The organism is Mediterraneibacter sp. 210702-DFI.3.120, from assembly GCF_020561005.1.
Lineage (GTDB): Bacteria > Bacillota > Clostridia > Lachnospirales > Lachnospiraceae > Mediterraneibacter > Mediterraneibacter faecis.
In genome coordinates, this window is the sequence record NZ_JAJCNG010000023.1 from 1 (window position 1) to 57,671 (window position 57,671).

At 40.0% G+C, this 57,671-nt stretch carries 53 protein-coding genes and 2 pseudogenes; 11 read left to right on the forward strand and 44 right to left on the reverse strand.

Annotation, left to right across the window (positions count from 1 at the left end):
• The first annotated feature begins 91 nt into the window (after window positions 1-91).
• Complete coding sequence (locus LI162_RS11775) at window positions 92-760, forward strand: restriction endonuclease (protein WP_196020534.1); 669 nt, start codon at window positions 92-94, stop codon at window positions 758-760.
• 4 nt (window positions 761-764) lie between these two features.
• On the opposite strand, the gene LI162_RS11780 is transcribed toward LI162_RS11775, so the two are convergent.
• From LI162_RS11780 to LI162_RS11805, 5 genes are all read right to left on the reverse strand, one after another.
• Window positions 765-1,331, reverse strand: a complete 567-nt coding sequence (locus LI162_RS11780) for a glycerol-3-phosphate responsive antiterminator (RefSeq protein WP_227156684.1) — start codon at window positions 1,329-1,331, stop codon at window positions 765-767.
• Window positions 1,332-1,448: 117 nt separating this feature from the next.
• Window positions 1,449-1,817 carry a DUF1667 domain-containing protein gene (locus tag LI162_RS11785; protein WP_020437061.1) on the reverse strand — a complete coding sequence of 123 codons (369 nt, stop codon included), beginning with the start codon at window positions 1,815-1,817 and terminating at the stop codon, window positions 1,449-1,451.
• A 4-nt stretch (window positions 1,818-1,821) separates the two neighbouring features.
• Complete coding sequence (locus LI162_RS11790; RefSeq protein ID WP_227156686.1) at window positions 1,822-3,087, reverse strand: NAD(P)/FAD-dependent oxidoreductase; 1,266 nt, start codon at window positions 3,085-3,087, stop codon at window positions 1,822-1,824.
• 1 nt (window position 3,088) lies between these two features.
• Window positions 3,089-4,549: an NAD(P)/FAD-dependent oxidoreductase gene (locus LI162_RS11795; RefSeq protein ID WP_227156688.1), complete on the reverse strand. Its 1,461-nt coding sequence runs from the start codon at window positions 4,547-4,549 to the stop codon at window positions 3,089-3,091.
• Window positions 4,550-5,220: 671 nt separating this feature from the next.
• Window positions 5,221-6,216 carry an asparaginase gene (locus LI162_RS11805; protein ID WP_117541094.1) on the reverse strand — a complete coding sequence of 332 codons (996 nt, stop codon included), beginning with the start codon at window positions 6,214-6,216 and terminating at the stop codon, window positions 5,221-5,223.
• 171 nt (window positions 6,217-6,387) lie between these two features.
• Here LI162_RS11805 and LI162_RS11810 point away from each other — a divergent pair, with 171 nt between their 5' ends.
• Window positions 6,388-6,735 (forward strand): helix-turn-helix domain-containing protein, encoded by a 348-nt coding sequence (locus LI162_RS11810; protein ID WP_117541096.1) that lies wholly within the window; start codon window positions 6,388-6,390, stop codon window positions 6,733-6,735.
• Here LI162_RS11810 and LI162_RS11815 read toward each other — a convergent pair.
• The 9 genes and pseudogenes from LI162_RS11815 to LI162_RS11855 form a co-directional block, all read right to left on the reverse strand.
• On the reverse strand, window positions 6,696-7,016 hold the full coding sequence (locus tag LI162_RS11815; RefSeq protein ID WP_118175833.1) for a hypothetical protein: 321 nt from the start codon (window positions 7,014-7,016) through the stop codon (window positions 6,696-6,698). The two genes, LI162_RS11810 and LI162_RS11815, sit on opposite strands and share 40 nt — an antisense overlap.
• Window positions 6,995-7,078 (reverse strand): annotated as a pseudogene (locus LI162_RS11820) (SEC-C metal-binding domain-containing protein); the annotation flags it as partial. The gene LI162_RS11815 and the pseudogene LI162_RS11820, both read right to left, overlap by 22 nt.
• Complete coding sequence (locus tag LI162_RS11825) at window positions 7,078-7,215, reverse strand: hypothetical protein (protein WP_181986626.1); 138 nt, start codon at window positions 7,213-7,215, stop codon at window positions 7,078-7,080. The pseudogene LI162_RS11820 and the gene LI162_RS11825, both read right to left, overlap by 1 nt.
• A 558-nt stretch (window positions 7,216-7,773) precedes the next feature.
• A complete protein-coding gene (locus tag LI162_RS11830) occupies window positions 7,774-8,631 on the reverse strand; it encodes a KilA-N domain-containing protein (protein ID WP_117827324.1) in 858 nt (285 codons plus the stop codon).
• Window positions 8,621-8,827, reverse strand: coding sequence for a helix-turn-helix domain-containing protein (locus LI162_RS11835; RefSeq protein ID WP_054753198.1), 207 nt, complete (start codon window positions 8,825-8,827; stop codon window positions 8,621-8,623). Before LI162_RS11835 ends, LI162_RS11830 begins: the two co-directional genes overlap by 11 nt.
• A gap of 285 nt (window positions 8,828-9,112) precedes the next feature.
• Entirely contained in the window at window positions 9,113-10,675 is a 1,563-nt protein-coding gene (locus LI162_RS11840) for a recombinase family protein (protein WP_227156690.1), read from the reverse strand.
• Window positions 10,668-12,323 (reverse strand): recombinase family protein, encoded by a 1,656-nt coding sequence (locus LI162_RS11845; RefSeq protein ID WP_215660908.1) that lies wholly within the window; start codon window positions 12,321-12,323, stop codon window positions 10,668-10,670. The genes LI162_RS11840 and LI162_RS11845 overlap by 8 nt, the downstream gene beginning before the upstream one ends.
• The gene (locus LI162_RS11850) at window positions 12,324-13,997 is read right to left on the reverse strand and encodes a recombinase family protein (RefSeq protein WP_227156692.1); all 1,674 of its coding nucleotides are present in this window, start codon (window positions 13,995-13,997) and stop codon (window positions 12,324-12,326) included.
• A gap of 129 nt (window positions 13,998-14,126) precedes the next feature.
• Window positions 14,127-14,372 carry a DUF6870 family protein gene (locus tag LI162_RS11855; protein ID WP_016286640.1) on the reverse strand — a complete coding sequence of 82 codons (246 nt, stop codon included), beginning with the start codon at window positions 14,370-14,372 and terminating at the stop codon, window positions 14,127-14,129.
• 646 nt (window positions 14,373-15,018) lie between these two features.
• Here LI162_RS11855 and LI162_RS11860 point away from each other — a divergent pair.
• A complete protein-coding gene (locus LI162_RS11860; protein WP_101885096.1) occupies window positions 15,019-15,594 on the forward strand; it encodes a helix-turn-helix domain-containing protein in 576 nt (191 codons plus the stop codon).
• Between the two features lie 203 nt (window positions 15,595-15,797).
• On the opposite strand, the gene LI162_RS11865 is transcribed toward LI162_RS11860, so the two are convergent.
• From LI162_RS11865 to LI162_RS11895, 7 genes are all read right to left on the reverse strand, one after another.
• Complete coding sequence (locus tag LI162_RS11865) at window positions 15,798-17,537, reverse strand: ABC transporter ATP-binding protein (RefSeq protein WP_227156694.1); 1,740 nt, start codon at window positions 17,535-17,537, stop codon at window positions 15,798-15,800.
• A gap of 1 nt (window position 17,538) precedes the next feature.
• Window positions 17,539-19,293 (reverse strand): ABC transporter ATP-binding protein, encoded by a 1,755-nt coding sequence (locus tag LI162_RS11870; protein WP_227156696.1) that lies wholly within the window; start codon window positions 19,291-19,293, stop codon window positions 17,539-17,541.
• Between the two features lie 111 nt (window positions 19,294-19,404).
• Window positions 19,405-20,034, reverse strand: a complete 630-nt coding sequence (locus LI162_RS11875) for a TetR/AcrR family transcriptional regulator (protein ID WP_008369863.1) — start codon at window positions 20,032-20,034, stop codon at window positions 19,405-19,407.
• Between the two features lie 399 nt (window positions 20,035-20,433).
• The gene (locus LI162_RS11880) at window positions 20,434-20,649 is read right to left on the reverse strand and encodes a hypothetical protein (RefSeq protein WP_215658707.1); all 216 of its coding nucleotides are present in this window, start codon (window positions 20,647-20,649) and stop codon (window positions 20,434-20,436) included.
• A gap of 48 nt (window positions 20,650-20,697) precedes the next feature.
• Complete coding sequence (locus tag LI162_RS11885) at window positions 20,698-22,188, reverse strand: ABC transporter ATP-binding protein (protein WP_215658708.1); 1,491 nt, start codon at window positions 22,186-22,188, stop codon at window positions 20,698-20,700.
• 6 nt (window positions 22,189-22,194) lie between these two features.
• Window positions 22,195-22,938: an energy-coupling factor transporter transmembrane component T gene (locus LI162_RS11890; protein ID WP_177974558.1), complete on the reverse strand. Its 744-nt coding sequence runs from the start codon at window positions 22,936-22,938 to the stop codon at window positions 22,195-22,197.
• Window positions 22,938-23,522, reverse strand: a complete 585-nt coding sequence (locus tag LI162_RS11895) for an MptD family putative ECF transporter S component (RefSeq protein ID WP_005333775.1) — start codon at window positions 23,520-23,522, stop codon at window positions 22,938-22,940. The genes LI162_RS11890 and LI162_RS11895 overlap by 1 nt, the downstream gene beginning before the upstream one ends.
• Window positions 23,523-23,714: 192 nt before the next feature.
• Between LI162_RS11895 and LI162_RS11900 the strand changes: the two genes are divergently transcribed.
• Entirely contained in the window at window positions 23,715-24,704 is a 990-nt protein-coding gene (locus tag LI162_RS11900; protein ID WP_215658709.1) for a helix-turn-helix domain-containing protein, read from the forward strand.
• Window positions 24,705-24,765: 61 nt separating this feature from the next.
• On the opposite strand, the gene LI162_RS11905 is transcribed toward LI162_RS11900, so the two are convergent.
• The 5 genes from LI162_RS11905 to LI162_RS11925 form a co-directional block, all read right to left on the reverse strand.
• Window positions 24,766-24,906: a hypothetical protein gene (locus LI162_RS11905; protein WP_227156698.1), complete on the reverse strand. Its 141-nt coding sequence runs from the start codon at window positions 24,904-24,906 to the stop codon at window positions 24,766-24,768.
• Window positions 24,907-24,918: 12 nt separating this feature from the next.
• Window positions 24,919-25,683: a DUF6040 family protein gene (locus tag LI162_RS11910; protein ID WP_227156701.1), complete on the reverse strand. Its 765-nt coding sequence runs from the start codon at window positions 25,681-25,683 to the stop codon at window positions 24,919-24,921.
• Window positions 25,565-26,806: a relaxase/mobilization nuclease domain-containing protein gene (locus LI162_RS11915; RefSeq protein ID WP_227156703.1), complete on the reverse strand. Its 1,242-nt coding sequence runs from the start codon at window positions 26,804-26,806 to the stop codon at window positions 25,565-25,567. The genes LI162_RS11910 and LI162_RS11915 overlap by 119 nt, the downstream gene beginning before the upstream one ends.
• Window positions 26,755-27,135, reverse strand: a complete 381-nt coding sequence (locus LI162_RS11920; RefSeq protein ID WP_167544874.1) for a plasmid mobilization protein — start codon at window positions 27,133-27,135, stop codon at window positions 26,755-26,757. Before LI162_RS11920 ends, LI162_RS11915 begins: the two co-directional genes overlap by 52 nt.
• Before the next feature lie 756 nt (window positions 27,136-27,891).
• Complete coding sequence (locus LI162_RS11925; protein ID WP_055158244.1) at window positions 27,892-28,155, reverse strand: hypothetical protein; 264 nt, start codon at window positions 28,153-28,155, stop codon at window positions 27,892-27,894.
• 106 nt (window positions 28,156-28,261) lie between these two features.
• Here LI162_RS11925 and LI162_RS11930 point away from each other — a divergent pair, with 106 nt between their 5' ends.
• Window positions 28,262-28,495: a helix-turn-helix domain-containing protein gene (locus LI162_RS11930; RefSeq protein ID WP_227156705.1), complete on the forward strand. Its 234-nt coding sequence runs from the start codon at window positions 28,262-28,264 to the stop codon at window positions 28,493-28,495.
• A gap of 53 nt (window positions 28,496-28,548) precedes the next feature.
• Here LI162_RS11930 and LI162_RS11935 read toward each other — a convergent pair whose 3' ends face one another.
• From LI162_RS11935 to LI162_RS11960, 6 genes are all read right to left on the reverse strand, one after another.
• Window positions 28,549-29,001 (reverse strand): hypothetical protein, encoded by a 453-nt coding sequence (locus LI162_RS11935; RefSeq protein ID WP_177975010.1) that lies wholly within the window; start codon window positions 28,999-29,001, stop codon window positions 28,549-28,551.
• The gene (locus LI162_RS11940) at window positions 28,998-29,942 is read right to left on the reverse strand and encodes a ParM/StbA family protein (protein WP_227156707.1); all 945 of its coding nucleotides are present in this window, start codon (window positions 29,940-29,942) and stop codon (window positions 28,998-29,000) included. The genes LI162_RS11935 and LI162_RS11940 overlap by 4 nt, the downstream gene beginning before the upstream one ends.
• 195 nt (window positions 29,943-30,137) lie before the next feature.
• The gene (locus LI162_RS11945) at window positions 30,138-31,976 is read right to left on the reverse strand and encodes a DNA primase family protein (protein WP_227156709.1); all 1,839 of its coding nucleotides are present in this window, start codon (window positions 31,974-31,976) and stop codon (window positions 30,138-30,140) included.
• A gap of 111 nt (window positions 31,977-32,087) precedes the next feature.
• Window positions 32,088-32,435 (reverse strand): TnpV protein, encoded by a 348-nt coding sequence (locus tag LI162_RS11950; RefSeq protein WP_215658971.1) that lies wholly within the window; start codon window positions 32,433-32,435, stop codon window positions 32,088-32,090.
• 195 nt (window positions 32,436-32,630) lie between these two features.
• Window positions 32,631-34,427, reverse strand: coding sequence for a S8 family peptidase (locus tag LI162_RS11955; protein WP_227156711.1), 1,797 nt, complete (start codon window positions 34,425-34,427; stop codon window positions 32,631-32,633).
• A 57-nt stretch (window positions 34,428-34,484) separates the two neighbouring features.
• Window positions 34,485-36,167 (reverse strand): glycoside hydrolase family 13 protein, encoded by a 1,683-nt coding sequence (locus LI162_RS11960; protein WP_227156713.1) that lies wholly within the window; start codon window positions 36,165-36,167, stop codon window positions 34,485-34,487.
• Between the two features lie 183 nt (window positions 36,168-36,350).
• On the opposite strand from LI162_RS11960, the gene LI162_RS11965 reads away from it, so the two are divergent.
• The gene (locus LI162_RS11965) at window positions 36,351-37,229 is read left to right on the forward strand and encodes a helix-turn-helix transcriptional regulator (RefSeq protein ID WP_227156714.1); all 879 of its coding nucleotides are present in this window, start codon (window positions 36,351-36,353) and stop codon (window positions 37,227-37,229) included.
• 69 nt (window positions 37,230-37,298) lie between these two features.
• Here LI162_RS11965 and LI162_RS11970 read toward each other — a convergent pair whose 3' ends face one another.
• A complete protein-coding gene (locus tag LI162_RS11970; RefSeq protein WP_227156716.1) occupies window positions 37,299-39,248 on the reverse strand; it encodes a bifunctional metallophosphatase/5'-nucleotidase in 1,950 nt (649 codons plus the stop codon).
• A 92-nt stretch (window positions 39,249-39,340) separates the two neighbouring features.
• Window positions 39,341-39,475 carry an AAA family ATPase gene (locus LI162_RS11975; protein ID WP_226875296.1) on the reverse strand — a complete coding sequence of 45 codons (135 nt, stop codon included), beginning with the start codon at window positions 39,473-39,475 and terminating at the stop codon, window positions 39,341-39,343.
• 224 nt (window positions 39,476-39,699) lie between these two features.
• On the opposite strand from LI162_RS11975, the gene LI162_RS11980 reads away from it, so the two are divergent.
• Complete coding sequence (locus tag LI162_RS11980) at window positions 39,700-40,593, forward strand: DegV family protein (RefSeq protein WP_055146794.1); 894 nt, start codon at window positions 39,700-39,702, stop codon at window positions 40,591-40,593.
• Between the two features lie 113 nt (window positions 40,594-40,706).
• Here LI162_RS11980 and rbr read toward each other — a convergent pair whose 3' ends face one another.
• Complete coding sequence (gene rbr / locus LI162_RS11985) at window positions 40,707-41,315, reverse strand: rubrerythrin (protein WP_155204392.1); 609 nt, start codon at window positions 41,313-41,315, stop codon at window positions 40,707-40,709.
• A 123-nt stretch (window positions 41,316-41,438) separates the two neighbouring features.
• Window positions 41,439-42,455, reverse strand: a complete 1,017-nt coding sequence (locus tag LI162_RS11990; RefSeq protein WP_227156718.1) for a glycosyltransferase family 2 protein — start codon at window positions 42,453-42,455, stop codon at window positions 41,439-41,441.
• Window positions 42,456-42,656: 201 nt separating this feature from the next.
• Here LI162_RS11990 and LI162_RS11995 point away from each other — a divergent pair, with 201 nt between their 5' ends.
• Complete coding sequence (locus LI162_RS11995) at window positions 42,657-43,910, forward strand: 6-phosphofructokinase (RefSeq protein ID WP_227156720.1); 1,254 nt, start codon at window positions 42,657-42,659, stop codon at window positions 43,908-43,910.
• A gap of 215 nt (window positions 43,911-44,125) precedes the next feature.
• On the opposite strand, the pseudogene LI162_RS12000 reads toward LI162_RS11995, so the two are convergent.
• The 6 genes and pseudogenes from LI162_RS12000 to LI162_RS12025 form a co-directional block, all read right to left on the reverse strand.
• Window positions 44,126-45,097, reverse strand: a pseudogene (locus LI162_RS12000) (carbohydrate kinase family protein).
• Between the two features lie 56 nt (window positions 45,098-45,153).
• Window positions 45,154-46,974 (reverse strand): amylosucrase, encoded by a 1,821-nt coding sequence (locus tag LI162_RS12005; RefSeq protein ID WP_055158233.1) that lies wholly within the window; start codon window positions 46,972-46,974, stop codon window positions 45,154-45,156.
• 102 nt (window positions 46,975-47,076) lie between these two features.
• Window positions 47,077-48,561, reverse strand: a complete 1,485-nt coding sequence (locus tag LI162_RS12010) for a glycoside hydrolase family 32 protein (protein WP_055158231.1) — start codon at window positions 48,559-48,561, stop codon at window positions 47,077-47,079.
• 25 nt (window positions 48,562-48,586) lie between these two features.
• Window positions 48,587-50,266, reverse strand: coding sequence for a hypothetical protein (locus LI162_RS12015; RefSeq protein ID WP_055158229.1), 1,680 nt, complete (start codon window positions 50,264-50,266; stop codon window positions 48,587-48,589).
• A gap of 21 nt (window positions 50,267-50,287) precedes the next feature.
• A complete protein-coding gene (locus tag LI162_RS12020; RefSeq protein ID WP_055158260.1) occupies window positions 50,288-51,184 on the reverse strand; it encodes a carbohydrate ABC transporter permease in 897 nt (298 codons plus the stop codon).
• Between the two features lie 52 nt (window positions 51,185-51,236).
• A complete protein-coding gene (locus tag LI162_RS12025) occupies window positions 51,237-52,139 on the reverse strand; it encodes an ABC transporter permease (RefSeq protein ID WP_227156722.1) in 903 nt (300 codons plus the stop codon).
• Between the two features lie 223 nt (window positions 52,140-52,362).
• Here LI162_RS12025 and LI162_RS12030 point away from each other — a divergent pair, with 223 nt between their 5' ends.
• Window positions 52,363-53,388, forward strand: coding sequence for a LacI family DNA-binding transcriptional regulator (locus LI162_RS12030; RefSeq protein WP_015528046.1), 1,026 nt, complete (start codon window positions 52,363-52,365; stop codon window positions 53,386-53,388).
• Between the two features lie 8 nt (window positions 53,389-53,396).
• Here LI162_RS12030 and LI162_RS12035 read toward each other — a convergent pair whose 3' ends face one another.
• Window positions 53,397-54,800 carry an FtsW/RodA/SpoVE family cell cycle protein gene (locus tag LI162_RS12035; protein WP_015528047.1) on the reverse strand — a complete coding sequence of 468 codons (1,404 nt, stop codon included), beginning with the start codon at window positions 54,798-54,800 and terminating at the stop codon, window positions 53,397-53,399.
• A 15-nt stretch (window positions 54,801-54,815) separates the two neighbouring features.
• Window positions 54,816-55,148, reverse strand: coding sequence for a PadR family transcriptional regulator (locus LI162_RS12040; RefSeq protein ID WP_020437081.1), 333 nt, complete (start codon window positions 55,146-55,148; stop codon window positions 54,816-54,818).
• Between the two features lie 425 nt (window positions 55,149-55,573).
• On the opposite strand from LI162_RS12040, the gene LI162_RS12045 reads away from it, so the two are divergent.
• Together LI162_RS12045 and LI162_RS12050 are read left to right on the forward strand one after the other, a co-directional pair.
• Complete coding sequence (locus LI162_RS12045; protein ID WP_020437082.1) at window positions 55,574-56,440, forward strand: DegV family protein; 867 nt, start codon at window positions 55,574-55,576, stop codon at window positions 56,438-56,440.
• 13 nt (window positions 56,441-56,453) lie between these two features.
• On the forward strand, window positions 56,454-57,545 hold the full coding sequence (locus tag LI162_RS12050; protein WP_020437083.1) for a pyridoxal phosphate-dependent aminotransferase: 1,092 nt from the start codon (window positions 56,454-56,456) through the stop codon (window positions 57,543-57,545).
• Window positions 57,546-57,671: the final 126 nt, after the last annotated feature.

Below are 57,671 nucleotides of genomic sequence, written 5' to 3' on the forward strand. Positions count from 1 at the left end.
AATGCGAAGCAATCCGTGTATCATAGGGGTCAAAATACCTTTTGACCCCAACATCATGATTTCAGACAGCATATAGGAGAAGCAGCAACACATGGATGGATATCAGTTCGAAGAACAGTGTGCGATCATACTAAAAAGAAAACATTTTTCAAAAATAGAAGTTACTAAAAGTTCTGGGGATCAAGGCGTTGACATCATTGCCTATAAACACAGAAAAAAATACGGGATACAGTGTAAGTATTACACGTATCCCGTTGGTAACAAAGCAGTCCAGGAAGCTTATGCCGGTGCAAATTTTTATGACTGTGACAAGGTCATCGTAATGACAAACACAACATTCACCCGCTCCGCGATTGAACTTGCTGAAAAACTGGATGTAGAATTGTGGCCGGATTGCCCGGTCACACCTTTTTACAGTTTATTGTTCAAGATCATGGGATTATTGAACCTGCTTCTTTTCCTTTACGCGATCCTGACACTTTTTTCTGCAAAATATGATTTTATTCATTTGCCGGTTTCACTTGATACGATATCGCTGGTGGCACTCCTGACAGCCTCTGCTTTAGGAATCTTCGGCTGGAAGTATCTCCTTTGTAATCTAATTACCGCCGGAGCTTTCCTCTTCCTTGCATTCCATGTTGTGCTTTCACCTGTATCTCTGGCAACAGATTATACATACACACAACTGCTCTCCTTAATTCCTGCAGTTGTATACATGCTTCATGCCGGGCGGCTGAAATTAAAGAAGATGAAAAAATAAAAGCTTATTCAAACCAGATTTCCGGATTCGTAGACGATACACTGGTTACTCCTGCCTTAAGAAGTGCCATTACATCTTCCTTCTCCCGGATCATTCCTCCGGCGATCACAGGTACCGGAAGATCTTTACAGATCTGTCCGATCACCTTCGGCATCATTCCCGGAAGAACCTCTACCACATCCGGTTTTGCTGCCGTTACCTGTGTTTTCACATTTTCATAAGCCATAGAATCAATCAAAAATACGCGCAATACCGTGAGCATTCCAAGTTCCTTCGCTCGATGAATGATCGTCGGTTTTGTGGAAATTACACCATCCGCTTCTGTATATTTTTTGATAAAATCTGCTGCAATGTTCTTCGATGCCAGCCCATGGATCAAGTCTAGATGTACTACCGCCAGTTTTCCTGCTGCTTTTACTTTAGAAACAATCTCCGGAATTGTACAGATGTCTCCATATAAAATAAATACAACCTGGCTTTCACTTTTCAGACAGGCATCTACTCCTTCATCATCTTTTACCGCTGCAATCACAGGGGATACCTCCAACGCATCCAGAAATTTATAATTCATTTCAATTCTCCTTTGTTCAGCTAAGATCAAATGAATGCCAGACACAGAAACTGTGAACAACAGTACTTGTATCTGGCATCTGTTTCATAAATTATACTATATCTCCTTCACTATCGTCTAGTGTACTGCATCCACATTTCCGGCAGCTACGATATTTACACCTGTACCTGCCACATTTTCCAACACAATATCTCCAATGTGAACCGGAGCTTTGATTGTTACGCCGCGAAGTGCTGCGATACAGTCAAAAATCTTATCTTTTGGAATGTCATGCTCTGTCTTCACATTGATCATTGGTACTTTTCCGTCTGCGACACGAACTGTAGTCGTTACAATACGCGTTGGATCAGTTACTTCCTTTCTTGCATACGCCTCTCCACGTGGACACGTATTTCCTGTAACGGATACAACTTTTCCGTCTTCCATTTTTACAACGATCGGACATCCCATCGGGCATCCGATACAGATTAATTCTCTCTCACTCATTTTCTTATGCCTCCTCGATCCGAATCGTAATCTTCTTTGTCTCCGGGTATTCTTCCAGTTTCTTTTTCTTCAGGATTACCTGCTCCATCTCACCCGGTGCCATCACCTGACGTTTCTTCTTGCTGATCAGCTGATCATCAAAATACACTGCAATCGACTTATTCTTAAATACATCTCCGACACGGAAACGAACTGTCAGATTTTCTTCCATTTCGGAAGGTCTTACAAAGGATGGTACAGTATAGCGCACTCCGCCTTCCGGAGAAATCGGAAGCATTTCTGCCTGCACGTCCTTTTCTCCTGCCTTTATATAAGTGGCTGCGTTCTTTCCTGCTGTCGCTGCCTCCTGAGATACAAAATCCACAAGATCATGCACATGCAATACATTTCCACATGCGAAGATGCCGTCCACACTTGTTTCCAGTGAATCATTTACGACCGGACCTGAAGTAACCTGTGAAAGTTCTACTCCTGCGCTTTTTGAAAGCTCATTTTCCGGAAGGAGTCCACAGGAAAGAAGCAACGTATCACAAGTATATCTTTCCTCTGTTCCTGGAATCGGCTTGCGGTCCGGTCCGACTTCTGCAATCGTAACAGCTTCTACACGATGCTTTCCTTCTATATCGATCACTGTATGACTCAGCTTCAGTGGAATCTCAAAGTCATCCAGGCACTGTACAATATTTCTCTTCAATCCACCGGAATAAGGCATCAGCTCTGCAACCACTTTCACCTTCGCCCCTTCAAGTGTCATACGTCTCGCCATGATCAGACCGATGTCACCGGATCCAAGGATCACAACTTCTTTTCCCGGCATAAGCCCTTCCATATTTACAAGATGTTGTGCCGTTCCGGCAGAATAAATTCCGGCCGGACGATATCCCGGAATATTTAAAGCTCCTCTGGAACGCTCTCTGCATCCCATCGCCAGGATAATTGCCTTTGCATGAAGAAGCAGAATCCCGTCCTCACGATTTGTGGCTGTTACTACCTTTTCCGGTGAAATGTCCATGACCATTGTATTTAATTTATATTCAATACCACGTTCTTCTACCTGCTCAATAAAACGTGCTGCATACTCAGGTCCTGTCAGTTCTTCTTTAAATGTATGCAAACCGAACCCATTATGAATACACTGCTGCAAAATGCCTCCGAGACTTTTATCTCTTTCCAAAATCAAAATGTTGTCAATTCCGTTATCTTTTGCTGCGACTGCTGCCGCAAGTCCTGCAGGACCTCCACCAATTATGATTAAATCATATGTTTTCATTTTACTCATCCTCCAGTTCTTTATTTTCACCTACGATAAATTCTGATCCAACGCCGTTTTTTCCAATCTGATCAACCGGCATTGGGACTTCTCTTTCCAAAATCTCCATAACCTTCGGAGAACAGAATCCTGATTGGCAACGCCCCATGCCGGCTCTTGTCCTGCGCTTCACGCCATCCAGAGAACGTGCGCCGAGTGGACGGTGAATTGCATCCAGGATTTCTCCTTCTGTGATCATCTCACAGCGGCAGATAATATTTCCATAAGCCGGGTTTTCTTTGATCAGCTGATTTCTCTCTTCCAGAGAAAGCGTATCCGGATCTAAAATCCCATGTCTCACCGGATTAAAATCAGACTTTTCTTCTGCATTCAAAAGGTCTCTTACAAGTTCTGCAACCGTAACACCGATTGCCGGTGCTGAAGAAAGTCCCGGAGATTCAATGCCTGCTGCATTGATCAGTCCTTTTACATCCACTGATTCACCAATTACAAAGTCATCTCCATCCTCGTGTGCACGAAGACCTGCAAAAGAAGTAATCACCTGACGAAGCGGAACATTCTTAACGCTATGAGAGGAAACTCTTGCGATCTGATCCAGACCATCCATTGTCGTGTTTACAGCACCTTTATCTTCTACATTTACTGCTGTAGGGCCTACAAGCAGATTGCCGTGAACTGTCGGTGTGACCAGTACTCCCTTTCCCATTTTCGATGGAAGCTGGAAGATTGTACTCTTCACATAATCTCCAACTGTCTTATCCAAAAGCATGTATTCCCCTTTACGGGCTGTAATATGAAGCTTTCTGTCTGAAAGCTGATTATTGATCTCATCAGCGTAAACTCCTGCTGCATTAACAATAAGTTTTGTCTCGATTGTCTCATCAACACCAGTATCTGCGTGATGAACCTGAACTCTAAATCCTTCTCCTGTCTTTTCCAGTTTTTCAACTTTTGTATTCAGGAAAAAACGAACACCGTTCTCGTATGCATTTTCCGCATATCCCATTGTCATATGGAATGGACAAACGATTCCTCCGGTTGGAGCCCACAGTGCACATGTCACATCATCTGCCAGGTTCGGCTCTTTCTCGATCAGAGCCTCTCTGTCTAAAATCTGAAGTCCAGGAACTTCATTTTTCTTACCTCTCTCCATTAAAACCTGAAGTCCTTCCGGATCCTGCTCTTTCGTACATACGACCAAAGAGCCGTTTCTCTTAAATGGAATGTCAAGCTCTTCTGCGATTCTGTCCATCATCGCATTTCCCATCACATTTAACTTTGCCTTCATCGTTCCCGGAACTGCATCAAATCCCGCATGGATGATCGCACTGTTTGCCTTGGATGTCTCATTACAGACATCCTCTTCCTTTTCAATCACACACGTATTCAACTTATATCTGGAAACCTCTCTGGCAATCGCGCTACCTGTCACTCCTGCACCAATAATAACAACATCAAACATATCCATTCCTCTCCTTTATCACACAAAAAAGCAAGGCAAATAAAACGACTTCCTGTCGTTTCATCTACCTTGCTCAAATCTCTGGTATCTAATATTCGTCTTTTCTTTATTCTAGCACATTTTTCAGAAGAATCAATCCCAAATATACTCAGAGTTACCTATGAACATCAGTATAGTTACTGTTCACACGATGGGGCGAGATGCATTCAAGCCAAAACATGCATCCTCCGTGTCAATCAGCGGAGTGATTGACACGGGAGTGAACAGTAACACTGGTTATGTTATTTCAGATGATCATATAAAAATCATAATTGACATTCAAAAATATGTAGTATATAATCGTTTTGTTCATCGGAGGGTGATTTGTTCGATCAGAAACAATAGCTGGATAAGATGGCAGACTGAAATGTCCGCTTTCTTATTCAGCTTTTTTGTTATCTGCCTGATTCGACTGAATTTTCAACAAAATCAATTATACAAGGAGGAATTTCAGTACATGGAAAAAAACACATCATTTACCGAAGGAAAAATCATGCAGCCGTTACTTCTGTTTGCAGTTCCTGTATTGCTGGCACTCTTTCTACAGGCTATGTACAGTGCAGTAGATTTGCTTATTGTTGGTAAGTTTGCATCTTCTGCTGATGTATCTGCGGTATCTACCGGTTCACAGATCATGACCACACCGTATCATAATTCACCGGCTTATAAAATGCTTTTTCTCTGCTTTCATGGTCCATCGGCCGATTTCCCAGCAGCCACATGGTCTTCGCTGCAACCGCCTCCGGTGTCATATCGTAAGACTCCAGTACATTGCACAGTTTTTTCATTTCATGTCCAACTTCATAAACCGTCATATCACTTCCCTCATGGGCAACCTGCGTGCACAGGACGATCATTTTTTCCGGATATTTCTGACAAAGTTCATAAAACATATCCTTGATACTGGACGGAATCCCACCGACGCCAAAACTCTCCACGATAATCGCATCGTAATGTTCGAAAATTACCGGAAGAAGCACCGGCTGAATACCAGGGATTAATTTTAATAAGAAAACACTATCACTTAACTTCTCATAAAACCGCACCGGTTTTTCATATGGCAGCATCGGCAGATACCGCAGAATCCGGCGATCCTGTATCACAGCCAGATACGGAAAATCAATACTGGAAAACGCGTTATAGCTCTTGGTCCGCACTTTTTTTGCTCGTGTTCCCGCGATCACCTTTCCGTCAAACACGATCTGTACCCCCTGGGAAGCATCGTCACAGGCATAGTAAAAGCTGTCCGAAAGATTTGTTTTGGCATCGGTAATATCCAGATTGATCGGACGCTGTGCACCGGTGATGACAATGGGCTTCGGCGAATTCTGAATCATATAGGAAAGTGCAGCCGCCGTATAGGCCATCGTATCGGTGCCATGCGCTATGATAAATCCATCAAATGCATCATAATGTTCCCGTATAACCTTTACCAGCATGCTCCAGTTTTCCGGCACTACATTGGAGCTGTCCAGATTAAAGGGCTGCACGGCTGTAATCTCACAAATCTTCTCCACCTCCGGGATATAAGATATCAATTCTTCCGGCGTGATCTGCGGAGTCAGACCATTTTCTGTTTTTTTCGATGCAATCGTACCACCGGTTGCAACAAATAAGATTTTCTTCATTGTTTTCCACTCCTTATTTCTGTATAATCATCACTATAAACAATTCCCCTGATTAACTGTTATACTCTTTATTTTTCTTGCTTTATTTGCACATAATTCTTATAATAACCATAGGTTACACTTATACTTTACAATATCATAACCAATGGTTATGATCAAGAGGTGATCACAGTGAAATTTCGTCCTGACCGTTTAATTCAATTAAGAACATCTATGAATATCAGCAAAGCCGAGGCCGCCCGCCAACTTAATATTTCCGCCATGACCTACGGCCGCTATGAAAAAGGAGAACGCGAACCCTCTTATCCGTCAGTATCTTATATTGCTCAGATTTTTCATTGCAATATTGACTTTTTATATGGAACTTCAGATGTCATGAATTGTGATTATATCGTTATTTCACGTTCCGAATCTCCGGAGTTATATTCTCTGGTAGAAACTCTTCAGCAAAATCACGACATAAAAGACCGGATCCTGGCTTATGCACGAGAACTGAACCGCAAAGAAAAAAGGGGATAAAAAAACAGTTTGTTTTTTATATAAAATATTTCCATTAAAACAAACTGTTCTTTAATTCCCACTAATTTTAATATGATTTTCCTATCATTTATCATTTCTTCTCGCTTAATTTTACCCATCTGTTTTAAAATAGCTCCACTCATTGTTTTGTCTAAATAGGCCGGATTTATTTTTCGTTTTGTATATGCCATATAACTGTCTTTTGTCTCTTCTATTAAAACTGCTGCAAAAAAACTTTCCCAGCTGAAATATTCTCCACTTACTTTTTTCTTCCACAGCATTTCTTATATTTTTTTCCACTGCCACATGGACAGGGATCATTTGGATACACTTTCTTCTCTTTTACAATCGGCTGCTGAATCCCCATTCGTCCCATTCTGTCAGAATTTCATGTGTATCTTCATAGTCTATACACTGCTGTACCATGTTCCGTAACGCCTGCGTATATCTTTTTTCATCATAGGGCTGATTTTCTTTCATTACATCATAAATTTCTTCTATTACAATCGCACCTATTTTTTCTTTCGCCTCTCTCGCAGAATATCCTGCATCGATTAGTTTGTCATAAGATTCCTTTGTTACAGGCGGATTATTTTCTCTTATCTGTATAACTCGTTATCTGTAAATTTATCATCCATAAAATAATGTGCCACCAAAAGTCCTGTATCTGCAATATAACTTTTCCCTACCCATATCAGCATATACATAAAAGGCACTTTAATTCAACTATTTTTTCACAAAAAGGCAGTTACTTTGGTATGCTCTCTGAAAGGCATAATACACCCGAGGATGTCAAGTCATTGCTACAAACTTTTTGACCTTTTTTCCTTCGATTTTCCCATAAAATCGTTGTTTTGGAACAGAGGACGTTATATTGTTGTCACAAAATCAGTGGGGAGGATGTAACGTCATTGTCATATTATCGCCACTTTCATTGCCGTTATCATCGCCATTGGCAATGGTAATGGCAATGACAATTCAACCTTTATAAAATAAGCTACATAAGCAAAACATTTTACAAAATACTCACCCGGTGGTTCATACCTCTGACAGTGCTCCATCACTCTCTATCATTTTGATCTCTTCAGCTGCATTCAAGACATTCAGCTGATATTCAGCAATCTCTTGTAATATTTTGAATCTTTCTCCTTTTTCTTTTCCTTCACGCAGCATCTGTGCATTATGTGATTCCAGATTGGATAGAACTGTTAATTCATTAATTGTTGCAAAATCTCTGACATTGTTTTTCTTTGCAAGTTCAGGATTTGCCTCTCTCCATGCTTTCGCCGTAAATCCAAATAATGCTACATTTAATATGTCTGCTTCTTCCGCATATGCCAGCCATTGAAGGTTTTCTCTGTAATTCATTTGAGGAAGCAAGTATCTTTTTACAGCATCCGTCTGGATCAGATAATTATTTTTACTTAAAAAACGTTTTGCATCCCATTCCTTTTGTTCAGAATTGTTTTCTTCTTCCTTTAACCGTTGAAATTCTTTTATCAGATATAGTTTAAATACCGGACTGATTGCAGATGCAAATTCAAATGCAATATCTTTGTGTGCATATGTGCCACCATATTTTCCACGTTTCACATATAATCCAATGGCATTTGTTTCATTTACCCATTCCGAAACACTAGGTGTAAAAGTCAATAACCCTGCTTGCTTTTTAAAGTGTTCGGATTCGAACACTTTAAAATTGGGATTATATATCTGTTCCCATACAGACAAATATTCCAAAGTACCACGATTTCTTAACCAATTTCTTACCACATCTGCTGCCCTGACAGAATCTGATTTAGCCTTAGCAATATCTGTAATGCAAATGTAATCATCTAACTTCTGTTTCGAAATTGAAATATGCACATTTTGTACTTCAATTACTTTATTCTTCATTCACATCTTCCTTTACAATAAGATCATCCATCTTTACTTTATACGCCAGCAAACGTAATACATAATCCGGCATCTTTCTGGTTCCTCGTTCCCACTCTGTTACTGTTCTGTATGGGATTTCAAAATATTTACAAAATTCCTTTCTGTTCATTCCGGTACTTTCTCGTAATTCTTTTATTTTATCTTTTATTTCCATTTTCTCTCCCCTTTTTCATTTACACATTGTGTATGTATCGTAACATATTTTTTCATTTATTACAACATCTATCATCTTCATTTTGGTATGCTCTCTGAAAGGCATAATCTCCCCGAGGATGTCAAGCCATTGCTACAAACTTTTTGACCTTTTTTCCTCGATTTTTCCAATAAAACCGTTGTTTGGGAACAGAGGACGTTATATTGTTGTCACAAAATCAGCAGGGAGGATGTAACGTCATTGCTACAAGTTCAGTAGTAGTGGACGTTACATTATTGCTACAAATCAAGTCAGTGATTTCCACTCCACCTCCACTCTCCCGTCATCATACACATATATTCCCTGCACATATTCTTCCAGCATCTCTCGTGTCAGCTTCTCATAGCCTAGATACTTCAACATTTTCTCCACCGGAATATTCTTTTTCATCAGGATTTCTTTCTCGTCGTTTATCAACTCATCCAGTTCCTGTACACGTTTCTGCAGTCGTTCTCTTTCTTCTTCCAACTGCTTCTTGGCTTCCATAAACTGGTTCTGGTTCATCTGTCCCTCGTGATACTTCTCGTAGTTCTGGCGGTTCTGGATTTTTATTTGTTCTTGACACTTTTCACAATCTGCACTTTCCGTCTTATAGGCTTCTATACTGTCCTCATGCTGTTTTCTCATGGATTGCTGCATCTGTTCTTGGCTGATATTCTGACGTAAGTAAGCCTTTATTTCTGCCAGCACGATATGCTCCAGCATTTTGTTATCCGCTTTCCCGGCAAAACACGCTGTATCTTCTTTTCCTTTACTGTAAGCACAGCTATAAAGGATATGACCATGAACAGGACTGCTTGAAGTCAGACTTCTGCGACAATTCCCGCATTTTACATAGCCACCTAATAGTGTTGTTTCCCTGTCAAATTTGCTTTTCTTGGTGTATCTGATCTGCAGAGACTGTGCTTTCTCAAAGACCTCTTTTGATACGATCGGCTCGTGATGGTTTTCCATCACTTTCCACTGATTTCTCGGCACTGGTACTTCTTTCCCTGTTCCGGGATCTGGAATCTTTGTCTTTCCATAGACCATACAGCCTATATAAGTCTTATCATCCACAATCTTCCGTATCATATCACTCGTCCACTGCAATCCTCTTGATGCAGCTTTCTTGCTGTCTGATTTCTGTCGTCTGCTCATAGACTGCAAGGGAGTCAATACACCCTCTTCATTGAATAACTTACAAATCTCCATCTTGGAATATCGCTGATTGGTCAGTTCAAATACTCTGCGAATCACTTCCGCTTCGTCCTCTACAATCACCAGTTCTTTCTTATTTTCAGGATTGATTCGATACCCATACGGTGCAGAGCCACAGCAATACTCACCTTTTCCTCGTCTGGTACTGACTGCCGCTTTTACCTTTACGGACTGGTCTTTCACATAAAAATCTGCTATCAGTCCTTTAAACTGTACTTCAATATCCGAACTCTTTCCCTTATAATCTTTAGAATCATATCGGTCTGAGATAGAAATGAATCGTACTCCCAGGAATGGAAAAATCTGTTCCAGATAAGTTCCCATCTCAATATAGTTTCTGGCAAAACGTGAAAAATCTTTTACTACAATACACTGCACTTTATTCTCCCTGGCAAGTTCCAGAACCTGCTTAATTGCCGGACGTTCCATACTGGAACCAGAATATCCATCGTCGTAGAACTCCTGAAAGGGCATAGCCACCAGTTCAGGAATATTGGAAATATAATCTTTTACCAGTTTTCTCTGATTAATAATGCTGTTACTTTCTCCCTCTGAGTCATCTTCCATGGAAAGGCGGTAATATCCAATAATCAGTTTCTGATCACTCATGTTCTACCGCCCCCTTAAACCCGAAGTTGATTTCCAGTTTGCCATCACCATATAGATACATACTTTCAATCAAGCCTTCTGCAAATTCCGCATTGATTCTGGTTGTCCCATCCAGCTCCAGCAGGCTTCGTAAAAATCTGGCTTCTTCTTTCTGCTGTTTTTCCAGCTTTCGTATGGTCTGCTCTAAAGACTTCTTTCTCTCTTCGCAGAACTCTTTCCAGCTATTACGGTCATCTTTCATTTCTATATAGGCTTCTTTGGAAAGTTCCCCCTCTTTATATTGCATAAATGCCTGTGCCAGTTTTTCTGAACGTTTTTCCATATCTACATCCAGTTTTCTGATTTCTGTTTGAACTTCTTTGATTTTGGAAAGAAATACCACACTGCTTATAGCAGACATATCCTTTTTCCGTAAGCCAGATAACTGAAACTGTCTGGTCAGCTCCGAGCGGACAATTTTCTGCAATTTTTCTTCAGAGATAGATTTATGACTACATTTCCTTTCATCCCGATACTGAGCAGCGTTGCAAAAATAATACACATTGCCTCTGTATCTGCGTGTACACATTTTCCGCTTGCAGTCTCCACAATAGAATACATTATAAAATGCTCTTTCATCCTCTTCCCATCCTGCCGTAGTTTTTGTTGTTTTCTGTTGTGCTGCTTTTAACCTGACTTGTGCTTTGTCAAACAGTTCTCGGCTGATAATCGGCTCATGGGCATTTGGCGTAATAATCCACTGGCTTTCATCCAGTATATCACACCATTTTTCACCTCTTTGAAATCTGGATTCATATTTTCTCTGAACCAGATCACCATAATAATTATTTCGGTTCAACACCGCACGTATCGAAGAATTTCCCCACTGATGAAGCTTTTCTCCGTCCTTACAGTACACATGATGATATTGGTTATAGTCTGAAATACGATGTACTCCATCCTCAAACAGCCTGTCAATAATACTCTGTATACCATCTCCAGAAGCATATTCTTCAAAAATCCTACGGACAATCTTTGCAGATTCCGGTTCCACAATCAACTTATAAATCCCATTTACCTTTTCCACACGATATCCGTATGGAGCTGTAGATCCCACATATTCACCATTTTTCTGTGCAATACGTTTCGCAGCCCGTTCTTTTGCAGAAATGTCTTTCGCATAAGCATCATTCACAAGATTTTTGATATTCATGGATAATTCCTGATTCTTAGCACCAGGTGCAAATGAATCATAGTTGTCACATACAGAAATAAACCGTACTTTCATAAAAGGAAGAATCTTTTCCAGATAGTTACCAGTTTCGATGTAATTTCTTCCAAATCGTGAGAAATCCTTTACCAGAATACAGTTTATTTTACCTGCCCTGACATCATTCATCATCCGTTCAAATCCCGGTCTGTCAAAATTTGTTCCAGTTTTTCCCAGATCAGAATAAATGTCATATACAGCAATCTCATACTCTCTGTCTGGATTTTCATTGTGCTTCTGAATGAATTCTTTTATCAGCGTAACCTGTGTTTCAATAGATTCCGACTTTTTTTCATCACTGTCTACGGATAATCTGGCATAAATTGCAGCCATACATACCGGAATCCCAAGAACTTTCTTCTCTGTGTTTTTCTTATATCTTTTTGCTGTCCTTGCCATTTATCCCACCTCTTTCCTGCACTCTGTCCGGTGTTCCGCATAAAACCGTCTTATGACTTTCATTTTCTCAATCATATCCTGATAACGGATGTGAATTTTAATTTGCTTATTTTCATAAATATAGATTTTATCTACGGTCAGTGCCAGCAATGTGCGATCCAGTTCTTTGATTTCCAGTGATTTCTTCCAGTCCTCCAACTGAACAGTTGCAGACACTCCACCCTCAAACATTTGCTTTACCAGCTTTTTCTGATTTTCAATCATCTGCTCCAGTTCTTCACATTTTCTTCCGTAACTTTCCCGAAAATCATCAAACTCCTCTTTACTGATCAGTCCCTCTTTCAAGTCATCACCCAAAGATGCTTTCAGACTGTAATAGCGGTTATATTCTTCCTGTAACTTACTAATCTGTGTATCATAACCAATTACCTGATCGTAACTGACTTGCATCTCACAAAGTTCTTCCATAATCATCTGATAGTCTATAAAAAGTGCCGTATATGCCTGAATCTCTTTCAACACAATTCTTTTCAGCACCTCTTCCGGAATACTGTGTCTGGTACAATCTCCACCTTTATTCTTTGTCTGGCAGATATAAAAAGCTTTTTTCTTCCCCTTATACTGATTTACCCTGCGTATCATCGGTGTCTTGCAATCTCCACAAAACACAAATCCCGAAAAAAAGTTTGCACTGTCTGATGTTTTTGATGCTCTGCCATCATATTGAAGCAGCTTCTGCACTACGTCAAAATCATTTTGCCTGATAATTGCCGGATGCGTATTTTCTACTTTCACCCACTCTGCTTCTGGCTTATCCAAACGTTGTTTTACCTTGTAGCTGATTCGTTCCTGCTTGCCCTGTACCATGTTTCCAATATAGACTTCATTTGTCAGAATCCTTTTGATCTGCACTGCCGACCATTTCGGTGTGTCTGAGCTGTGAAATCCAGAATTATAATTCTCGCCATTTGCCTTTTTATATTCTTTTGGCGACTGCACATGACGTACATTCAGTTTTTCTGCGATTGCTCCAAGACTGAACCCATCAATTTTCCATGAAAATATTTTTCTTACAATATCTGCTGCATAAGAATCAATCACCAGACAGTTCTTATTCTCCGGATCTTTGCAGTAACCATACGGGGCAAATGCTCCAATAAATTCACCTTTTTCACGTTTGATTTTCTGATGGCTTCGCACTTTACTGGAAATGTCCCGGCAATAGCTTTCATTTACAAAATTTTTGATTGGAACTACAAATGACTTCTCTGAAAAATCTGCTGTTTTACTGTCGAACTGGTCTGTAACTGAAATAAAACGCACATTTAAAGCCGGGTAGGTCTTTTCGATCCATCGCCCGGCTTCTATATACTCTCTTCCGAATCTGGATAAGTCTTTTACAATCACACAGTTTACTTTTCCAGCTTCTATATCAGTTGTCATTCGTTTAAACTCAGGTCGGTCAAAATTTCCTCCTGAGTATCCGTCATCCACATATATATCAAAGATCTGAATATCCGGCTGGCTTTTTACAAAGCTCCGAAGTAACTCTCTCTGATTTGCAATGCTGTTGCTCTCTGACTTCGCACCTCCCTCTTCCATATCATCTTTCGATAACCGAAGATACAATGCAGCATCGTACATATCTGGCATATTCATTTGCATTTGTTCCATTTTACATCGCTCCCAACTTACTTATTCCATTGAATTTGAAGTCAGAAACCATGTATCACGTTCATTTTCCCTGACTTCACATTAACATAACATCTGTAGCTTCGCAAGATATTTTTTCAAGACTTGCATCTAATACATCAACTCCGTTCTTTTTCTTAGATAATCACTGATCGCATCTGTAGCATCCATTTCTCCTGTCATTTCCACGACTACCACATACCCTTCATTCATGTGAGCATACGGCTGATCGCCAGATTTATCCAGAAAAGTTTCCACTTTTTCAGAAATAGCTTTATCCATATCAGGAATTAAATCTTCAATGTCCTTTAACTGCTCCAGATTAACACTGGAATCTATTACTGACTGATTCACCATGATGCTCACCTCTTTTCCAACATATTCTTTGTATCAGTTGTCCTATACCTGCAATTTTCTCAATTGCATCACCTTACCTTTTCGTATTTTGTTCTCACAGTTTATCTATTGTTATAGCATTGCATATTCCGTTCGGCGTGTTGGCTTCCATTCGTATAATCTGCTGTCAGCGTTACTGCCAACCTCTATCAGAATATTTCTGAATGCTGGTAGCTTCTTCGCAAACTTACCAGCCGTTTCCGGAGTATCTTTGACGCTCGCCCGTAAAATCCTTTACAGGGTTATGGCATCTGTGGAATCAGATTATACAGCTCATGTAATTTTCAAGGTACAAAAGAGAGTTTTTTGAATATCCTTTCACTTATTACAGCCTAGAAACACCAAAATGTTGTTCTCTTCAAAAAAATCCTCTCACTAATAAAGCCTGACAGAATGATTTTACCAACCTAATTTTGCAATAATTTGCAAAATATATTTATCCTCATCTGCACATTCGCTTTCATGCGAACCTTTATTATACTGCCATTTTAATTCGCTTTCATGCGAATGTCAAGTGCTTTATTCGCTTCAATGCGAATCTTTCTGTTTACATTCCTTGTTTTTGGTAGTAAAATGGATTTATCAAAAAGAAAGTTGGAAATTTGGTATGACAATCGGTGATAAAATAAAAAAAATCCGGACATTCCGGCATATGACGCAGGCAGAACTTGGTGCTGCCCTCGGTTGGGGTGATAAAGGTGCAAACCGCCTAGCCCAATACGAAACAAATTACAGGGTTCCCCGTAAAGATCTTGTAACTGAAATGGCTAAGATTCTGGATGTAAATCCACTGGCACTACACGAACCGACTACTATGGATGCATCTGAACTTATAGAAATCCTATTCTGGATTGATGAATTTAACCCAGCAGCTATTAATCTCTTTCAGTTAGAAACCTATCCGGGTGAAAAATGCAATTCCAGTGAGGATACCGCTGTCCGTTATCATGATTCTGATAACTGGCCGGCTCATCCACCTGTTGGTATGTGGTTCAATTATGGAGTTCTCAATGATTTTATGAAAGAATGGGTTCTCAGAAAAGAAGAATTGAAATCCGGTAAAATTACCAGAGATGAGTATTTTGAGTGGAAAATTAACTGGCCACAGACCTGTGATGGGTGTGGGAAATATGAGCCGAAAAGACAATGGCGATCTGCAAATGCAGAACTTAGTGAAACTTAGCAAAACTTAAATTTATTATGTTTTTTCTCTTTAACCAAAGAAAAAAGCACTGAAAACCATTAGTCCAACGGTTTTCAGTGCTTTTTTCATATTGCTCTATTGAATTTTCCTCATTCCACCTATACAAGTGAAACTTAGAGAAACTTAAATTAAATCTCTTTCAGACAATTCAATTTGGATATTCTCCAACTGTGGATTATTTCTCAGTGGGCCAGTTTCCAGCTTACTGCCTGCTGCCTTGCATCCACAAATCTCTTATAAATGCCTTCCTGCTTCATTAGTTGCTCATGTGTTCCCTGCTGTACAATTCTTCCTTTGTCAACAACCACAATCTGGTCTGCATGTCTGACCGTTTTTAATCTGTGGGCAATCATAATAATCGTTTTTTCCTTTGTAAGTGCATCTACTGCATCCATCAGCTCCTTTTCATTCTCTGGATCAACATTTGCCGTCGCTTCATCCAATATGACGATTGGCGCATCCTTCATAATCGCTCTGGCTATCGAAATACGCTGTTTCTCACCACCGGAAAGTGTGGCTCCTCCTTCTCCGATCACTGTGTCATATCCATTCTGAAGTTTGCTGATGAAATCATGACAACATGCTTTCTTCGCCGCTTCCACCACTTCCTCATGACTTGCATCCTGGCGTCCGAATTTAATATTATTCTCAATGGTGTCTGCGAACAAATACACCGACTGAAATACAAATGAAAAATTACGCATCAGACTGTTCATGCTGTAGTCTTTTACATTCACACCTCCAAGTGTCACTTCCCCGGAATCCACATCCCAGAACCTGGCAATCAGATTGCAAAGTGTTGATTTTCCTCCACCAGATGGTCCAACGATTGCTGTCGTCGTTTTCTGCGGAATAGAGAGCGATATATCATCAATGATCTTCCGTTTGTCATAAGAAAACGAAACATTAGAAAGTCTAATATCGTAATTTTCCGGCTGTATTTCTTTACCGTCGATATCCATGGTATCCAGCTCCAATATTGCATTTGCTTTATCTACACATACGCTTACCACATGTAAAAGAGATGAATAATTTCCTGCACATTCCAGACTGGCATAAAGCATAAATGCTGAGATTGTCATACCAATTGCATAGACCGCACTCATAGTTCCATTAATATAAAAATATGCACTGCATGCTACGATTACTGCACCTGTGGTTTTTGTTATGACGCTTTGCAGAAAATGATAAGGGACAAACAACATCTCCATCTTTGTATTAATCTTTTCGCATGCTTCATTTGCATCATTTAATCTTTTTGCCTGTTTTCCAAGCAGGTTGTATGATTTTACTTCTGATATTCCCTGCAGATACTCCATGATCTGATTTACAAGCTCTGTATCGCATACCACTTTTTGCTCTGAATCGTTTTTCCCTGCATTCTGCATCACAGCATTTACACCAAAGAAAATAAGCACTCCTGCTGCAGCTGTCAGTCCAATTCTCCAGTCAAAAAGAAACAGCATAAGAATGATCATGGATGTTTCCAGAATTCCCTGCATGGTCAGCATAACCACTCTCGCAGCTACATCGCCAAGTGTTTCCATTGTATTCGTCGTAATAGAAGAAATTTCCCCGATGCTGTTGGCATTAAAATATCCCATCGGCAGATAACGCAGATGCTCTGCAATTTTGATTCTCATAAAAGCACTCGCATTATATCCGCCTTCTGTCTGAAGCACTGTAGAGTATCTCTTACAGATGACATCAACTACAATTGCAATCACCATGATTGCAATTGAACCACCAATATATTTTCCTATTGGTTTTCCACTCATCAAACCAATCAATATGTACATAATAGCCGGTATCTTCATTGCTGAAGCGAGAGCCTCTATAAGTCCGATCACTATCGACAGTTTAAATTTATTACCATTTTCCCTGCCTGAAAAACGAAAGAATTTTGCCAGAATTCCAAACATATCATTCTCCCTCCTTCACCGTATCTTTTACAGAAATATGGGCATCCCACATTTCCTTATAAAGCGGGCATGACATCAGTAGTTCCTCATGTGTACCATGTGCTGTTACATTTCCATCATTTACGACAAAGATCTGATCACTGTCCTTAACGGTAGAAAGCCTGTGTGCGATTACGATCAGTGTCTTCCCTGCTACCAGTTTTGCAATAGAATTCTGCAGAATCGCCTCATTTTCCGGATCCGTATAAGCAGTTGCCTCATCAAGAATTACAATCGGAGCATCCTTCAGCATTGCCCTTGCAATGGAGATACGCTGCCTCTCTCCTCCTGACAGATGTCCTCCTGCACCTCCTACAACCGTATCAAATCCGTTCTCAAGCTGCATGATAAATTCATAGCATCCGCTTTTCTTTGTCACCTCGATGATCCGTTCATCTGTAGCCTCCGGATTTCCCTGTCTGATATTTTCACGTACCGTTTCATTGAACAGATAATTATCCTGTGCAACATATGCAATTTTCCGATTAAAATCTGCAAGCGACATTTCTTTGACATCAACTCCACCGATTTTAATACTTCCGGAATCCACATCCCACAAGGACGCAATCAGCTTTGCGATGGTTGACTTACCGCTTCCGGAAGGTCCTACGATTGCATTTACCGTTCCTGTTTTTAGCTCCATAGTTACTCCATGCAGAATCTCTTTGTCGTGATAACCAAACCTGACATTTTCAAGTGTAACGGAGTTATCTTTTGGAACACTTTTACTTTTCTCTGGACGTTCAAGCTCCGGCTGTTCCAGAATTCCTGCCACTTCACCAACAATCACTCCGATCTTGCCAAGATCATCTGTATAGGAACCCACTGTGATCAACGGTCCAACGATTCCAAGTGATAAAATAATGCAGATGACAAAATCTGAAATCGCAAGTGTTCCATTGGCTACATAATGTGCCCCAAACGGCAATACCGTAAGAAGCGTATAAGGTGTGACCACCATCATCAGTCCATGAAAAATCGAGCACCGTTTCATCCAGGAAATAAAGGAATCTGCATAAGCCATAGCCGCCTTTGTAAATTTTGCATAAGAACTTTCTGTCTTTCCAAATGCCTTGATCACTTCGATTCCGTCAATATATTCCACTGCCGCATCATTCAGATCTTTTGTTGTCCGAACCGTTCTCTCGAAGCTTGGTTTAAAATCCAGCATCATTCCAAAATAGGAAAGAAATCCCACTATAACCGGCACCAATGACCAGAGTGCCAGTCTCCAGTCTGTCAGGAAGAAATAAATCAAAATCACAATCGGTGCCAGCAGATTGGACGTGAATTCCGGGACAATATGCGCCAGTGTTGTCTCGATACTGTCGATTCTTTCCACCATAATATTTTTAAATGTACCGGAAGGTGTGTCTTTCACATAGCCAAGAGGTACCCACGCCAGCTTGTCACAGCAGGATTTTCTTATATTTGCAAGTACTGCAAACGTTGCTTTATGTGACAATGCTGTCGAAAGTGAATGAAGCAGTTCTGCAATGATAAACGATAATGCAATCAGAACCGCTTTTGCAAGATATATTTCAAACTCCTTTTCACCATTTAAAAACAGCTTTACTATATCTGCAATAATAAAATACGGCAAAATCTTAAAAATCACATTTCCGATTGCAAGTAACACACTCCATACATAGGCAATTCTTTTTTGTCCGGCCCATGTCAGGATCCAGCTGACTGCCGACTTCTTTTTTTCTTTCACATTCGTTCACTCCTTACTTTGGTTTTATTGTTGTTTCTTTCATTAGTTTATTCTAACTCATATATAATAAAATAGGTGGCTTACTGGCATTAGCCACCTGATTTACATTAGTTATACCGGGAATTCAATATTCCACAATCGTTCCCAGCCACCTGTATTGAATTCTTTCAGCTGATGCACATTTTTCTTTGCAGTCTCTCTATCTATATCATGCTCAATGATCTGAAATACTGATGAAAAAAATCCCGTATAGATCATATGCATAAGGCTTTCCTCTACAATCGGTATTTTCACACCGTTCTCTTTCATCTTTTCCATATATTTCAGGCTGGACTTCATTTCCCGCTCTACCATATTGTGTATGAATAGTTCAAATTTTCCACTGTCTCCACATTTCAACAATAATCTGAAATTATCATAATGATCATAAATATAATCAACCATCTGCTCCATTCCGTCACTGGATGTATACGACATATTCCTTGTCTGATCACTGGCCGAAAGCTTTTCAAACTCCTCAACGATCTGATCATAAATCTGATAAATGTGTTCCATATAGGGATCTGTCAGTGCATCAAAAAGTGCCTCTTTCGTCGGATAATATTTGTAAAATGCACCAGTAGTAAGTCCGGCATCTTTTACAATGTTTCTTAAAGATGCTCCGGTCAGACCATCTTTCAGGAAATGTTTTCTGGCTGTATTTAATATATTTTTTTGTGTATCTTCTGCTTTTGTCGACATTCTTTTCGTATCCTCTAAAGTTCTTTCCAAAAATATAACAGTGCTATATAGCACTGTTATATTTTAACTCATTACAGGAATTTGTCAAGTCTACTGTTTCGATTTTTTATTTTCCCGTGTATTCAATTTTCACTTAGCAGATGCATCTGTAGTTTGATTTTGCCGTCGTCACACCACATGATTCTCTTCAGCATCTTTCCTTTTGACCAATATAAACTTTTCATTGCTATATATAAGAACGGAACCATGATTTTGCGTGTTGCCTTTCCAATTTGTACAAACTGTCCACCATCAAAAAATACATGCTTTAACGGTATTTTTGCCTATGTCAGAAATGCCATGGCAAGATCTGCACCAATCGAAGATGCAACTACAAATTCTATTTCTTTGATTCCATGTTTAAGCCTCCTCTTTGACTTTTTCAAAATCTACTGTCTGTTCCTTCATAGAAATTTTTACCACCTTAAAACCATACTGCAAAAGTTCCTTTTTGAATGTAAGGAACGAATGATCTATAGGCACTCCGGCAATGTTTTCAATTTCAGCAAAAGTCAACTTGAAATCGTCTGTTTTATTTTTATTGATCCACTTCCATAAAGGATTATATTTGCTCATAATTATCATTCATCTACTTTCCAAAACTATTTACGATATCCTTTACCATCAGTCAGATTTACTCCACTTGCCACAACACTTTCCCTGCATAAAATATTTTCTTATCTTCTCCATTCCTTCTGCATCCATCTGATACTGATCTGCAATAGTTCCATTTTCAAAATGAATGACGTCAGTGCAACACTCTATAATCAGTTCCAAATCATGTGTGATCACATAAACCGAAATTCCGGTATCCCACACTTCTCTTAGAACCTCTGCAACCTCCAGCATATGCTTATGATCAAGACCACTGGTTGGTTCATCCAAAAACAGCACAGAGCGCCCAGAGGCAATTGCAGATGCGATAGCCACCCGCTGCTTCTGACCTCCGGAAAGTGACATTGGATGACGGTCTTTGACTTTTATCAGATCCAGCATTTCAAGAAATTTGTCTGCTTCTTTCTCATTTTCTTCTTTCATGCTGATCATAACTTCATCCTGTATTGTCTCTGTAAAAAGCTGATGGTTTACTTCCTGCATGACCATATAACAGGCTTTCAGCCTTTCTTTTGGTCTGTAAGTTTTTCCATTCCAGATGATTGTGCCACATTGTTTTTCCAAACCACAGAAACAACGGGAAAAAGTAGATTTTCCAGCTCCATTATTGCCCGTAATTGCGACAATCCGATTTGCCGGAATCTCACATTCTCTGATATATAAAATCTGTGGACCATTCTTATATGCAAAATTAAAATCATGAAGCTCCATTGTGGTTCTTTCTGATATCAACATCTCTGGCATAAGGAGATTTTCCAGAACATAAGCCCGCAGTCCCATCTCTCCCCGCTTTTCTTCTGTCAGATTTTCAAACTCTGTGGCTGAATAATCCTGAATAATCTGTCCCTCTTTCATATAAATAAACCGATCCGCCAGCCCACGCAGATAATACAGGCGATGCTCCGATATAATAATCGTTTTTCCCTGTTCCTTCCAGTGAGCGATTATTCTTCGCAGATCCATGATTGAAGCTGCATCCAGATTAGAAGAGGGTTCGTCCAGGACAAAAATATCCGGTTTCATAATAGAAACCCCTGCACAGGCAATCTTCTGCTTCTCTCCACCTGAAAGCTGAAAAATATTGCGTCCAATCAATTTTTTCAGATGCAGCTCCTGAATTGTAGCCTGCAATCGATCTTTGATTTCTTCCTTTGGCATTCCAAGATTTTCACATCCAAAAGTAATCTCGCTTGTTGTATCTACATTAAAAAACTGTGACCGTGGATTTTGAAAAACACTTCCAACAATTTTTGCTGTATCATACAGTGGCTGCTGCGAAACATTTATCCCATTTATCCATATCTCACCAGTTAATTTTCCTTCATAATAATGTGGAATCAACCCATTGATCATTCGAGTGAGTGTTGTTTTTCCACAACCGCTCTCCCCACATAGCACAATAACCTGACCATCTTCTATCTCCAGATCAATATCCCGGATTCCCACAGAATATTCATTATTTTCTCCATATGTAAATGTTGCATGATCTATTTTTATCATAATGTACTACCTCAAAAAAACAATATACTGATGCAAAAAGAACAATATAAAGCATGCAAAGCAAACAACAATGGCAATAAAATCCTGTACATGAAAGCCAATCTCGCAGACATTGGTTCTTCTGATCGGTGCACCAAGTCCCCTTGTTAGAGCTGCTGCAGACAGCTCATCACCAATTTTTATTACGGATACCATCAATGGTATCAGCCGGTATTCAATCATAAGGAATGGATTTTTACCACCAAAACGGATATTTCTCATTTTCATTGCATCCCGGATTGCCTGATATTCTTCCTTGATTGTAGGAAAGAAACGGAAAATAACTGACAACGGTATAATGATTTTTTCTGTGACATGCATCCGCTCCATTGCACTGATAAACTCACTTACAGATGTAGAAGAGATCAGATATGCACCTGTCATAATTCCCGGTGCAAAACGCGTCATAATTGATGTTGCTGCCAATACCAGAAAAGAAATCATACCACTCCAAACATTCAATGCCAGCCGCTCCAGTACAAAGCATACCGCATAGAGAACTGCATATTTACCGGCTGTTTTGAATTTGTGCTCTGACAAAATCAATGCAAATGGTATAAGGCTTAGTATTGGTTTTACTATATTCATGATTCCATCATTGCTGGTACTGAACATCAATGTTGTAATCGTTATAAGCATAAACAATTTTGTTCTAGGATCTAAAACAATTCCATTTCTGCTGTCAACAGTAGCAGATAATATCTCATCCATTACACGATTCCTGCTTTTACAAAGTGTTTTTTGAGCAACGCTTTTCCAATCATTCCTCCAATGATTGCGCAGATAAAGATACCTGCAATCACAAGAACAATGCTCCACATAGGCATGACAGCCATTACTTTATCTGCATACTCTTTACCAAAACTGGCTGCGAAGCTGGCTCTTGAATCTTCTACCATGAAGTACATTGGAATATATGTACCAACCATCCAGAGACTGAATACTGCATATCCAATCAGGCTCCTTTTAGCACTTTTATAATTGCCAAATTTCAGAATCAAATCTCCCAGCAGCCCAAAGATAAGCCCCAAAGGTACACCCCAATATCCCATTCCGGTAAGTCCCATCAAAAGGCCACTCAGAATTGCCATCAGCGTTACCATACCAAACTTCTTTACCCTTGTCAGGAATAACATAAATGGAATTCCTGTGATCAGTGTCCACAATGCACCAAGAATCGGAAGAAATATCGGAACAAATCCAATCGGAATTGCCACACAACATCCGAGTACAAAATAAAGGACTGTGAAAAGTCCCAGATTAATCAGGTCCTTCGCCTGTAATTTGTTATTCATACAGAATACCTCCCTTGTATAATTAGCTCTATCTAACTACTCCATAAAATACCATATGTTTTGTTATATCTCTACAACCAAATATCATTTTAGCTCCAAACAGCATTGGGTTTTATTGTTGACTCTGCTCTCTTCAAATCCTATAATATTATCTGTTACAGGGCAAAAGTACTTATATCAGGGAGATCTTCTATGAAAATTAACGACGTGATCCAAAAATGCATCAAAATACCGGGTATATCCATAAAACAGGCTGAATATAGTATGGAGCTTATATTAAATACGAAGGAAGGTAAAGGTTCGATGACCTTTTTTTCACTTTTCCCCGGTCTGTCTCTGGCATATATTTTTATAAATTCTCCAACCTGGACGGCTCCCGACCTTCGATCAGACAGCTCCATTACAAAAGGTCCATTGCTTCTTAACTATTGTGTGACAGGTCGTTGTGAAATGATCCTAAACAGCAAAAATTTTGTCTACATCAAAGACAGAGAACTTTCTCTCACAGAATGCTTTGCCCAAAAAGAATATGTTTATCCAAGGCGCATCTATGAGGGGCTTGAATTCTTTATTGATATAGATACATTTACTTTAGAAAATACATGGGTACAAAATGAATTTAGCATTGATTTCAGAAAAATCTCAGAGATGTTTTGTCCTCATGGAAGCACTTATATATCGACAGCGGCCCACGAAACTGAGGAAATTCTCAAAAAACTATGGGAATTATATGATTTTCCGGCCTCTTTTGCAGTCATTCAAATGAAAATATATACGCTCGCTTTATTCTCAGTACTACAAAATTTGGAGGCTATCCCTAAGTCTCAGGCCTGCACTTTCTTTACTGAATCTCAGGTTAATATTGCTAAAAAGGTCGAAAATATCATCACCTCAGACCTAAGGCAGCATCATCCTGCGTGGGAATTGGCTGAATATTTTTCTATCAGCGAAACCAGTCTAAAAAATTATTTTCGCGGTGTTTACGGACAGAATATTTCTGTCTATCTGCGTGAAATGCGTATGAATAAAGCAGGCGAACTGCTTGCCTCAACACGACTGTCTGTAGCTGAGATTGCAGCACAGGTCGGATATCTGAATCAGAGCAAATTCGCCTCTGTGTTTAAAAAGCATTTTGGTGTATCACCTTTGGAATATCGCCGCACCAGACATTTAGACTCCTAAACTCTCCATTTTGTTGCCTCTCTTCTTTCAACAATAAAATGACGATAAATCCCATCCTGTCTCACAAGTTCTTCATGTATTCCCTGCTGTACGGTTTTCCATTCTCCAGAACGAAAATCCGTTCAGCTTTCTGTACTGTTTTTAGGCGGTGTGCAATCATAATAACAGCTTTATCATTTGTCAGGTACCATCCACTGGTCATTAAAATGACAAATTACATACAATAAAACTTCTTCCGAAGATATATTCTGAGTAGCATGATACCCATATTAATGAGTATAAATAGCAAAATCAAATTCACTGGCAGATATTTTCTAGTTACATCTCCAAGCACTGTTATTCCTGAAAGACTTCCAATTAAAAACATCTGTGAAATTTCATCCCACATTTTTTTGTATCGTTTTATTGCTTCTATAATCATTACTATCATAATTGCCAATATAAAAATTATAGCTACGATTGCCAAAATCCTGATAACCCAGGCTTCTCCCCCCGTATAAGCTATTTTTTGATTGAACCCATTATCATAAGTCGGATATACCAACCATTCACAAAATCGAACATACCATGTGAATGGAATCCTAAAAAAATCTATGAAATCATGCTGAAAAGCACCATTCTGTATGATTGCAAACAGGATTACTGTAATGTATCCTATTCCCCAGAAATATTCTGCGTCCCTCATTTTTTCGGTTCTGGACTTTACTTCTTTTTTCGTTTTACGGATTTCCATCTCTGCACGTTTCTTTTCATTACGGGCTTTTGCTTCTGCCTGTTCCATCTTTTTCTCTGCTTCTTTCTGTTTCTTCTGTGCATCATCTACTGCTTCAACAGATGATTTATTAACCTGTATCTGCAATTTAGAGTTCTGGTCCCGAACGTCTTTTATTTCTTCTTCGAGCTGCTCTTGCTCGCTCCTGCTCTTCAAGCCGTTTCTGTTCCTTAAATCGTCGTTGTTCTTCTGAAGCGATTGATTCAACTTCTGCGTTTCGGACAGTTCGGTTGTCAAACGATGAATTTCGTCGTTTAATTTCCGAATTTCGTCTTGCATTTCGTGACTCTCGAAGAATAGCTTCTGTTTTTCCATCTTCAGCTTGTGTGTCCTTTCCTGAAATTTCTGGATAAACTCGTTCATCTTCTGAATTCTCACCTGTAACTCGTCTCTCTCTTCCGTCACTAGCTCCAGTAACGCCGCCTGCTCCTTCGCAAGCTGCTTCCACTTGTCGGTAGTATCCGGCAAGTTCTTCATCTGATCTGCTGTCTCTGTTGGCTGAATCTCTGGCTTTTTTCCTATTTCTATCAAATTCATTCTCCAATCCCTCCTTGCTGATGTCCAGATGAAATGTTTTTGACAAATTGCTATCTCGCACTTTCTTCCCATCCTGGTTCTGAAATGTGATGTGCTTCCGTTTCTCTGTCCAGTTTACGTTCCATCCGAACTGCTTCATTTTTTCTATAAACTTTTCTTTGCTGATACAATTTTCCAGTGCTTTTAACACTGCCATTGCACAGTCCGCTACAAAGCTATCCTTTACCTGCTGACAGAACAGATTATATTTGTCTTTGCTCCATGCAATGACTTCCCCTTTTTCAATCTGACTTCCATCAAAATGCTTTCCTTTTTCGGCAACGGTCAGTCCTCGTTCCCGGCACATCTGATTGGTAAGCTGTTTCATACGTTCCAGATCTTTTCTGGTATTATGTAGCTTTCTCCCATCTTCATAACTCACTGAATTAGTAACCAAATGGCAGTGGATATGGTCTTTATCCTTATGCACAGCCACTAAGGTCTGGAATCCACTGAACCAATTTTCTGCAAACTCTTTTCCAAATTCAAATGCCTGCTCCGGGGTGATCTGCTCATCCTTATGCCAGGAAATAATGTTGTGGGCATACATTCTCCCTGTATCTTTATTCCACATCTTCTTTTCTTCCAAAAAGGTTCTGTACACCAAATCATAATTAATTTCATTGTGACAGTACGGGCCTGTTACATAAGTAATCAGCTCACTTGTCTTGTCCTGCCGTAAAACATATTCAATACAATTTCTCATTGCTCCATGTGTATTTGTCCGCTTATTAATCGTCTTATTAACTGCCATATCCTTTCACTCTCCTTCCGATACTTGAGAATATTTTTATTGAGGAAATACAACATACTGTCGTTTGGGATTTCTCCATCTGTATGCAGTTTTCTTGCAATCTGGTTGATATTTGTCGTAGCTCCCCGGAGCTGACAAAGGATATCCGCAAACATCTGGTTCAGTCTTTTCAGTTCTTCTATTTCCTCTGCCGATGCTATCTTCAAGTCTGCGATTGCTTTTATCACAACTTCCTGCTGTGTTCTTCCGGATTCTTTAACCTTGCTCTGAAACAAATCGTATTCCTCTTTATTCATCCGTATGGTTACTGTATGATTTCGTTTTCTCATAGGCTTTTGTCTCCTTTCATTGCTTGATTTTCATTCTTTGTTAACAGCCACAGCGTTCTGGCGGCATATTGGCAGGAGATTTATAAGAGAGTGCAACGCTCTCTTATACAGGTGCAGGACAGAGTCCTAGTCAATCAGTAAGTATTCCGTAGGAATGTCCGGTGGACATTTCGCAGAAATACTTACGTCATTGACGTGCCGGGGTTCCAAGGGGCAGAGCCCTCTGGCAAGTTTAGGAACAGCCCAAAGGCTGGCTCCGGTGCAGAGTGGCTTGCCACTTTGCGAAACTTGCCTGTCATCTCCCCACCACTGAACCAGCACCAAGTAAGCAACATTCTCCTCTGCGTTATTAAGCCAAAATTGAGATGACAGTGGTTTTGTGGTGCAGGAACTGACTGTAAAAGAAAGAGAAAATCTCCACATTCCATAGATTTTTCCTTTCTGAAACAGGCTAGTCATGCACCACTCCGATGCGAAGTATCGGACAATCATGTGCCGTATCCAGCACTCTATATTTCTTCTTTGCCTTGCTTATACAACGTTTTCCATCTGCAAATGTCTCTCTGCCATATTTCGCTGTTATTTCTGCTTTTCTTTTTCTGAATCACTTTCCATTTCTGCTGAAAAGCATAAAAATAGCAGTCATGAACATTTCACTGATTTTTACCAATAGAAATGCCATCACTGCCATTACCTTTTTCTGCTATTCTGTTTCCGTAAAGCTTTCCTTACTGTCAGTCTATTTTTCTATTACTGCTATTTTATTTTGTCGCAAATTTCAAACAGGTCATGCAATAAATTCTCCAGTTTCATAAGTCTGCGATGCTGATACCAGATCAATCCGGGAAGTCCCACTGCAAGGAAGAACGAAGCACATAAAATCTTTATTGCCTGTCCTCTGCTGCTTATCCCTCCATATCCAAATCCACATACCAGATTCACGAATAAAACATAGAAATATCCACAAAATAAAACAAATTCAAAAATCCACACCAGCACCTTTTTCACTTTCTCTTTCACTCTGTACTTCTCCCTTCTGCATTTTTAAATTCAGTGTAGCGAATTTCTCGCTATATTTCAATAGTGAATATCTCGCTAAGTTATTATTATGCTAGAGGTGAAACGCATGTATCAGAGAATACGGGATCTGCGTGAAGATCGTGACCTTACGCAGAAGAATATGGGTGAAATTCTGAATTGCAGTCAGCGTATTTACAGTAATTATGAATGTGGTGATGTCGATATCCCTACTCACATTCTGATTAAACTGGCTGAATTTCATAACACCAGCGTTGACTATCTGCTAAACCTGGCAGATGATAAACGTCCTTACCCAAGAAAAAAGAATAGCTCCACTTAAGGCAGTCCGATTTATTTTATGCAAACCGGACTGCTTTTCCTTTTTACAGACAGCTAAAAACTATCCGCAAAATCCAGTGCTGCATCCATATCAGCTTCTTTCTCCCAGTCCAGATTATCTTCTGCGATCTCTCCATCCGTTTTCTCCATTGTTAGTGTTCTGTCCGACAGATTAATTTCTCCTACCGATTCTTTTACAAACGGTACAAGCATTTCAATCAGGTTCTTCGCCATAGCCATCGGAACGGATTCTTTTACTCCATCCCGGATAGCTGTTTCCACCCTTTCCAGAAAAGCATCTTCCTTTTCTCTGGTTTCCAGATACGGATCTGCTTCATTCCGGTACTCTCTGGAAAAATAATCGTTTAAAGCAACTACAACTGCTCTGGTGTACGATTTATATTTTTTCCTGTCCATCGTCTGCAAATATTCCCATGCCTGCCTGTCCTGTTCATCACAAAGATTCAAACGGATATTGGTGTTGATGATTTTCCGTTCTTTTCTCATACAAGCATCCCTCCGTTTCTCTGGATTTTCCTTACGGTCATTGCTTCATAGCCTTTCGCTGTGGCACAGATGTCCCGTACAATTGTCACCCGGCTCTTGTCATATTCTCCAAAATTCTGGATCATACAACCGCCACCGCCGACCACATACAAACGCATCAGTTCTGGATTATATTCCCGTTCTCTCAACTTATGGAAGATTTCTTTCGTATAATCTCCGGCAGCTTTACGAATGACTGTCAGATATTTCTCGCCAATATCTGCTGTCCCGGTACGGATCACCTGCTCAATCACCAGGTCGTCCACCACTGTTCCCAGTTCTTTCAACAGGGATTCCCTTACAGCAAGCACACACTGATGCGTTCCATATTTCTCTGTAAAGCATTTCTTCTCTAATGGACGGGAATTATTGATATACATGATATTCATAGTTCCATTTCCAATATCTGCCAGCATATTGATTCCTTTGAAATCCTGTAAACGGTAAAAAGCTGCTGCAAATCCCTGTGGGTAAATATCAGCTCCTGCAAACTCCACATGATATTCTTTATTGCGGAATGTAAAATCCACACATTCATTCTGGAGAAGATATTTCTGGAAATCTTCTTTCTGTGTAGCTACCCAGGTAAGTGGAAGTCCGGCTGCAATGTGTACCTTTGCCCGGTTCATACCTTTCCCATCCAGTTCCCTTGCGATAGCCGCCAGTGTCAGCACATAATAGTCCTCGTCCTGCGTTTTCTCTGCACAGAACTCCTTGTGTTCCTCTCCGATCTGGTAATACATGCCATTGTAAACAAGAAGATTATTCTGGAAGATTGGCTCCTTGTCATATCTGGCTACACCGGATGGAAAGCATCTGGTGGCTGTTTTCATGTTTCCATACCCATGATCAATCCCGATCACCATAACTGTCTCATTATTGTTGTTTTTCATCATTCTCATAATCATACCTCATACTTTCTTAATATTTATTTTTGACTTTCTCCCAAATTCGGGAAAAACCTATATTTGTATCAGCTAAAACGTTGATACCTGAAAAAGGGCAATCAGTGTAAAAAAAGCAAAATTTTATGTACTCTGGCAGCTATCTTTGTTATTTCTCCTGCTCCGGTAACATTTCTTTTTGCTTATTTTGCCCTAAATGCCCTTAATTCCCTGATTCATATTTAATTGTAACTGTTTATAATCTATATCTGTTTCTTCAAAAGGTATTCTTTCTTCTGGATCTACAGGACAAAAATCTTCTTCCTTAACTGCAATATCCTGATAATAGAACTCACCATTGTACTGCTTCAGAAGGAAACCTTTATCTGTCATATTCCTGAAAAAGTTGGATTTACCATGCCCCTGTCTGCCATTCTCTTTGCAGTATTCCTCATACATATGGAACACTTCACTTCGTTTCAGACGTTTCCCTTTGGCACGCACCAATGACTCATCAATAAAAGCACAGATACTATCTGACGTCCGTTGCACTTCTCTTACACATTCTTTGCTGTGTTCGCTCTCCGTGAACTTTCCCTGTTCGTACAGATTTTTCAATGCAATCATCGCCATATGAATTGCATAATCGGATTCTGCCTGTACCTTTTCCTTTAAGTGCAGATCTTTTTCACCACTTTTTACTACCCGGTTCATATCGAGAATCAGTAGTCTACGATAAAAAGCATCTGACTTGTCCTCAAGATTCTGTGGCATTTCATTGGTAGAAAAAAGCAGCTTTGCATAAGAGTGGAAATGAATTGCATCCTGTCCTTTTTTCTCATAAATCAGTGTGTCCTCACCGACTGCTTTCTTTAATACATCTGTATTCTCCATTGCCTTGCATGGAATATCCGCACAGGCATTTAATAGCTTTCCGTACATTCCAGTCGCATAGAATCGTTTATTTAAATCCTGTAAAGAAATGCTGGACATATTGTTGATTCCAACTACATGCTGAATCAGCGATACTGCCACAGACTTTCCGGTTCCACCATTTCCTTTCAGTGTAAGGAATTTCTGAAACTGCGTATCCTGTGTCATGCAGTATCCAAAATACTCCCAGAACGTCTGCTGTTCTTCTATATTTGGAAGAGAGGATGCAAGATATTTTTTGATATTTTCGCCGCCCTGCATCACCTGCTCTCTGTCTTCCGGATAATAGGGAAATGGTATCTGATTGATTGTCAGATAATCCGGATTGTGTTCCAGCATTTCACCCGTAATCGGATCATAATATCCATTTCTAAAATTAATCCACCGCACAGGCTGCTTATTTAGTTCATATGCCTCCCGGTGAACTTTCGGCTGTGTAATCAGCAGATTATAAATTCTTTTAATTACGCCACTCTGTATCTGATCTCGATAGATCAGCTTCTGTATACGGTATTTCATTCTCACCCCATTATGATCTTCCCAATAGGCACCATGTTCATAATAATAAGGTGTAATTCCTACCACAAAAAACTGAACATTCTCCACCAGATAATCTACAATCTCCATATCCCGGACGCCTTTCACATTCCCTTTTGCATCAAATAAATGAAAACGGCTCAGTTCCGGTTGTTCTTTCGGTTCTCGTTCAAACCGAAGAATATACTGTTCCAGTAGTTTCTCAACTTCTTTCTGATTATCCAATTTGCCAAGGTACTCTTTCTCTTTGAACAACTGCCAGCCTGCTTTTCCATCAAGACCAGCGTCTTTGAAAAATATCTGTAACTTATCATTCATCCACTTCACCGTACAGGCAGCCACATAATGATAGGCACTCTGACAGCTTCCAGTAAACTGAATAGACCTCATTTCCTCTATAAAGGAATCTGCACTGAAATAATATCCGTCATCTTCCTGCACCAGGCAAAGTGCCTGATAACCTGACATCACAATATTCAACGCTATATCCTGATTGTCCACCAGAAAGATATAGGTCTGTGCTGTCCCTTCTGGATTGGTTTCCATATAATGCTTCAAAAACTTCTTGTTCAAACTTATCACTTCCTTTCAGGCAAAAAGAAAGACGCAAGCCATATTTTATGACTCACGCCTTACTTCGCTCACAATATTCTATTTTTATCAGTTACCTGCCAGATTGATTACTGGCATTCCTTATACATAAATCAATTCTTTCAGGATAATCTCTTCTGCAATCGCTCTGTGCTGATTGGCTGCTCTTACCCATGTCATCTGATTTTTCTCCTTATCTGGCAGTGGTTCTTTTTCTTCCAACTGCTTCAGGAGCACTTCTTCCCGTTCTCTGGCTGCCTTGTCCACTTCCAGAAGATGCCCTCCAATGGAATCCTGTAAAAGCATCACCTGATACGTTGAATTCCGATGGTTCTTCAGATAATCTCTGCGTAAGAATCCATATTTGCCAAGTTGTTCCATCTGCTCACCGGATTTATAGGTGAGGTTCGGAATCAGGTATCCATTTACATTTGTATAAGTCAGTTTCATATCCCTATGACCTCTCTTTCGTTTAAACTGTTGTCTGTAACAGAACCAACTGTTCATGTTACGTCATTGCTACAAATCTTTCTTTCCATATCATTTTGAATCCAACCCGGGCAGATTTTCTTCAAAATCATGGTGAAAGTGCTTCGTTTCTGTGTTGGGAAAATGAACGGAAACACTTGATTTTACTGACTTTCTTCAATGTAACCTTATTATAACGTCCTCCCCATACCCCAACTCCCCATTCGGCCACCTCTCATACCCCGGAATCTGTCTCGCCCCTCTCCGCAAATATGCTTTCACTTTCTCTCCATACAGATACGGATCATTCCCTTTCACAATCCCCCACTCCATCAAAAGTGCCGCGCTTCCTGTAGCAAAGGGCGTTGCAAATGAAGTTCCTGTGAACTCTGCATATCCTCCGCCTGCTACCGGAGCCATTACCCTCACACCCGGAGCTGCCAGATCAGGTTTGTTCGCATTTTCCCCCTCATATATCTGTGTCGGTCCTCGTCCGGAGAAGTCTGCATAGGAAAAGGTCAATGCATTATACGCTGCCACAGTAATAACAAGCGATGCAGTAGAAGGTATCGTAAGTGTTGTGGAACTGTCTGGCTTTAAAAATGCAGTGCCGATATTAAGTGCATTCTGTACCGGAAGCCACATTTGCCACAACTTATCCACAACCTGTCCTGGCATCATCTGTATTTTCCACACTCCGGCTGTGACAAATTCATTTTGTGGTAGAAAACTAATATAAATTTCCTGACGAACACTATATGGTTTTGGCTCTCCATAGTAAACCAGGAGTTCTGTTTCACCAATCTGTATTCTTTGTGTTCCTTCTTTTTCTTCCAGTCTGCCGGAATGATTTCCGGATGGATCGACAATTGTAATTGTGACTTCATCGACATAGGATTTCCAAATTTGCAAACTGAATGACTTCTCCCTCTGCTGTACTGCAAGTTGAACTTCTGTCATCATTCCTTTTCTATATTCACCTGCCGCATGTCCCGCAGTCGTTCCTTCATTTCCACTTCCTACACAAATCACATTCTTCCAACGTTCAGATACTGTATTCAAATATCTTTCCAAAAGACTTGTTCCATCATGGGAACCATATGTATTCCCAAAACTGATATTGATTGCCACCGGCTTTTTTAACTCTTCCGCTTTTCGTACGATATAATCCACACCTCGCATCAGCTGGGTAGTTCTTGGGAATCCTGTTTCCCCTGCTCCCCCCATCTTTACAATCAGCAGTCCTGCTTCGGGTGCAACTCCCCGATATTTTCCATTCTTACTACCCCTTCCATTTCCAGCCGCAATCCCGGCTACTGCTGTTCCATGTCCACTGGTATCACGACTTGGTACTATGCGATACCTTTCTTCCCTGACTTCCATGCGTAGTGCTTCATTTATCTGTTCTGAAGTAAACTCTGTTCCGATATGATATCCTTGCGGCGGTTTACCGTTTTGTAACGTCTGATCCCATAAAGCAAGAATTCTTGTCGTTCCATCTGCATTTCTAAAATCGGGATTTTCATAATCAATCCCACTGTCTACAATTCCGATCAATACGTCCTTTCCCAGCAGTGGAAATGACTGTTTTTTCTGCTGATTATCCTCTAAACCCTCTTGCCCAATCGAAGAAAAAAAAGGCGCAGCCTGTACTTCATCAATACAGGACACACGCCTTCCATTCTCTACTTGAAAATATAAACTTTTTGGTTTTTCTATAAATTCTACTTCTGGAAATGCTGCCAGTTCTTTTATCTGACTTTCTTTTATTTGGATAATGGCATATCCACCTGTCAGTTCCGTCACATAAACAGCTCGTGTTCTTACTCGCTCTAACGTCCCGGAATACTTCACGATCAATTCCCATTCTTTTTCTTCCAGATCATATCCGATATCCAGACTCTCGCTTTTCTGACGTTCTTTTTCTGTGATACTTAATGCAAGATTCAATTGATTTTCTATTTTCTGGCTCACGAAGGCTGCACCTTACTTCATCTCTTATTTCTATGTTTTATGAAGTAATTTAGCAGATTATTCCATTTTCATCTCTAAGACAACTACCTCACAGCTTTTCAGATTCAGTCTGTTCTTTGTATAATCTACTGTCTCTTCCTTCTGGTTCGACATTAATACTCTTTTCACATTCCCCTTCAATTCAATGCTTGCTGCGTCTGTTCCGAAATTAGCCGCGACAAGAATACTTGTTGCTGCGTCTGTTCTATAAAATGCCAGGATATCATCCATTTCTTCATATTCCGGAATGAATTCTCCATAAGTAAATACATTTTTAAATTCATCTGATTTACGCAGTGCTACTAACTTTCGATAATAATTCAGAACAGAATCCGGATTGTTTTCCTGATCTTCGACATTGATCTCTTTGTAATCAGGATTTATCTTTAACCATGCCGTTCCTTTTGTAAACCCGGCATTCTCCCCGCTTGTCCATTGCATTGGTGTTCTCGCATTGTCACGGCTCATCCGATTACAAGCTTCCATTGCTTCCCGGTCAGATAATCCAGCTTCACGGGCAATCTGATACTGGTCTTTTGTACTGATATCATCGAATTCGTCAATGCTATTCCACTTCGCATTTTTCATGCCTATTTCCTGTCCCTGATAAATGAAAGGAATCCCTCTGAGAAGAAGATTAACCGTACCAAGCATCTTCGTTCCCGCCGGTGTCTGGGCATAAGCCGGAAGAAATCTTGACACACCTCTCGGTTCGTCATGATTCTCTATAATATTTGCTTTAAATCCATACTTCTGTGTTTCCATCTGAGACTGGAAGATTGCTTTTCTCCATTTAGAAAATTCCATCTTCGGAGCATCATACCATCCATGTTCTCCATCACTGAGACAATGTGCACTAAAGTCAAATATTGTTGAGAAATGTCCGTTTTCTCCAATAAATTCCGGTAATTCATCCGCTTTCATATTGAAGACCTCTCCCACTGTAAATGCATCGTATTTTTGGAATGTATTTTTCTTTAAGTCTTCCAGAAGTTCTCCGACACCATCTACACTTTCAACCATTTTCCAGCAGCCGGCCATGCCATCTGCCCCATCCGGTTCAAAATCAGGAAATTTCAGATCTTTCTTGATATTAATGATCGCATCGATTCGAAAACCGGAAAGTCCCTTTTCCAGCCACCAGTTGATCATATCATAGAGTTTCTGTCTTAATTTCGGATTCTCCCAGTTCAGATCCGGCTGTTCCTTTGCGAACATATGAAAATAATATTTATCAGTTCCCGGCACCGGTTCCCAGCAGCTTCCGCCAAAATAAGAACGATAATTACTCGGTGGATTTCCATTCTTTCCTTCTCGGAAATAGAAGTAATCCGCATATTCTCCTTCCGGATCCGTTAATGCTTTCTGAAACCATTCATGTTTGTCAGAACAATGATTAATTACCAGATCCATGATAATATGCATGTCTCGCTTTTTCGCTTCCGCCAGCAATTCATCAAATTCTTCCATCGTTCCAAATTCTTCTGCGATTGCATAATAATCTGCAATGTCATAGCCCTGATCTACAAATGGTGATTTATAGATCGGTGATAACCATATAATATCAATTCCAAGCTTTTTTAAATAATCCAGTTTCGATATGATACCTCTCAAATCTCCGATTCCATCTCCATTTGTATCAAGAAAACTCTTCGGATATATCTGATATGCTACCTTGTCATGCCACCACTTTTTTTCCATATTATCAACCTCTTTCACATCATTTTATCTTTCTCATAATATGGCGTCACGATCTCATAAGCTTTCGTATTGCCAGATCCCATCGCCTGTATTATACTGCTATTATATGATTATATTTGCATGAATTCTTGCATTATTTTTTCATTGTATAACACAATACTGCTATTTTAGGAGGGGACTCGTATGAACGTTCCACATTCACTCATATTAGAGCAAAAAGAAAATACAAAACATGGAGAAGTATTCTTTCCGATCCAAAAATATATTACAAAACTTAACTTAAATTCCCCGGTCATTATGACTCACTGGCACGAAGAAGCGGAACTCACTTTGATGACAAAAGGTTCCTGTATTTATCAAATTGATTTAGTTGACTATGAAGTAAATGAAGGTGATCTGTTATTCATTCCACCACTGCTTTTACATTCAATCCGCCTGAGTGGAACTGATGATTTCTGCTCAGAAACCTATGTGTTTCATGTTAACTTTTTAGGGGGAAATGCAACAGATATATGCTCCACCCGTTATCTTACACCTATGATAAATCATGAATTGACCTTGCCTTATCATATTTCGTCCACACACCCTGCACATCATGCTCTTCATGAATGCTTTATAAAAATGGCTTCACTCTATACGGAACAAACATTTGGATATGAAATTGCCCTGAAATCAGTCCTATTGCAGGCACTGTTTCTCCTACTTCAATATAGCACCACGGAGTCTGCAACTATTTCTGCTTCTTCAGATAAGCTGAAAAATGTACTCGATTATATCGATCTCCACTATGCCGAGCCTTTCACAATTTCTGAACTCGCAGAGCTTTGCTATTTCAGTGAATATCATTTTATGCGTTTTTTCAAAAAGCATATGAACATGACCTGCATCCAATATATTAATAATGTCCGGCTCGAAAAAGCAGTAGAATTATTTGAACATGGAGAAACATCCATCCTGGAAGTCTCACTCTCCGTTGGCTTTCATAATCTTTCTTATTTTCACAGAGCCTTTAAATCCAAATATCACATGACACCATTATCTTTTATCAAAAGACTGAATTAATGTTTTGCTTTAAGAAAAGCAGCGGCCGAAACTTCCATTTTCAGCCGCTGCTCCTATAAATTCAATCTTCTATTTTTTCTTTCTTCGTCTCTTCTTGATTAACTTTCGAATCAATACTACCAACAGAATAATGATCAGAATAAGAACCAGAACGATACCAACGATCATCACTGAAAACTTATTCGGATTCTTCACGAGATCGATCACATTTCTGCTTTCATCTACAACTTTACGTCCATGTGTCGTCTCATAATACTCCGGCACATTTGAAATGCCGTTGCCATCCGTATCATCAAAAGACTTCATATATCTTGCGATCGCATCCCATGCTTTCAGCTCCTTATCGCCTTCCATGATTGCCTGATTTTCCAGATTCTCGATCGGATTACCATCCTTATCCTTCGGCTCGATCTTCAACAGACCATAAGACATTTCCATTACAGAGCCAAGCATCTGTCCGGTATAAAGATCCGTCACAACTCGGTATAACTGGTCATCCTGGATCTCGATTCGTTCTCCATCTTCTCTTGTCAGATAACAGTCTGTTACTTTATTCAAGATCATTCGATTCGGATTGAATGTGAAATTCAGCCCGCTGCAATATAATCTTGCAGTTGTCATAAAATCGGAAACCGAAGCGTCTACTTCTGCTGCCAGTTTCAATTCTTTACCAGTCAGATAAACATCAATCAGCGGATATCCTGCCAATCCGTCTTTTCCTATTCCAAGTGAAAATGAATTATATACATCTTCTACAGTGATATTTCCTTTCGTATATGTGTCGCGCACACAGCCGCTTGGAACAACAGCTACATCCACCGGCGTTCCATTATAGTCTTCTGAATGCTCTACAGAATAGATATACGAATCAGACATAATATCTCCAAGATTCAGTTCTTCATGCTTCGTCTCCATTTCTTCGAGACTGTTGAATTCGACATCATTCTCGGCAAGAACTTCATCTCTTGTATATCCGAAATTCGTCAGATAATTAGTATCTACTGTATCCATCAGCGCATCGATCCGCTCTTGTGTCGCCTGATCCGGCTCGATATCTTCAGATACCGGAATCAACTCGTAGGAAGTCATCTCCCAACGACCATCCTGTTTCTGTGTCATGGAAAGTGATCCAAGATTTCTTGCGTATTCTCCACAGGATACAATGTAAGTATTTCCGTGCTGAATAGGCTCTTTTAACTCGGAATGTGTATGTCCGCTGATGATCAGATCAAGATCCGGTACTTCCTTTGCAAGGATCTCATCTTCTGATTTTTTCTCGTCCTCCCAGGTTCCGCTGTGAGACACACAGGCAATCATATCTACCTTTTCATTCTTCTTAATCTCTTCTACCGTTTTCTTAACTGACTCAACCGGATCTTTAAATAATAATTCACAGGTCGGTGCACATTTCAGGGCATCTACTCCAAACACGCCCACTACGGCGATTTTTACATCACCTTTCTCAACAACCACATAATCCTTTACGCCATAGTTTTCAAATGCTGACTGAATCTGTTTCTGACCTTCACTTAATCCGTTCATTTCCATACTGGCCCAGTCTACATTACACACGACAAGACTCGGTACCATCTCGCCGGAATTCTTCGCCGCTGTCAGCATGTCTGCCAGTCCCTTAGAACGATAATCATATTCATGATTTCCCAAAGTTGACACATCACATCCGAGATATCCCAGCATCCTAAGTTCCGCTGCTTCGGTATCATAAACTGTCTGGATCAGCGTTCCCATTGAAAAATCACCGCCGTCCAGTATCAGTGTATCCGGATTCTCTTTCTTCTTCTCGTCAATCAGAGTCTTTAGCTTCGCAAATCCACCGACTTCTTTCTGTTCTCCATCTACAATTGTTGAAAAGCTGTTTAAATGAGAGTGTGTATCATGCGTAAACAAAACATCTAACTGTTTGCTTTTTTCTGCCGCTTCTGCCGGAATATTCATTACAAATGGAAGAAGCATTGTAATGATCAGAAAGAGCGCCAGAATCTTTTTTCCTCTTTTCATAAGTTCTTTTCTCCTCTCAAAACTCGTGGTCACTGGGCTGAAAGCCCCGAAACTACGGTATTTATTTCAGCGACTACATATAGTCGCTGTAGTTACTTATATTCTGTCAGTTCCTCATAATCAAGATCTTCAAAATTAATTGCAATAATCTGCTCTTCGTCCACGCCATGCTGTTTTAGATAATCCTGATAAATCTCCAATAGTATTGATTTTCCACATCGTCTCACCTATGATAATGTAAAAACTATTGAATATTATTGTTTTTTGCATTCTATTAACTTTTATAGATTCTATTATTATTTCTAAAATTTTATAATTTTATTACTAGACTAAGGCAAATCGATTTTATTTTCTCTTAATTGCATTCCTTTTCATTCAGTGTTAGAATTTATATTATTGCTCTAAAATTTTTTACTGCAAAAATAAACAGAGATAAAAGGATAAAGATACTATGTTTCAGATTTTTGTTGACTCGGCAGCCAATCTGCCGGCTGTAACTGCAAAACAATACGATATTCACGTGATTTCTTTCGTCAATCTTGTTGACGGCAAAGAGATTACCTGTTTTGACCCGGATCTTTCACCAGAGGAAGAACGTCAGAAAGGAACCGAATACTATCAGGCCATGAGCAGGGGCTGCGAAATCAAAACCGGACTGATCAGCACTGCTGCCTTTGAGGAAGCATTTCGAAGCGCACTCGAAGCAGACCAGGATGTATTATATTTCTCACTGAGTAAAAATATCAGTGGTACTTACAATTCTGCAAGATTAGCTTCGGAAGAGCTGTTAGATGAATTCGGAGAGAAACACAAGATTCGTCTGGTCGACTCTCTCAATGCCTCACTTGCCCAGGGAATCCTTGCCGTCTATGCAAGCGAGATGCGTACCAAAGGAATGTCTTTGGATGAGGTCGCTGATACTCTGGAATATTATGTTGGAAAAATGAACGGAGTCTTCACTGTCGGGGATTTAAAATATCTTTCCCGCACCGGAAGAATTAAAGGAAGCGTTGCCACCATCGGAAATGTTCTTAAGATCAAACCAATCTTACGTGGAAACAAAGATGGCTATATCGTTTCTTACAAGAACTGTCGCGGACGTAAATCCGCACTGAACGAACTGGTCAATCTGGTCTGTGACAACATTGTAGAGCCAGAAAAGCAGATTCTCGGGATCGCACATGCAGATGCATATGAAGATTCGCTTTACGTCATGGACAAGATCCAACAGAAAATCAAAGTGCGTGATTTTATAAATACTTCTTATGATTTCTGTACCGGAAGCCATGTCGGACCGGATACGATCGCACTTTTCTTTATTGGGAAGGACAGGGAACTTTCATAATATATAGATAATAAAAGAGGAACAAGCCCATTGGCAATACACATGCCACCTGCTGTTCCTCTTCATTTATAAATCTGCCCGTTTTTTCAAAAACTTCTGAAATGCCTCATTGCCTAAAATCCAATGTGCAAATCAAGAAAACCAGGAAGAAAATATCCCTGTGGGTGCTTACATACCGGACATAATGCAGGTGCCTCTTTTCCTTCGTAGATGTGACCGCAATTTGTACAGATCCATTTTTTTGTTCCATCCGCATTTTCACACATATAAAACGTGTTATTCTCCAGGCTGTCTGCAATCTTACGGAATCTTTGGCTATGTGCTGCTTCTATCTCTGCAATCTGCTGAAATGTTGCTGCTGCCTCAAAGAATCCTTCCTGTTTCGCTACATCTGCAAATGCCAGATACACATCCTCCGCCTCTTCCTGCTCATTATGTTCTGCCGCACGCAACAGCTGAACCAGAGTCTTCGTCTCATCTACCGGATAACTTCCATCAATAAAGATATTCGTTCCTGATGCTTCTTTTAACAATTCATAGTATCTTCCCGCATGTGCCCGCTCCTGGTCTGCTGTGTACAGGAAAATATCCGCAATTGCAGGTTTTCCTTCTTTTCGTGCCTGTTCCGCCGCAAATGTATAACGGTTTCGCGCCTGTCCCTCTCCTGCGAATGCACGCATCAGATTTTGTTTTGTCTTGCTTTCTGAAAATAAAACAGCCATGTCATATACTTCCTTTCTTCAAATCTTCTACTCTTTTCTAAAAGCTAAATTCATCCGAATCAGTATATGTCATGACTGTTTTTTTCATTCACCCGTCCTAAATATTCATGGGAATTTTTTTATTTAATTAAACCCGATCAATCTTCTTGCAACCGTATACGCAAGTGAAGACACTCTTCTTCCTGATCTTCCCGGAAGATTCATCGTCTGTCCAAGAATTCCATAACGGATCTTCATATAAGTCCCATAATCTTTTTTCTTCAGATAAGCCCACAGTTCTTTCTTCTTCTCGAGATTCTCTTTCTTCTTAGAGCGAATGCATAAAATAGAAGAAACTGTCATCATGATTGCCAGATAATTCACCATATATTTTCTCAGCTTCTTGCTTCCGATCAGACGCAGCTCATACATGGAGATCATTTTCTTCGTTACGAAAAGCTGCTGGTCGATTCTGCTGATCATCACCTTCTCATTGACTGACTGATCCTCACGTCCGATGAAATATCTGTAAAGATCTACATTCATGTAATAAAGTGTACGTACATGTGGCAGCGGATAATATACATAAATATTGTCCACATAGAATGTATGCTTCGGCAGCTCTAACTGACAAAGCTTAAGCATCTCTGTACGGTAAATAACAGAGTGCATCAAGATATACTGATCGAGACGGAAATGTCCGATATCCTCCCATTTAAAAATCTGATTCTCCGGAAGAACGTTATCGTAACGAATGACTTTCTTATGCGTCATGCCAACCTTCTCATATACATAGTTCGCAATGACCATATCTACTTCAGACTCATCTTTTACAAATCCTTTGACTGTGTCAAGAACCTTTAACAGTGCTTCCTCGTCTACCCAGTCATCACTGTCTACAACCTTAAAATACTTTCCTGTCGCATGCTCCAGTCCACAGTTCACCGCATCTCCGTGTCCACCGTTCGGCTTCTCAACTGCTTTTACGATCGTCGGATATTTTTCCTGATATCGTTCTGCAATCTCCTGAGTTCCGTCTTTTGAACCGTCATTCACTACAATGATCTCAACATCCTCGCCCCCAACAAGAATGGAATTGATTGCCTTTTCCATATATGCCTCTGAGTTATAACATGGAATTGCAAATGAAATATATTTCATTGTTTAACCTCCATTTTAAATGCCCGCCTACGGCGTCGCTTCCTTTTCTTTTACGCTCATTATAGCATCTTTTCGACTTATTGTTGTAAATTTTCTTTTTTTCAGCTATAGTAATAACGAATCATCAATATATTATTGAGTTCTTAGAATATATTGACAACAGAAATCGACTATCTCAACTTAAACCAAAGGAGAAACTTTATGAAGAAGAATGCAATCGTCGGACAGTCCGGCGGACCAACCGCAGTTATTAATGCCAGCCTTTATGGGGTTGTTTACGAAGCACTGAACCGTGAGGATGTCATTGGAACAATTTATGGAATGATCAACGGAATCGAAGGTTTCCTGAATGAGAATATGATGGATATGAAACCTTTGGAAGTGAACGGTGAGCTTGAACTAATCAAGACAACACCGGGATCTTATCTTGGTTCCTGCCGCTACAAGCTTCCGGAAGACCTGACAGACGCTGTCTATCCGCAGCTCTTTGAGAAATTTGAGAAGTACAATATCGGCTACTTCTTCTACATCGGTGGAAATGATTCCATGGATACAGTAAGCAAGCTTTCCCGCTATGCTGAGACTGTAAACAGCGAGATCCGTTTCATCGGAATCCCTAAGACGATCGACAATGACCTTGTCCTGACAGACCATACACCGGGATTCGGAAGTGCTGCCAAATATGTAGCGTCCACTGTTCGTGAGATTGCAATCGACGCTTCTGTTTATGATAATAAAAAATCCGTTACAATCGTTGAGATCATGGGACGTCATGCCGGATGGCTGACCGCTGCCAGTGTCCTTGCCCGTAAATTTGAAGGCGACAATCCGGTTCTCATCTATCTTCCGGAAGTTGCATTTGATCAGGAACAGTTCCTTGCAGATGTTCAGAAAGCTTTCGAGCATACTTCCAACCTGGTTGTCTGCATTTCCGAAGGAATTAATGATGGAAACGGTAAGTTTGTCTGCGAGCTTGCAAGTGATGTAGGCGTAGACACATTCGGACATAAAATGCTGACAGGCTCTGGAAAATATCTGGAAAACCTCGTGAAAGACCGCCTTGGCGTAAAAGTTCGCTCCATCGAGCTCAATGTCAACCAGCGTTGTTCTTCCGCTATGCTCTCTGCGACAGATGAAAAAGAGGCGATTGCTTCCGGTTCTTTCGGTGTGCAGACTGCACTGAAGGGAACAACAGGAATGATGATTGCCTTCCACCGTACAGACGATGCGGATTACCACATTACTTACGCTCCGGAAGATGTAAATCTCATCTGTAATCAGGAGAAAACAGTTCCTTTAGACTGGATCACAGGAAATGGTTCCGATATCGGACAGCAGTTTATCGACTATGCACTGCCTCTCATCCAGGGTTCTGTAAAAGTACCGGAAGAAGGCGGACTGCCGAAATTTGCTTATAGGAAATGTAACTGTTCAGAGCCAAGCAAAATTTCATAAAATAGGTGTAAAATGCTTGCATTTTTAAGACTGTTTTTGAAATTTTATTTGGCGGATACGCCACACCGACGAAATGCGTAGCATTTTGGAGGTTGGCTCTGAACAGTTACTAGATATAAGAGAGAACAAAACAGAGAGAATACGTTTGTAACTTTCGTATCCTCTCTGTTTCGTTTTTCAGAGTTTTATTCTTCTCAACTATTTTTCAGCACACATTACTCTGCAGCTCGCTCGATCAGCAGATTCTGGATTTCCTCTCTCGTAGGCATTACGCGCAGTGCACCTTTTCTTGTTGTGATCACAGAAGCTGCCGCATTTGCAAATGTCAGCATATCTTTCAGGTTTTCTTCCTTTAAGTCTTCCATTCCATGTTCACAGATATAATGTAATACACAACCGCAGAATGTATCTCCGGCTCCTGTTGTCTCAATTGTATTTTTCTGAAGGAACGGTTTTACCTCTACAATGCTTCCGTTTTAGTATGCACGGCTTCCTTCTTTTCCCATAGATACAAGAATCAGCGGAATCTGATATCTTTCTCTGATCCAGTTTACACCTGCAGTATAATCCTCTTCTCCTGTCAGCCACTGAATCTCATTGTCAGAGATTTTAAGAATCTGGCAATGTCCGAGACCGTATAACACCTGCTCTTTTGCCTCATCCAGTGAATTCCAAAGTGGAGGACGTAAGTTCGGATCAAAAGAAATAATCGCACCGGACTCTTCCGCAATACGAATGGCTTCTTTTGTTGCTTCGCGCACTCCTTCATGTGTCATAGACAATGTTCCGAAATGGAAGATCTTTGTTTCTTTGATAAGTTCTTCACAAATCTCTTCTTTGTTCAGCATCATATCTGCTCCCGGATTACGATAAAATGAAAAATCTCTGTCTCCATCCGGATAAGTATGTACCATAGCAAGTGTTGTATGGATTTCTTTATCTGTGCATAATCCGGATGCGTCGATCCCAACTTCTGTAATTGCATCTCTTAACTGCTCTCCGAAAAAGTCTTCACCTACTTTTCCGATAAATGCTGTCTTATGTCCTAACTTTGTCAGCATCGCAAGTACATTACACGGTGCTCCTCCTGGGTTTGCCTCAAAAAGAGGATTTCCCTGATTGCTCTTTCCGTTTTCTGTAAAATCAATCAATAATTCTCCAAGTGCTACTACATCATATTTTTTCATTTTCTTCTCCATTCTGCTGCCAAAGCGACAACATTTTTTCTATTCTCAACAGATTTCTATTTTTTCACACACCATCTGTACTGATAAGGATTCATCCATACCGAATTCATCTCCAGTTTTTCTCCTGTAAATAAATCTTCATATTCACCTTCCAGACAATTCAGCCATGCATTCTGTCCATACTCCGAGAAATTAGCCAGACAGATCAGTTCTTCTCTTCCTGCTGTCCTTCTGATTGCGAAGACTGAAGAATTTCCTGTATCCCATGTAGAGATACCGGCAGTCTCTCCAAAGCAATTTTCCTCACGTCTGAATTCTTCCATCTGTTTCAAACCATTCCAGATCGCATACTGTACAGTACCTGGTTTTTTTCTCTTCTCTGCATTCTCCCACTGGAACGGACTTCGATGCAGATATCGACTGTCCGCAGCAGTATCCGGGTTTTTCTTATAATTGTAATCATTGACCTGACCGATCTCATCTCCGGATGAAAGCATCACAAAACCTTCCATGCTCATACATGCCGCATGCATCATCAGCACTCTCTGGATTCCTTGTTTCACCTGCTCAAGATCTCCTTCAAATCCACCTTTTTCGATTCCACACAGACTTGCCGTTGTTCCACAGCTTCTGGCATCTTTGGTCACCGGATCGTAATTATAAAGCTCTCCACGAGCAAAGCTGTACGGATATGTCCCCTCAAAGAAATGATATAAATATTCTTTGTGCTGAATCGGATCTATCTCCAGCTTCTTCTCCTGCTCTTCATCCAGGCCCCAGCCGATATCATCATGACAGCGAAGGTAATTGACAAAATAGCAGTTCTTCGGAAGACTGTGAATCACATCCATCTGATGCTTCAGCATTCTTGTGTCTCTTGTAGCCAGTGCTGCCCACAGATTCACCATACTGGAAACACCGTATAACATATGGCATTCCGGCTCTTGCTCTGTTCCAAAATAAACCGGAAGTTCTTTTGGCTCCATAACAACCTCGCCTTTTAAGATCACACCCGGACAAACCATTTCAAGGATCATACGCAGCATACGGACGATACTATGAACCTGCGGAAGATTTCTGCAGTTGGTTCCCAACTCCTTCCAAATATACGGAACTGCATCAATACGGAATACTTCCACTCCCATATTAGCCAGATACAGGATATTTCCTATCATTTCATTAAATACTTTCGGATTGTGATAATTCAGATCCCACTGATAAGGATAAAATGTTGTGAGCACATGTCTGTGCATCTCTTCACACCATGTAAAGTTGCCCGGCGCAGTTTCCGGGAACACCTGCGGCATCGTCTTCTCAAACTGATCCGGAATCTCGCGTGTCTCATAGCACTGATAGCGATCCATATATTCCTGTTCGCCTCTCTTGGCTCGCATCGCCCACTCATGCGTATCTGCTGTATGATTCATAACAACATCCAGACACAGACTGATTCCGCGTTTTCTCAGCTCTTTTGTCAACTTTTCCAACTCTTCGTTTGTTCCAATTTCAGGATCTACCTGTTTAAAATCCTCTACCGCATAGCCACCGTCATTATATGGATGCGGCATCTTCAGAAGCGGCATCAGATGAAGATAGGTGATCTTCTGCTCAGACAAATAATCCAAATGCTCTATCACACCGTTTAATCCCCCTGCAAATAGCTTCGGATACATCGTTATCCCAAGCATATTTCTGTTTCGATACCAATTCGGTTCTTTTTCTCTTTTATTATCTAACCGTCTAAGTTCAGCAGGTCTGTTCTGATAAGCCTCTTCCAATGACTGCATTAATTCTTCATAACATTGTTCATTATGATACAACTGCATATATTTTTCGTGCAGTTCGTTTTCATGTCTTTTTCTTCTTACTTCTATCATCAATACTATACTCCTATACTACATAAGGGGATTCCTTAATCAGGAATCCCCTTATCATTATCCATGCATTTTCAATCTCAATGTATATTTATCATGTAACTTCTATACCAGATCATATTTTACTACATCGATTTTAGCTGCACCATCAGCAAAGAATGAAATTCCGTTTGCTTCCTGTTCTGTAAATATAACTGCAGACATAACCTGCTCGCCATCGTTAATAAATACTTCTGCGCTGAATCTGTCCAGAATCACACGAAGCTTTAACTCATTGGCATCTCCGTTTACCAGACATCTTCTCTGATGAACCAGTGCTCGTTCGGTTCCTGAAAATTTTCTGTCAATTTTCAATACAGACTCATACGGGCGGAAGCTCAATTCTGTATGGAATTTCTCATTCTGTGCAAAACGTAATGCGAATTTCTTATATACATTTTCTTTATCTTCCGGACGTATCACGAGTTCCATGTCGATGGTTCGTCCTTCGACGCGATCTAATGTGATCGTATCATTATCTATTACTACATCGTTGTACTCAACTCTGTTTTTGCGCAGTGCATCGAGTTCTTTGATTGGAGTTTGATAAAGTCTTCCGTTCTTCACAGACAATTCTCTCGGCAGACTCATTTGCGCAAACCATTTTGAGTCGTTACAACGATGAGCAAGCGTATCCCAGTTCTGCATCCAGCCGATCATAATTCTGCGGCCATCCGGTGCTTCCACTGTCTGCATTGCATAAAAATCAATTCCATAATCCACAGACTGATTGAACTGCTCTTTTAAGGTATATGTATCCTTGTCCATTTCTCCTATGATACATAAAGTGCCGTTTCCGGTATGATATTCCAAGCCTTCCGGTAACATATCCTGCGGACTTGTCAGGAGAATATGTTTTCCATCCAGTTCAAAGAAATCCGGACACTCCCACATCTTTCCAAAACGTTTCTTATTTTCTGCAAGGATGCTGACAAATTCCCAGTCAAATCCATTTGCACTTCTGTAAAGAAGAATCTGTCCACTTCCGTCTGCCGGTCTGCTTCCGAGCACACAATAGAAGTTTCCATCTTTTCCTTTCCAGATCTTTGGATCACGGAAATCCACTTTACTTGCACCTTCCGGAAGATCCTTTTCTGTCAAGACCGGATTCTTCTCATACTTCACATAATCTCTTCCGTCTCCGACAGCTACCGCCTGTGTCTGTATATCTCTTTTACTTCCATCTTCTAATGTTTCATGATCTACGGCTGTATACATAAGCAATTGTCTGCCATCATCCAGCTCTATTGCGCTTCCTGAGAAACAGCCCATCTTATCGTAGTCTTCATCTGGTGCAAGAGCTGCCGGGAGATATTCCCAATGCAATAAGTCTTTACTTACCACATGCCCCCAATGCATACTGTCCCAGTGTGTATCGTATGGATTATACTGATAAAATAAATGATATTCTCCCTGATAGTATGAAAATCCATTCGGATCATTCATCCAGCCTACATACGGACTCACATGAAAAGCCGGTCTGTCTTCTGCTTTTATCTGCTTTCCCTGTTCATCTTCATATTTTCTAGCCTTTTCTAACATCTCACTCATGCAAATTCTCCTGTTGTTCGTATCGTTATTTTTCTTCACTTAATGACTTCTGATACTCATCAAAGTACTTCTGTTTAATTGAAAGATAATCTGAAAGCCCATACTGTTCCATTTTCTTTAGATAGGAATCCCACTCTTTTTCAATTCCTCCATTCAGGATCCAGTCTGCTTTCTTCTGTTCTGCATATTTTTTTATATCTGTATCGTACTGAGATACTTTATTCGTATCATCAATGCTCATAAAGACATTTGGATAAACATATTTACTGTTCATATCCTGTAAATAAGTTTCATGCATATTATCCAAACGCCATTTTGCATCTTCTGGCTGTGTTACATATACATCATAATATTCATTTAAAACTGCAAGAGGACCATTTACCGATTGTGCCTCACGAACTTCTACCGGAGACTGTGTTCCAAGATCCATATGCTTTAGCATTTTTCCACCATCTTTGTTTGTGGACAGTTCAAAAATGTTAAAGGAGTCCTTTTCTCCATAAGTTCCCCAGTTATTCTGTGGTGATTGAAGTGGTGCATACATCTGATCAATCCATGCAGCAGCAAGTGCTGTATTCCGACAACTTGATGTAAGAACACATCTTCCACGGTCAAATCCACTTGTTTCACTGTTGTTCTGTCTCGTGATATTTCTCATGCCATTCGGTCCTGTCAGCGCCGGTAGCATCACATAATCTTCATTGTTATCAATATTTGCAATGTCCCATGTAAAACAGAGACCGTATCGATGGTTCTTACCTTTTGCTACATAGGTAGACCACTCTTGTGTAAATGCTTCTGGGTCAACTAAATCCTCTGTCACAAGTTTATGTAACCATTCAATTCCTTCTTTATAACCTTCCTGAACAGTTGTGTAAATAACTTTTCCTTCATCCGTTACAGCGAAATGATCTCCCGTGTCTCCATAACCTTCTCCAAATCCATTGATTAGAATTGCCGGATCTTGGTCTCCGTTATTGATAATAAATGACATTGGAATCACATCACCTTCGATTGAAAATTCTTTTTCAAGTTCATCTGCATGATCACGGAATTGAATCAATACCTGTTCCAATTCATCTGTTGTTGTCGGAATCTCAAGTCCTAGATAATCCAGCCATTTTTTGTTAATATATGGAACATCTCCGATTGCCTGAATGGCTTCTTTCCCGGCTCCAAGCTGTTCAATCCAAGGGAATGAATAAATATGTCCATCTGGTGCTGTACACATTGTCCTGTATTCTGGATATTTTTCAAATACTGCCTGTAAATTCGGCATATATTTATCTATCAGATTTTCTAATGGAATAATGATACCCTGCTTTGCATAACGCAATAGATCATAATCACTCATTCCTGCATTGAATAATCCGTCCGGTAGATTTCCAAATTGAGCAAGTGCCAGATTTTTCTTATCAGAAAACTGATCCGATACAAAACAAGTCCAATCAATATGAACATTCGTCTGCTCTTCCATTCTCTGAAAGATTACTCGTTCATTTGGCTCCTGTGTTGATGTAGCCGGTGCACTTGTAATAAAGGAAAGCTCTGCGGTTTCCTTCAATGGAAACTGCACTTCCGTTGCAGGTGTATCCGGGTTGATTTCAGCTTCAAGCTGCTGCTCTTTTCCACAACCTGTAACTCCCACCAGCATCGTCAGAGATAGTACAATTGCAAGTAATGCATTTACTTTTCTTTTCTTCATATCTGTATCATTCCTTTCTTATTAGCCTTTTACCGATCCAACCATAATTCCTTTGTCAAAGTACTTCTGGAAGAATGGGTACATTACTAACAGTGGTAAACTTGATACTACAATGGTTGCATATTTGAGCTGTTCTGCTATTTTTGCCATTTCCGCTGTGCTCTGAATATCGGCAATCATGCCTGGCTGTGGTGTATTCTGTACTAAGATAGAACGGAGTACTAACTGTAATGGCTGCAAATTCGCATCATTCAAATAAATCATTGCGTCGAAATAACTGTTCCACATTCCAACGAAAGACCAAAGCGCCAGTACTGCAATGATTGGCTTACATACCGGAATCATAATTTTAAAGAAATGTTGGATTTCATTCGCTCCATCAATCGCAGATGCTTCTCTTAATTCTGTTGGAATTGACTGATAATAAGTTCTTGCAAGAATCATATTCCATACATTAAATGCTCCTGGAATCAGGATTGCCCACACTGTATTAACCATATGCAGTTGATTGATCAAAATGAATGTAGGAATCATTCCACCGCCAAAAAACATAGTAATTAAGAAGATAATATTAAAAATCTTTCTTCCTACAAATTCTTTTTTGGACAGTGGATACGCTGCCAACAATGTCACAAAAACAGAAATAACTGTAAATGCAAGTGAATACAGGAAGGAATTTAAAAAGCCACGCCAGATCATTTCATTCTCTAATACTCTTCGATATGCATCTAATGTCCAGTCCTTAATATTAAAACTCAATCCCTGGTTATTCAAAACAGTCGGATCCATAAAGGATGCAAGTACTACATAGATAATCGGTATTGCTATAGAAAGGACGAATAAACCAAGAATGGTAAATCCGATTCCAAGGATTACTTTGTCTGTCCTTGAATATTTTTTCTTCTTTTTTTTCTCCATCTCTTCTCCCTCTTTTCTATAATCCTTCTCCGTCATTCAGTTTCTTAACAACCTAGTTTACAAAGATCAACAAGATAACATTTACAACCGAATTGAAGAGACCTACCGCTGTCGAATATCCATAATCTCCGTTCAGAAGTCCAATACGATATACATATGTAGACAGGATTTCTGATGCCGGCAAGTTCATGTCTGTCTGTAAAGCATATGCTTTCTCAAAACCTATACTCATAATATTTCCGGCCTGTAAAATAAACTGAATTACAATAATATTTTTAATTGCCGGCAACTCTACATACCAGATCTGCTGCAGAAGATTTGCTCCATCCATGGTCGCTGCTTCTTCCAGCTCCTTGCTTGCATTTGCCAATGCTGCTGTATACATGATAGATGACCATCCTGCTGCTTGCCAGATTCCGCTTGCAATATAAATTGTTCGGAATGCAGAAGGCATTGTCATCCAGTTTGTGCTAATTCCGAGCACTTTGTTCAGCGGTCCTACAGGTGATAAAAGCATACGAACCATACCACAAAGTACGATGACTGAAATAAAATTCGGCATATAGATCAAAAGCTGAACTTTCTTTTTAATCCCTGTCTTACGGATGCGATTTAGAAGCAATGCAAGAATAATCGGAACCGGGAACCCCCACAACAGTCCATAGATACTCAATTTTAATGTATTCATCAGATAATTCATAAAATCCGGTGAAGATAAAAATCGCCTAAAATACTCAAGTCCTACCCAGGGACTACCAAGAACTCCTTTTATTACATTGTAGTCTTCAAAAGCTATCAGGAGACCACCCATTGGGAGATACTTAAAAATAATTGTCAGTAAAAGCCCTGGCATTAGGAAGAAAAGATATAACTGCCAGTTTTTCTTCATATAAGTCATCTTTTCTCTCCACGTTCGTTTGCTTACGGACTTTGCTTGATTTTGCATTCTTTTCATGCACTTCTTCCTCCATTCCTTTAACCTTATGGAAAACCGGTTACGTAACCGGTTACTTTATAGTTTGATATTACTATATTCTTCTCTTTCTGTCAACACTTTCGCGCGATAAAATAACCGGTTACGTAACCAGTTATTTTAATGTTGCGTTTTTCCATGAAAATTGCTATACTAAAAGATATTATGAACCATCAGCCATCATATTGAAGGAGATTCAACTTTTATGAGTAAAAAACAGGTAACTTTTGCAGATATTGCGGAGTACACCAATTTTTCAAAAACTACAATATCAAGATATTTCAATCACCCGGATTCACTGACGGTTGAAAACCAGGAAAAGATTTCACAGGCTCTTGATACACTTGGATATAAAAAGAATAAGCTGGCAAAGGTTCTGGCAAATGGGAAAAGTGAATTTATCGGAATCATTGTTCCAAACCTTTATCTGCACTATTATTCTGAGATGCTGACACAATTCCTTTCCAGTTACAGTGATTATCACTATAAATTTCTTGTTTTCGCCAGTGAACATGGTGCTGAAGAAGAACAACAGTACATTGAAGAACTTCTGTCTTATCAGATTGAAGGACTGATTGTTTTAAGTCACACTCTTCCATCTGAGAAACTTGCTTCCTATCAGATTCCTGTCATCGCAATTGAACGCGAAGCAGAATATATCAGCAGTGTCAATACTGATAACTATATGGGTGCACTTCAAGCTACGTCCCTGTTGATTCGGGATAAATGTGACATATTAATTCATATAAATGTCAATGTGAATAAATCCATCCCGGCTTATGACCGAATCCGAGCCTTTCAGGCTACTTGCGAAGAATATCATATTCCATATGATATAGATCTTAGTGTAGAAGGTGATTCTTATCATGAGATTTTAAACATAATCCGAGAGATTTTCAACAAAATAGAAGCAAAATACCCCAATCAAAAAAAAGGTATCTTTCTCGCGAATGATACCTATGCAAATATGTTTCTTAATTTAATTTTCCAAAAATATGGAACATTTCCTTCTACTTATGAGATTGTTGGATTTGACAACTCTCCGATTGCCAGCGAGGCAATCCTTCCGATCACAACCATCGGCCAGCAGATTGATGTGATTGCAAAGACTGCCATGGATCTTCTTGTCCAACAGATGGACGAGCAGAAAAAGCGTGTTCCCAAACCATTAGGTGAACCTGTTCATAAACAAATTGCCCCTGTATTAATTCGTCGTAATACAACAAAATAATTTATTTTTCATGATTGAGAACGTTGCCTCCAGCGCCAGGACCTGATTACCGGTTCCGGCGCTGTCTTCTGATATCTGCAGATACTGAGTAGTAATCCGAGCAGGATATAAGATGTCAGCATACCTGATCTTCCTGTTCCAAAGAATGGACAGTAGATTCCCATATTACCGACTCCTCCCAGATTTTCTAATATAAAAACTACTGTCTGAATCAGGAACAATGCTGTACATCCTGTTCCCATCACCATACCAAGCTGGTTCTTCTGATTTAATGAAATCTTAGCAAACCGAAGGATCAGAACCGCCAGACAAAGAACCAGTAGAATACCTGCCAGTATTCCATAAGCAGCTACCACACTGGCAAGCAGATGGACACTTCCGTCTACAGATGTCAGAAGTTCTTTAAACTGCGGATTGCCATGAAATGCTGAGCTTCCGGAAATCATTTCCCGAATCACATTGACTCCTGGGAAATTTGCTGCATAATCACCGATCGATAAAATAGCCACTACACGCTCTTTCTGGTAAGCCTTGCCAAAACACCAGAGGCCTCCCGCAAGCAGAACCGGTATCAGAACGACTACTGCTCCGATTCCCGTAAGTACTGCTTTTTTACAAACCTGAAACCAGCCTTTGTAAACAGCCGCCGCCAGAACCACACAATAAACCAATTCCAGTATCATTGCCGCAATCAGGCTCTGGCTTCTTATGAACAGAAAATAAGATGGAATGATCATCCAGAGGATTGCCTTTAAAATTCCTCGGTATCCCTGACCTCTATAACTATATAATACCGCTGCAAACAACGGAATTGTCAGCCAAAGTAAGTCAATCAGATTCAATCCAATATTTCCAAACGGTATTCTAATATACCTCGCCGCTCCATTCACTTTCAGCCCCGTAAACTGCAGTCCGACCAATAATAAAACCTGATATACAATCAAGATTTGTTTTGCATAAGCCGCAATCCTCGTATAATCCATATAGCAAATGCCGATCATCAGCACAAGTCCAATCAAAAGTGCCGGCAGTTCCAGCGACGTATGCCAGCTCGATGACATTCCTGTCCAGAACAGTTCTTCTGTTTTTCCCGCACTCTGCTCAATACCTAAAGCAGTCTGATACATAACACTCCGTAAAAGATAGCCTGCAAGACTTAACCCAACAATCAGCGCAATCATTCCCCACGCCATTGTCGGCCGGTGGATTCTATCCATCTCAAGCCCGACTTCTACCGGATCACCCATTTCTCGAACCGCAGCTTCTTCTGCTTCTGTCTGACTCATTCCTTCACTTAGGAATTCCGCTTTCTGATCCTCAATATGATCATTGATCTCCTGTTCTATCGTCCCTCTTGCCATCTTACAGCGAATCTGTTCTGTTAATGTATACAAATACTCCTCTCGTCTCATCAAACATCACCCTTTCTAACAAACTGCTGCATTCATCACATTCACTACAGCCGATGAATAAATTTTCCACTCTTCTTTCTTCTCTTCTAAAACTTTCCTCCCGGTTTTCGTAATACTGTAATACTTACGAACCTTACCTCCGACCTCTTTCTCATAAACTGTCAGATATTTCTTATCTTCCATTCCATGAAGCAATGGATATAACGTTCCCGCCTTTAATTCAAACACATTCTGGGACTTTTCTCTTAAGGTCTCGATCATCTCGTAACCATACATATCCTTTTCAGATAAAAGCTTTAATAACAACATCGTTGTGCTTCCTGATACCAGACTTCTGTCAACTGCCATAACAATTCCTCCTAATCTTCTGATTTTACGTTAACCGTACACTTCTTAACATTCTCACTGCAAAATGAAGCTCATCTTACAGTAGTTCAAGAATGCCTCTGCAATCCTGCCGGAGGCTATATCAGCTGTGGGATTGACTCCCAGCTGATATATCGGTTATCTATATATCTTAGCTTGATTATATATCGATTATCTATACATGTCAATAAAAGCTTCCAAAATTCTTTGCATTTTTAATATAGTAAGAGCGAACAAGTAGTAATTATGAGCGAACAGTAGCAAAAAAGTCTTATTTTGTATTGTTTTTTGGATACAAAAACTATACTCTATGGGAAAAATATGTTATAATTTGTGTACACATTATGCAGTATAAATATATACTAGCCATACAATTCAAGTTGTTGAACTACTTTAGGAGGAGAATTATGACTGATTCTGTTACAAATAAGATCATTTTAAGTGCCGACAGTACCTGTGACCTGGATCAGGAACTAAAAGAACGTTATCATGTACACTATTTTCCACTCCACATCATTCTGGATGGAAAAGATTATAAGGACGGCATTGACATTACACCGGAAGAAATTTATCAAAAATATTACGATGAAAAAATCCTTCCAAAAACAGCTGCTGTCAATGTTGCGGAATATATTGAACACTTTAAACCATGGGTCGATGAAGGCTATGAAGTGATCCATATCAATCTTGGAAGTTCGCTTTCCAGTGCACACCAGAATTGCTGCATTGCAGCTGAAGAGCTTGGACATGTTCATGTGATTGACAGCTGTTCACTCTCAACCGGAACCGGACTTCTCGTAACCGATGCCGGTCGGATGATCGAGCAGGGATTGAAAGCGGAAGACATTGCCGAAGCTCTTCGCGAACGCACAAAGCATTGTCATGCCAGCTTTATTTTGGATACGCTGACATTTCTACATGCCGGTGGGCGCTGTTCGACGGTCGCTGCTCTCGGAGCAAATGTTTTGAAATTAAAGCCGTGTATCGAAGTCAGCACAGCAGATGGCAGTATGAATGTAGGAAAGAAATATCGTGGAACGCTTGATAAAGTTCTTGTGAAATATGTAAAAGACAAACTTGCTGCTTATCCGGATATCGATCCATCTCTGATCTTTATCACGCACTCAGGAATTGCCCCTAAATACATTGAACTTGTTAAGAATACGCTTGAAGAAACCATGCATTTTGATGAAATCCATATAACGAAAGCAAGCTGTACGATTTCCAGCCATTGTGGACCAAATACACTTGGAATTTTATTTGAAACCTGCTAAGGAGGAGACGCCTATGACGAATACAAAACCAGTTTTTCATGGAAGTGATATTGAGAAAATCAGTGAGTATTATCATATCGACCAAAACAGTATTACAAACTTTGCCGGAAATGTAAATCCACTCGGACTTTCCCCTTCTGTTAAGGAAGCTGTTGCGGCTCATGTGGACCTCTTTTCTTCTTATCCTGACCGAGATTATAAATCACTTCGCAACACAATTGCTGAGTACTGCGATGTTCCTGCTGATTTCATCCTGCCGGGCAACGGTTCAAGCGAACTGATTTCACTTTTGATTGAAACAAGAGCACCGAAACGCACTCTGATTCTTGGTCCAACCTATTCTGAATACTCCAGAGAACTTTCTTTCTCCGGAAGTACACAGGACTATTATCATCTTCAGGAAGCGGAAGATTTTGAATTAGATGTAGAAGATCTTTGCCGGACTTTGTTAAACGGATATGATTTTCTGATTCTCTGCAATCCGAACAATCCAACTTCTTCTGCCATCTTAAAAGATGAAATGCGTGCATTGCTTTCCTTCTGTGCAAACCGCGATATCTTTGTCATGATTGATGAAACTTATGTAGAATTTGCACCTTCCGTTCAGGAAGTAACCGCTGTTCCATACACGAAAGAATTCTCTAATCTCATGGTACTGCGTGGTGTATCAAAATTCTATGCAGCTCCGGGAATGCGTTTTGGATACGGCATTACCGGAAATAAAGAGTTCTTATCTCAGATGAAAGAAAAGCAGATTCCATGGTCCTTAAACAGCCTTGGAGCATATGCCGGTGAGCAGATGTTCAAAGACACTTCCTACATCCGCCAGACACGTGCATTAATCCTGATGGAACGTGACCGGATGTTTCTTGAATTAAAAAAGATGTCTTCTTTCAAGGTTTATTTTCCATATGGAAACTTTATCCTTGTGAAGATTTTAAAACCAGAAGTAACTTCTTTCGATGTATTCGAAGCTTGTATAAAAGAAGGACTTATGATCCGTGACTGCTCTTCTTTCCAATGTCTGGATGGCGAATTCATCCGCTTCTGCATTATGAAACCAGAAGACAATAACCGGCTCTTAAAAGTATTGAAAACTATTTAATGATACCAGGGTCAAAAGGTCTGAAACCACCGGTGCTTGCACAAAGGTCTTTCTTAAAAAGCGGGAGAATCTGATCCAACGATTCTCCCGCTTTTCTTCTTATTCTTTCTTTTGATTTTATACTTC

Excerpts from the sequence above, each read along its gene's own strand:
- LI162_RS11995 (WP_227156720.1), top strand. The coding sequence starts at position 42,657 with ATGAAGAAGAATGCAATCGTCGGACAGTCCGGCGGACCAACCGCAGTT.
- LI162_RS11935 (WP_177975010.1), bottom strand. The coding sequence starts at position 29,001 with ATGAGAAAAGAACGGAAAATCATCAACACCAATATCCGTTTGAATCTT.
- LI162_RS11840 (WP_227156690.1), bottom strand. The coding sequence starts at position 10,675 with ATGAGTGATCAGAAACTGATTATTGGATATTACCGCCTTTCCATGGAA.
- LI162_RS11775 (WP_196020534.1), top strand. The coding sequence starts at position 92 with ATGGATGGATATCAGTTCGAAGAACAGTGTGCGATCATACTAAAAAGA.
- rbr (WP_155204392.1), bottom strand. The coding sequence starts at position 41,315 with ATGGCTGTTTTATTTTCAGAAAGCAAGACAAAACAAAATCTGATGCGT.
- LI162_RS12040 (WP_020437081.1), bottom strand. The coding sequence starts at position 55,148 with ATGGCAGTTGACAGAAGTCTGGTATCAGGAAGCACAACGATGTTGTTA.
- LI162_RS11815 (WP_118175833.1), bottom strand. The coding sequence starts at position 7,016 with ATGCTGTGGAAGAAAAAAGTAAGTGGAGAATATTTCAGCTGGGAAAGT.
- LI162_RS12020 (WP_055158260.1), bottom strand. The coding sequence starts at position 51,184 with ATGGAGAAAAAAAAGAAGAAAAAATATTCAAGGACAGACAAAGTAATC.
- LI162_RS11930 (WP_227156705.1), top strand. The coding sequence starts at position 28,262 with ATGTATCAGAGAATACGGGATCTGCGTGAAGATCGTGACCTTACGCAG.
- LI162_RS11920 (WP_167544874.1), bottom strand. The coding sequence starts at position 27,135 with ATGAGAAAACGAAATCATACAGTAACCATACGGATGAATAAAGAGGAA.
- LI162_RS11845 (WP_215660908.1), bottom strand. The coding sequence starts at position 12,323 with ATGGCAAGGACAGCAAAAAGATATAAGAAAAACACAGAGAAGAAAGTT.
- LI162_RS12045 (WP_020437082.1), top strand. The coding sequence starts at position 55,574 with ATGACTGATTCTGTTACAAATAAGATCATTTTAAGTGCCGACAGTACC.
- LI162_RS11795 (WP_227156688.1), bottom strand. The coding sequence starts at position 4,549 with ATGTTTGATGTTGTTATTATTGGTGCAGGAGTGACAGGTAGCGCGATT.
- LI162_RS11850 (WP_227156692.1), bottom strand. The coding sequence starts at position 13,997 with ATGGAACAAATGCAAATGAATATGCCAGATATGTACGATGCTGCATTG.
- LI162_RS11825 (WP_181986626.1), bottom strand. The coding sequence starts at position 7,215 with ATGAAAGAAAATCAGCCCTATGATGAAAAAAGATATACGCAGGCGTTA.
- LI162_RS12005 (WP_055158233.1), bottom strand. The coding sequence starts at position 46,974 with ATGATAGAAGTAAGAAGAAAAAGACATGAAAACGAACTGCACGAAAAA.
- LI162_RS11900 (WP_215658709.1), top strand. The coding sequence starts at position 23,715 with ATGAAAATTAACGACGTGATCCAAAAATGCATCAAAATACCGGGTATA.
- LI162_RS11970 (WP_227156716.1), bottom strand. The coding sequence starts at position 39,248 with ATGAAAAGAGGAAAAAAGATTCTGGCGCTCTTTCTGATCATTACAATG.
- LI162_RS11895 (WP_005333775.1), bottom strand. The coding sequence starts at position 23,522 with ATGAATAACAAATTACAGGCGAAGGACCTGATTAATCTGGGACTTTTC.
- LI162_RS12050 (WP_020437083.1), top strand. The coding sequence starts at position 56,454 with ATGACGAATACAAAACCAGTTTTTCATGGAAGTGATATTGAGAAAATC.
- LI162_RS11885 (WP_215658708.1), bottom strand. The coding sequence starts at position 22,188 with ATGATAAAAATAGATCATGCAACATTTACATATGGAGAAAATAATGAA.
- LI162_RS12030 (WP_015528046.1), top strand. The coding sequence starts at position 52,363 with ATGAGTAAAAAACAGGTAACTTTTGCAGATATTGCGGAGTACACCAAT.
- LI162_RS12015 (WP_055158229.1), bottom strand. The coding sequence starts at position 50,266 with ATGAAGAAAAGAAAAGTAAATGCATTACTTGCAATTGTACTATCTCTG.
- LI162_RS11880 (WP_215658707.1), bottom strand. The coding sequence starts at position 20,649 with ATGAGCAAATATAATCCTTTATGGAAGTGGATCAATAAAAATAAAACA.
- LI162_RS12035 (WP_015528047.1), bottom strand. The coding sequence starts at position 54,800 with ATGAGACGAGAGGAGTATTTGTATACATTAACAGAACAGATTCGCTGT.
- LI162_RS11860 (WP_101885096.1), top strand. The coding sequence starts at position 15,019 with ATGACAATCGGTGATAAAATAAAAAAAATCCGGACATTCCGGCATATG.
- LI162_RS11865 (WP_227156694.1), bottom strand. The coding sequence starts at position 17,537 with ATGTTTGGAATTCTGGCAAAATTCTTTCGTTTTTCAGGCAGGGAAAAT.
- LI162_RS11960 (WP_227156713.1), bottom strand. The coding sequence starts at position 36,167 with ATGGAAAAAAAGTGGTGGCATGACAAGGTAGCATATCAGATATATCCG.
- LI162_RS12010 (WP_055158231.1), bottom strand. The coding sequence starts at position 48,561 with ATGAGTGAGATGTTAGAAAAGGCTAGAAAATATGAAGATGAACAGGGA.
- LI162_RS11940 (WP_227156707.1), bottom strand. The coding sequence starts at position 29,942 with ATGAGAATGATGAAAAACAACAATAATGAGACAGTTATGGTGATCGGG.
- LI162_RS11830 (WP_117827324.1), bottom strand. The coding sequence starts at position 8,631 with ATGAAGAATAAAGTAATTGAAGTACAAAATGTGCATATTTCAATTTCG.
- LI162_RS11875 (WP_008369863.1), bottom strand. The coding sequence starts at position 20,034 with ATGTCGACAAAAGCAGAAGATACACAAAAAAATATATTAAATACAGCC.
- LI162_RS11980 (WP_055146794.1), top strand. The coding sequence starts at position 39,700 with ATGTTTCAGATTTTTGTTGACTCGGCAGCCAATCTGCCGGCTGTAACT.
- LI162_RS11785 (WP_020437061.1), bottom strand. The coding sequence starts at position 1,817 with ATGAGTGAGAGAGAATTAATCTGTATCGGATGCCCGATGGGATGTCCG.
- LI162_RS11780 (WP_227156684.1), bottom strand. The coding sequence starts at position 1,331 with ATGAATTATAAATTTCTGGATGCGTTGGAGGTATCCCCTGTGATTGCA.
- LI162_RS11805 (WP_117541094.1), bottom strand. The coding sequence starts at position 6,216 with ATGAAGAAAATCTTATTTGTTGCAACCGGTGGTACGATTGCATCGAAA.
- LI162_RS11965 (WP_227156714.1), top strand. The coding sequence starts at position 36,351 with ATGAACGTTCCACATTCACTCATATTAGAGCAAAAAGAAAATACAAAA.
- LI162_RS11915 (WP_227156703.1), bottom strand. The coding sequence starts at position 26,806 with ATGGCAGTTAATAAGACGATTAATAAGCGGACAAATACACATGGAGCA.
- LI162_RS11835 (WP_054753198.1), bottom strand. The coding sequence starts at position 8,827 with ATGGAAATAAAAGATAAAATAAAAGAATTACGAGAAAGTACCGGAATG.
- LI162_RS11890 (WP_177974558.1), bottom strand. The coding sequence starts at position 22,938 with ATGGATGAGATATTATCTGCTACTGTTGACAGCAGAAATGGAATTGTT.
- LI162_RS11790 (WP_227156686.1), bottom strand. The coding sequence starts at position 3,087 with ATGAAAACATATGATTTAATCATAATTGGTGGAGGTCCTGCAGGACTT.
- LI162_RS11950 (WP_215658971.1), bottom strand. The coding sequence starts at position 32,435 with ATGAAACTGACTTATACAAATGTAAATGGATACCTGATTCCGAACCTC.
- LI162_RS11990 (WP_227156718.1), bottom strand. The coding sequence starts at position 42,455 with ATGAAATATATTTCATTTGCAATTCCATGTTATAACTCAGAGGCATAT.
- LI162_RS11855 (WP_016286640.1), bottom strand. The coding sequence starts at position 14,372 with ATGGTGAATCAGTCAGTAATAGATTCCAGTGTTAATCTGGAGCAGTTA.
- LI162_RS12025 (WP_227156722.1), bottom strand. The coding sequence starts at position 52,139 with ATGAAAAGAATGCAAAATCAAGCAAAGTCCGTAAGCAAACGAACGTGG.
- LI162_RS11905 (WP_227156698.1), bottom strand. The coding sequence starts at position 24,906 with ATGACCAGTGGATGGTACCTGACAAATGATAAAGCTGTTATTATGATT.